This window comes from Actinospica sp. (assembly GCF_035552695.1).
Lineage (GTDB): Bacteria > Actinomycetota > Actinomycetes > Streptomycetales > Catenulisporaceae > Actinospica.
In genome coordinates, this window is sequence record NZ_DASZKT010000230.1 from 55,650 (window position 1) to 108,858 (window position 53,209).

General features: G+C 72.0%; 44 protein-coding genes and 1 pseudogene (1 of these 45 running past the window's edge). 29 read left to right on the forward strand and 16 right to left on the reverse strand.

All coding sequences use genetic code 11. The features are described from left to right. The 9 genes from cobT to VG296_RS26535 all read left to right on the forward strand — a co-directional run. On the forward strand, window positions 1-1,614 hold the 3' end of the coding sequence (cobT, locus tag VG296_RS26495) for a nicotinate-nucleotide--dimethylbenzimidazole phosphoribosyltransferase (RefSeq protein ID WP_325570332.1). Its footprint begins 2,532 nt before the window's first position; only the last 1,614 of its 4,146 coding nucleotides appear in the window; the start codon falls outside the window, past its left edge; the stop codon is at window positions 1,612-1,614. Between the two features lie 49 nt (window positions 1,615-1,663). Beyond that, entirely contained in the window at window positions 1,664-2,902 is a 1,239-nt protein-coding gene (cobA, locus tag VG296_RS26500) for a uroporphyrinogen-III C-methyltransferase (protein ID WP_325570334.1), read from the forward strand. A gap of 285 nt (window positions 2,903-3,187) precedes the next feature. Then, window positions 3,188-6,034: a sensor histidine kinase gene (locus tag VG296_RS26505; RefSeq protein ID WP_325570336.1), complete on the forward strand. Its 2,847-nt coding sequence runs from the start codon at window positions 3,188-3,190 to the stop codon at window positions 6,032-6,034. Next, window positions 6,034-6,501 carry a roadblock/LC7 domain-containing protein gene (locus tag VG296_RS26510; RefSeq protein WP_325570338.1) on the forward strand — a complete coding sequence of 156 codons (468 nt, stop codon included), beginning with the start codon at window positions 6,034-6,036 and terminating at the stop codon, window positions 6,499-6,501. Before VG296_RS26505 ends, VG296_RS26510 begins: the two co-directional genes overlap by 1 nt. Next, entirely contained in the window at window positions 6,498-6,920 is a 423-nt protein-coding gene (locus VG296_RS26515) for a DUF742 domain-containing protein (protein WP_325570340.1), read from the forward strand. Before VG296_RS26510 ends, VG296_RS26515 begins: the two co-directional genes overlap by 4 nt. A gap of 89 nt (window positions 6,921-7,009) precedes the next feature. Then, complete coding sequence (locus VG296_RS26520) at window positions 7,010-7,609, forward strand: GTP-binding protein (protein ID WP_349259696.1); 600 nt, start codon at window positions 7,010-7,012, stop codon at window positions 7,607-7,609. A gap of 262 nt (window positions 7,610-7,871) precedes the next feature. After that, window positions 7,872-8,609, forward strand: coding sequence for an SDR family oxidoreductase (locus VG296_RS26525; RefSeq protein ID WP_325570342.1), 738 nt, complete (start codon window positions 7,872-7,874; stop codon window positions 8,607-8,609). A gap of 31 nt (window positions 8,610-8,640) precedes the next feature. Further along, window positions 8,641-9,021, forward strand: a complete 381-nt coding sequence (locus VG296_RS26530; RefSeq protein WP_325570344.1) for a DUF427 domain-containing protein — start codon at window positions 8,641-8,643, stop codon at window positions 9,019-9,021. An 81-nt stretch (window positions 9,022-9,102) separates the two neighbouring features. Continuing rightward, window positions 9,103-10,677, forward strand: coding sequence for a S53 family peptidase (locus tag VG296_RS26535; RefSeq protein ID WP_325570346.1), 1,575 nt, complete (start codon window positions 9,103-9,105; stop codon window positions 10,675-10,677). Window positions 10,678-10,788: 111 nt separating this feature from the next. Here the strand turns inward: VG296_RS26535 and VG296_RS26540 are convergent, their stop codons facing one another. The 6 genes from VG296_RS26540 to VG296_RS26565 form a co-directional block, all read right to left on the reverse strand. Continuing rightward, window positions 10,789-11,376, reverse strand: a complete 588-nt coding sequence (locus VG296_RS26540; RefSeq protein ID WP_349259697.1) for a GTP-binding protein — start codon at window positions 11,374-11,376, stop codon at window positions 10,789-10,791. After that, complete coding sequence (locus tag VG296_RS26545) at window positions 11,357-11,728, reverse strand: DUF742 domain-containing protein (protein WP_325570348.1); 372 nt, start codon at window positions 11,726-11,728, stop codon at window positions 11,357-11,359. Before VG296_RS26545 ends, VG296_RS26540 begins: the two co-directional genes overlap by 20 nt. Before the next feature lie 5 nt (window positions 11,729-11,733). Next, the gene (locus VG296_RS26550; protein WP_325570350.1) at window positions 11,734-12,144 is read right to left on the reverse strand and encodes a roadblock/LC7 domain-containing protein; all 411 of its coding nucleotides are present in this window, start codon (window positions 12,142-12,144) and stop codon (window positions 11,734-11,736) included. Continuing rightward, window positions 12,141-14,675 (reverse strand): nitrate- and nitrite sensing domain-containing protein, encoded by a 2,535-nt coding sequence (locus VG296_RS26555; protein WP_325570352.1) that lies wholly within the window; start codon window positions 14,673-14,675, stop codon window positions 12,141-12,143. The genes VG296_RS26550 and VG296_RS26555 overlap by 4 nt, the downstream gene beginning before the upstream one ends. After that, on the reverse strand, window positions 14,675-15,505 hold the full coding sequence (locus tag VG296_RS26560) for an MHYT domain-containing protein (protein WP_349259702.1): 831 nt from the start codon (window positions 15,503-15,505) through the stop codon (window positions 14,675-14,677). Before VG296_RS26560 ends, VG296_RS26555 begins: the two co-directional genes overlap by 1 nt. Before the next feature lie 274 nt (window positions 15,506-15,779). Further along, window positions 15,780-16,958, reverse strand: a complete 1,179-nt coding sequence (locus tag VG296_RS26565) for a hypothetical protein (RefSeq protein WP_325570356.1) — start codon at window positions 16,956-16,958, stop codon at window positions 15,780-15,782. A gap of 324 nt (window positions 16,959-17,282) precedes the next feature. Here VG296_RS26565 and VG296_RS26570 point away from each other — a divergent pair, with 324 nt between their 5' ends. Continuing rightward, window positions 17,283-18,998 (forward strand): glycoside hydrolase family 13 protein, encoded by a 1,716-nt coding sequence (locus VG296_RS26570; RefSeq protein ID WP_414641140.1) that lies wholly within the window; start codon window positions 17,283-17,285, stop codon window positions 18,996-18,998. 33 nt (window positions 18,999-19,031) lie between these two features. On the opposite strand, the gene VG296_RS26575 is transcribed toward VG296_RS26570, so the two are convergent. Next, window positions 19,032-19,610 (reverse strand): TetR/AcrR family transcriptional regulator, encoded by a 579-nt coding sequence (locus VG296_RS26575; RefSeq protein WP_325570360.1) that lies wholly within the window; start codon window positions 19,608-19,610, stop codon window positions 19,032-19,034. Between the two features lie 69 nt (window positions 19,611-19,679). On the opposite strand from VG296_RS26575, the gene VG296_RS26580 reads away from it, so the two are divergent. Together VG296_RS26580 and VG296_RS26585 are read left to right on the forward strand one after the other, a co-directional pair. Further along, window positions 19,680-20,183 carry an FBP domain-containing protein gene (locus tag VG296_RS26580; protein ID WP_325570361.1) on the forward strand — a complete coding sequence of 168 codons (504 nt, stop codon included), beginning with the start codon at window positions 19,680-19,682 and terminating at the stop codon, window positions 20,181-20,183. Window positions 20,184-20,242: 59 nt separating this feature from the next. Then, window positions 20,243-20,677, forward strand: coding sequence for a hypothetical protein (locus tag VG296_RS26585; RefSeq protein WP_325570363.1), 435 nt, complete (start codon window positions 20,243-20,245; stop codon window positions 20,675-20,677). A 106-nt stretch (window positions 20,678-20,783) separates the two neighbouring features. On the opposite strand, the gene VG296_RS26590 is transcribed toward VG296_RS26585, so the two are convergent. Beyond that, a complete protein-coding gene (locus VG296_RS26590; protein ID WP_325570365.1) occupies window positions 20,784-21,179 on the reverse strand; it encodes a WhiB family transcriptional regulator in 396 nt (131 codons plus the stop codon). Between the two features lie 309 nt (window positions 21,180-21,488). On the opposite strand from VG296_RS26590, the gene VG296_RS26595 reads away from it, so the two are divergent. Then, window positions 21,489-22,919: a hypothetical protein gene (locus VG296_RS26595; protein WP_325570367.1), complete on the forward strand. Its 1,431-nt coding sequence runs from the start codon at window positions 21,489-21,491 to the stop codon at window positions 22,917-22,919. Between the two features lie 83 nt (window positions 22,920-23,002). On the opposite strand, the gene VG296_RS26600 is transcribed toward VG296_RS26595, so the two are convergent. Then, window positions 23,003-23,353, reverse strand: a complete 351-nt coding sequence (locus VG296_RS26600) for a universal stress protein (protein WP_325570369.1) — start codon at window positions 23,351-23,353, stop codon at window positions 23,003-23,005. Between the two features lie 343 nt (window positions 23,354-23,696). On the opposite strand from VG296_RS26600, the gene VG296_RS26605 reads away from it, so the two are divergent. From VG296_RS26605 to VG296_RS26620, 4 genes are all read left to right on the forward strand, one after another. Continuing rightward, window positions 23,697-26,384, forward strand: a complete 2,688-nt coding sequence (locus VG296_RS26605; RefSeq protein ID WP_349259698.1) for a sensor histidine kinase KdpD — start codon at window positions 23,697-23,699, stop codon at window positions 26,382-26,384. Continuing rightward, window positions 26,381-27,082 (forward strand): response regulator transcription factor, encoded by a 702-nt coding sequence (locus VG296_RS26610; protein ID WP_325570373.1) that lies wholly within the window; start codon window positions 26,381-26,383, stop codon window positions 27,080-27,082. The genes VG296_RS26605 and VG296_RS26610 overlap by 4 nt, the downstream gene beginning before the upstream one ends. Before the next feature lie 131 nt (window positions 27,083-27,213). After that, window positions 27,214-28,299 (forward strand): hypothetical protein, encoded by a 1,086-nt coding sequence (locus VG296_RS26615; protein ID WP_325570375.1) that lies wholly within the window; start codon window positions 27,214-27,216, stop codon window positions 28,297-28,299. A 171-nt stretch (window positions 28,300-28,470) separates the two neighbouring features. Next, window positions 28,471-28,695 (forward strand): hypothetical protein, encoded by a 225-nt coding sequence (locus VG296_RS26620; RefSeq protein WP_325570377.1) that lies wholly within the window; start codon window positions 28,471-28,473, stop codon window positions 28,693-28,695. 247 nt (window positions 28,696-28,942) lie between these two features. Here the strand turns inward: VG296_RS26620 and VG296_RS26625 are convergent, their stop codons facing one another. After that, complete coding sequence (locus VG296_RS26625) at window positions 28,943-29,716, reverse strand: maleylpyruvate isomerase family mycothiol-dependent enzyme (RefSeq protein ID WP_325570379.1); 774 nt, start codon at window positions 29,714-29,716, stop codon at window positions 28,943-28,945. Between the two features lie 13 nt (window positions 29,717-29,729). Further along, window positions 29,730-29,885: a hypothetical protein gene (locus VG296_RS26630; RefSeq protein ID WP_325570419.1), complete on the reverse strand. Its 156-nt coding sequence runs from the start codon at window positions 29,883-29,885 to the stop codon at window positions 29,730-29,732. A gap of 138 nt (window positions 29,886-30,023) precedes the next feature. Between VG296_RS26630 and VG296_RS26635 the strand changes: the two genes are divergently transcribed. Beyond that, window positions 30,024-30,704: an HAD family hydrolase gene (locus tag VG296_RS26635; protein ID WP_325570381.1), complete on the forward strand. Its 681-nt coding sequence runs from the start codon at window positions 30,024-30,026 to the stop codon at window positions 30,702-30,704. A gap of 86 nt (window positions 30,705-30,790) precedes the next feature. Here VG296_RS26635 and VG296_RS26640 read toward each other — a convergent pair whose 3' ends face one another. Continuing rightward, the gene (locus VG296_RS26640) at window positions 30,791-33,133 is read right to left on the reverse strand and encodes a glycosyl hydrolase family 18 protein (protein ID WP_325570383.1); all 2,343 of its coding nucleotides are present in this window, start codon (window positions 33,131-33,133) and stop codon (window positions 30,791-30,793) included. A 735-nt stretch (window positions 33,134-33,868) separates the two neighbouring features. Between VG296_RS26640 and VG296_RS26645 the strand changes: the two genes are divergently transcribed. The 9 genes from VG296_RS26645 (at window position 33,869) to VG296_RS26685 (ending at window position 46,233) form a co-directional block, all read left to right on the forward strand. Beyond that, window positions 33,869-35,503, forward strand: coding sequence for an NRAMP family divalent metal transporter (locus VG296_RS26645; protein ID WP_325570385.1), 1,635 nt, complete (start codon window positions 33,869-33,871; stop codon window positions 35,501-35,503). 297 nt (window positions 35,504-35,800) lie between these two features. Next, window positions 35,801-36,511 carry an HAD family hydrolase gene (locus VG296_RS26650; protein WP_325570387.1) on the forward strand — a complete coding sequence of 237 codons (711 nt, stop codon included), beginning with the start codon at window positions 35,801-35,803 and terminating at the stop codon, window positions 36,509-36,511. A 142-nt stretch (window positions 36,512-36,653) separates the two neighbouring features. Next, window positions 36,654-37,916: a hypothetical protein gene (locus VG296_RS26655; protein ID WP_325570389.1), complete on the forward strand. Its 1,263-nt coding sequence runs from the start codon at window positions 36,654-36,656 to the stop codon at window positions 37,914-37,916. 44 nt (window positions 37,917-37,960) lie between these two features. Then, window positions 37,961-38,890, forward strand: coding sequence for a glutamate ABC transporter substrate-binding protein (locus VG296_RS26660; protein ID WP_325570391.1), 930 nt, complete (start codon window positions 37,961-37,963; stop codon window positions 38,888-38,890). Between the two features lie 36 nt (window positions 38,891-38,926). Beyond that, complete coding sequence (locus tag VG296_RS26665) at window positions 38,927-40,174, forward strand: hypothetical protein (RefSeq protein WP_325570393.1); 1,248 nt, start codon at window positions 38,927-38,929, stop codon at window positions 40,172-40,174. Between the two features lie 46 nt (window positions 40,175-40,220). Next, window positions 40,221-42,602, forward strand: coding sequence for a serine/threonine-protein kinase (locus tag VG296_RS26670; RefSeq protein ID WP_325570395.1), 2,382 nt, complete (start codon window positions 40,221-40,223; stop codon window positions 42,600-42,602). Window positions 42,603-42,679: 77 nt separating this feature from the next. Next, the gene (locus VG296_RS26675; RefSeq protein ID WP_325570397.1) at window positions 42,680-43,822 is read left to right on the forward strand and encodes a protein phosphatase 2C domain-containing protein; all 1,143 of its coding nucleotides are present in this window, start codon (window positions 42,680-42,682) and stop codon (window positions 43,820-43,822) included. Between the two features lie 73 nt (window positions 43,823-43,895). Next, window positions 43,896-45,206 (forward strand): VWA domain-containing protein, encoded by a 1,311-nt coding sequence (locus VG296_RS26680; protein ID WP_325570399.1) that lies wholly within the window; start codon window positions 43,896-43,898, stop codon window positions 45,204-45,206. Window positions 45,207-45,285: 79 nt separating this feature from the next. Beyond that, window positions 45,286-46,233 carry an FHA domain-containing protein gene (locus VG296_RS26685; RefSeq protein ID WP_325570401.1) on the forward strand — a complete coding sequence of 316 codons (948 nt, stop codon included), beginning with the start codon at window positions 45,286-45,288 and terminating at the stop codon, window positions 46,231-46,233. Window positions 46,234-46,280: 47 nt separating this feature from the next. Here the strand turns inward: VG296_RS26685 and VG296_RS26690 are convergent, their stop codons facing one another. After that, complete coding sequence (locus VG296_RS26690) at window positions 46,281-47,768, reverse strand: PLP-dependent aminotransferase family protein (protein WP_325570403.1); 1,488 nt, start codon at window positions 47,766-47,768, stop codon at window positions 46,281-46,283. A gap of 134 nt (window positions 47,769-47,902) precedes the next feature. Here VG296_RS26690 and VG296_RS26695 point away from each other — a divergent pair, with 134 nt between their 5' ends. Next, on the forward strand, window positions 47,903-48,577 hold the full coding sequence (locus VG296_RS26695) for a hypothetical protein (protein ID WP_325570405.1): 675 nt from the start codon (window positions 47,903-47,905) through the stop codon (window positions 48,575-48,577). Between the two features lie 289 nt (window positions 48,578-48,866). Continuing rightward, complete coding sequence (locus VG296_RS26700) at window positions 48,867-50,153, forward strand: hypothetical protein (RefSeq protein ID WP_325570407.1); 1,287 nt, start codon at window positions 48,867-48,869, stop codon at window positions 50,151-50,153. Window positions 50,154-50,156: 3 nt separating this feature from the next. On the opposite strand, the gene VG296_RS26705 is transcribed toward VG296_RS26700, so the two are convergent. From VG296_RS26705 to VG296_RS26715, 3 genes and pseudogenes are all read right to left on the reverse strand, one after another. Then, window positions 50,157-51,668: an aminopeptidase P family protein gene (locus VG296_RS26705; protein ID WP_325570409.1), complete on the reverse strand. Its 1,512-nt coding sequence runs from the start codon at window positions 51,666-51,668 to the stop codon at window positions 50,157-50,159. A 104-nt stretch (window positions 51,669-51,772) separates the two neighbouring features. Beyond that, window positions 51,773-52,312 carry an EF-hand domain-containing protein gene (locus tag VG296_RS26710; protein ID WP_325570411.1) on the reverse strand — a complete coding sequence of 180 codons (540 nt, stop codon included), beginning with the start codon at window positions 52,310-52,312 and terminating at the stop codon, window positions 51,773-51,775. A 99-nt stretch (window positions 52,313-52,411) separates the two neighbouring features. Then, window positions 52,412-53,209, reverse strand: a pseudogene (locus VG296_RS26715) (chitinase); the annotation flags it as partial.

Sequence of the window (53,209 nt, forward strand, 5' to 3'; positions counted from 1 at the left end):
TTCTCGCAGCCCTGGGACTTCCTGGTGCTGCGGGACGAGGAGCGCCGCCGCGCCGTGCACGATCTCGCGGTCCGCCAGCGCAAGGCGTACGCCGCGTCGCTGCCCAAGGCGCGCGCGAAGGCCTTCGCCGCGCTGAAGATCGAGGCGATCCTCGACACCCCGGTCAACATCGTCGTCACCTGCGATCCGACCCGCGGCGGACGGCACACGCTCGGCCGGTACACGCAGCCGATGATGGCGCCGTTCTCCACCTGCCTGGCCGTCGAGAACCTGTGGCTCGCCGCGCGCGCCGAGGGCCTCGGCGTCGGCTGGGTCTCCTTCTTCGACGAGCGCGAGCTGTCCGAGACGCTCGGCCTGCCCGAGCACCTGCAGATCGTCGCGTACCTCTGCGTCGGATACGTCAAGCGCTTCCCGAGCGAGCCCGAACTGGCCGGGGCCGGCTGGGCGCGTCGCAGGCCCCTGTCGTGGGCCGTGCACGAGGAGGACTACGGCCGTCGCGCGATGCCCGGCGGCGATCCCGTCTCGATGCTCGACGCGACCGTGGACGCGGTGCGCGGACTTGACGAGGACGCCGCGGCCGCCGCGCGGGAGCGCCAGGCCCGGATGACCAAGCCGCCGGGCTCGCTCGGCATGCTCGAGCACGTGGCCGAGCAGCTCGCCGGGCTGGCCGGGGAATGCCCGCCGCCGCTGCCCGAGCCGGCCGCGCTCGCGGTCTTCGCCGCGGACCACGGCGTGCACGCCCAGGGCGTCACCCCCTGGCCGCAGGAGGTCACCGCGCAGATGGTGGCCAACTTCCTGGCCGGCGGCGCGGTGGTCAACGCCTTCGCCAAGCAGGTCGGCGCCGAGGTCTGCGTCGTGGACGTGGGCGTGAACGCCAACCTGGGCAACGCCTCCGGCCTGGTGCCGCGCAAGATCCGGTTCGGCACCGCCGACATGACGCAGGGTCCGGCGCTGACCCGGGACGAGGTGATGGCCGCGATCGAGGCGGGCATCGAGACTTCGCGCGACCTGGTGGCCGCGGGCAACCGCTGCCTGCTCACCGGCGACATGGGCATCGCCAACACGACCGCGTCCGCCGCGCTGATCGCCGCGTTCACCGGGGCCTCCCCGGCGCAGGTGACCGGCTACGGCACCGGCATCGACGAGCAGACCTACGCGCACAAGGTGGAGATCGTCCGCCGCGCCCTGGAGCTGCACCGGCCCGACCCGCAGGACCCGATCGGGGTGCTCGCGGCCTTCGGCGGCCTGGAGCACGCGGCGCTCGCCGGCTTCATCCTGGGCGGCGCGGCGCTGCGCACCCCGGTCGTGCTGGACGGCGTGATCGCCGGGGCCGCGGCCCTGGTGGCGCAGGCCATCGCGCCCGAGGTGACGGTCGCCTGCGTGGCCGGGCACCGCTCCGCCGAGCCGGGCCACGCGCTCGCCCTCGAGGCCCTCGGCATTAACCCGTTGATCGATCTGGAACTGCGGCTCGGCGAGGGCTCCGGCGCCGTGCTGGCGCTGCCGCTGGTCGCCTCCGCGGTCCGCGCGCTGCGCGAGGTCGCCACCTTCGACTCGGCCGGCGTCGCCGACGCCAGCGCCGAGGCGGTCGTGCCGCGCACCCGTGATCAGCAGTGATTATGCTCGACGTGTCATCTGAAGACTGGCACGAAAGAGGAACCCCGTGGTGAGCACCGCCGAGACCCCGTCGGATCCGAGCGGGGCGCCCGAGGTCTACCCCCTCGGCCTGCGCCTGGCCGGACGCCGGGTCGTGGTGGTCGGCGGGGGGCGGGTCGCCGCCCGCCGGGTGGCCGGGCTGCTGCACGCCGGTGCCCGGGTGACCGTCGTCTCGCCCGAGGTCACCGCCGCCGTCGAGGGCTACATCACCGCCGGGCACGTCGAGTGGGCCGAACGCGGCTACCGGCAGGGCGATCTCGCCGACGCCTGGTACGCCGTGGCCGCCACCGACGACACCGCGGTCAACGCGGCCGTGGCCGCCGAGGCCGAGCGGGCCCGCGTCTTCTGCTCGCGCGCCGACGACGCCGTGGCCTCGACGGCGTGGACCCCGGCCGTCGGGACACACGCCGGCGTCACCGTGTCCGTGCTCGGCGCCGACACCGCCGATCCGCGCCGCTCCGCCGCAGTGCGCGACGCCGTCGTCGAGGGACTGCGCGAGGGAACCCTGGCCGCGCCGCGCTTCCGCGGCCGGGCGCCGGGCGTCGCACTGGTCGGCGGCGGACCGGGCGACCCCGACCTGATCACCGTCCGCGGCCGGCGGCTGCTCGCCGAGGCCGACGTCGTCGTCGCCGACCGGCTCGCCCCGCTCGGCCTGCTCGACGAGCTGCCCGCCGACGTCGAGATCGTGGACGCGTCGAAGATCCCTTACGGCCGCTCGATGGCGCAGGAGGAGATCAACCGGATCCTGGTCGACCGGGCCAAGGCCGGGAAGTTCGTGGTGCGCCTCAAGGGCGGCGACCCCTTCGTCTTCGGCCGCGGCTACGAGGAGATCATCGCCTGCGCCGAGGCGGACGTTCCGGTCACCGTCGTGCCCGGGCTGACCAGCGCGGTGTCGGTGCCCGGACTCGCCGGGGTGCCGGTCACCCACCGCGGCGTGGCGCACGAGTTCACCGTGGTCTCCGGGCACGTCGCGCCTGGCCACCCGAAATCGCTCGTGGACTGGGACGCGCTCGCCCGGCTGCGCGGCACGCTCGTGCTGCTGATGGCGGTCGAGCGGCTCGGCGCGATCGGCGCGGCGCTGCTCGAGGGCGGCAAGGACCCGCGAACCCCCGTCGTGGTGGTGCAGGACGGCTCCCGGCCGGGCGAGAGGGTCGTGCGCACCCGGCTCGAGACGATGGCCGCGGACGTCGAGCGGGCCGGCGTGACACCGCCCGCGATCGTCGTGATCGGTCCGGTCGCCGGGCTCTGACCGGCCGTCAGCGGGCCCCCCACCCGGCGGCCGCGCGGATTTTCCGACGCCGCCGTCGGTGTTTCAAGCCCCCGTACCCGTTGCGGGCAGCCGCTTTAAGAGAAATTTGCCGAGCCGAATACGCGGCGTGGTCAACCGGTTCCGTCACGCGCAGTCCCAGCTCACTGACACCTGGGTGAGCGTTCACCCATCCGTGCCCTGCGACACCCCGTCCGTACGGGGGAGACAAGCGCCCCCGCGATTCGCTACTGTTCCAGTCGTTCGAGATCCCATTGTCTGATCATCGTGCCGCATTCGTTCGAGGTGGAGGCGTCAGTGGCCGTGCGCACGGGGAGCGGAGCGAGCCGGACCGCGCGGGCGGGTGTCGGCCGGCTCGACTCCATGCCGCTGCGCCGCAAGCTCGACATCCTCGTCGCGGCCCCGCTGCTGATCATCCTGGCGCTCATCGCCCCGGTCGCCTACGGCTACTTCGACACCGCCCGGCAGTGGAACTCCGCGGCCGACCAGATGACCCAGGCCGAGCAGGTCTACGTGCTGGTCAACGCCTTGGAGACCGAACAGTCCGTCGCGGTCGGCCTGCAGGGCGTTTCCGCGGTGCCCAACCGCCTGTCCGGCGACACGGTGCAGACGCTCAGGACCTACGCCGCGAGCACCGACCACGCGCTCGCCGCCGTGCGCCGCAACCTCGATCCCGCCACGTCCTCCGCGCTCGGCCAGGCGCTCGCCGAGGTCGTCTGGGAGACGCAGGGCGTCAGCGGGGCGCGGGCCACCGCGTACCAGCCCGCCGCGGACAAGAGCGCCGCCGTGGAGACCGGCTACGGCACGGCGATCCAGGAGCTCTACAACGCGCTGGACATGGATGTGCTCGCCGAGAACGGCGGCCCGGCGGCGGCCGACGTGGGCGAACTCGGCTCCCTCTACGACGCCGACATGCGCGAGCACAACCGCGAGATCGACCTGCTGGCCATGAGCAACCAGGCCGACCTCGACCAGGCCGACGGCGGCGCGGTGCTCGACTGGCCCGACCTGAGCGCCGCCGAGCGCGACTACGGCGTCAGCCTGAACGAGGCCGCGCGCTTCGAGGGCGTCGCCGCCAGTTCCGACCAGAACCGCTTCACCACCTCGATCGCCTCGCTCGCGCAGTCCTACCTCAACTCCGAGCAGCAGAACATCGAGGAGCAGCTGTCCAGCGCCGACCCGGCCGCCGCCGTGGACCAGGTGCTGATGGCCGATCAGCTGGGCATGCCCGACCTCGTCGGGCTGCAGAGCTCGACCGGCCTGCTGCAGGCCTCGGTGCAGTCCACGCAGGACCGCGACGCGATGGAACAGCAGGTCGCCGCGGACGTCATCGGCTCCGCGCGGCACCAGGCGAAGAGCGAGCAGTGGTTCGCGCTCGGCCTGGTCACGGTCGCCTGGGTGGTGCTGATCCTGCTGGTGGTCCTCGAGTACCGGATCCGCCGCTCGGTGGTCAACCCGATGCTGCAGCTCACCGCGGCGGCCACCAAGATCGCCGAGGTCACCCGCGCCGACCTGGAGCGGGTCGCGGACGAGGACGACACCGGGGACCCGCAGGCCGTGCCGGTCTTCGAGAGGGTGCCGGTGGTCACCTCCGACGAGATCGGCAAGCTCGCCGAGGCCTTCAACTGGGTGCAGGACAGCGCGGTGCGCGTGCTGGAGCGGCAGATGGCCGTGCGCCGCAACACCGCGGAGATGTTCGGCAACGTCGGACGCCGCATCCACAACCTGACCGGCCGTCAGCTCGCGCTGATCGACGCGGCCGAGCGGGAGGAGACCGACCCCTCCGTCCTCGAGCGGCTCTACCGGATCGACCACATCGCGGTGCGCCTGCAGCGCGGCGCGGACAGCCTGATGCTGCTGTCCGGGGAGACCGAGCCGGTGCTCAGCGACGCCCCGCTGCGGCTGACGGACGTGGTGCGCAGCGCGGTCGGCCGCGTCGAGGGCTACCAGCGGGCGGTGCTGTCCGCCGAGGGCGACGTCACCGTCGCGCCCGCCGCGGTCGGCGACCTGACCCTGATCGTGGCCGAACTCGTCGAGAACGCGGTGTCCTTCTCGCCGCAGACCTCGTCCGTCGACATATCCGTGCGCCCGACGCCTCAGGGCGCGTACATCGAGATCGTGGACCACGGCGTCGGCATGACGCCCGCGCGGCTGGCCGAGGAGAACGCGCGCCTCGTGCGGCGCGAGCGGCTGGACCTGGCGCCCACGAAGGTGCTCGGGCTGTTCGTGGTCGGCCGGCTGGCCCGCCGCTCCGGCATCTCGGTGCGGCTGTCCGCCACGCCGGGCGGCGGTGTGACGGTGCGTCTGGACATCGGCACGAACCTGCTGTTCGACGCCCCGGAACCGCCGGCCCGCCGCCGCGAACCCGCGCAGGCCGCGCGTTCCGTGCCGCCCGGCAGGCCCGCGGCGCTGCCCGAGCAGCGCGCGACCACGTCCGACCCGCGGCCCGCCCCGGTGCCGCCGAACCTGCCGCCGATGCCGCTGCGCCGCGCCGCGGCGAACGCGCCCGCGAAGGACGACTTCAAGGTCGTGTCCGCCCCGGGCGCCGATCCGCTGCCGATCCGCCGGCGCTCCGCGAAGACGGCCGACGAGCCGCCGTCGCCGTCGGACGCGATCCCTGATCCGGCGCCACGCCGCGTCAACGGCCTGCACGCCAACGGAAACCCGGTCGCCCCGTCCCCGCCGCCCGCCATGCTGCCGCCGACCTCCGCGGACCTGGCGCGCCGGATCAGGGCCGCGGCCGCCGCCGTCGAACCGCCCGCCGTATCGCCGCCCGGCCCGGAACCGGCCGTCGCGCTGCCGCTGCTGCCGCGCCGCCGGCCGGCCCCCGAGGCGGAGTCCGCGCCGGAGCGGACGGCCCCGGGCCTGCACGACGCGGGCGACGATCCGAACCCGCCGGGCGCCCTGCCACGGCGTACCCGGAACCGTGCCGCCGTGCGCGAATCCGCCCCCTCGGTGTCCGCCGCACTGGCCGACGCCGAGCTACTCGACGCCGAGGCCGCGCGTGCGGCCGTGGAGGAATTCGAGGCCGGAGTCGCGGAGGCCCTGCGCGCCACGACGCAGAATCTCCCGATAATCCGTGCCAGTGACGAACCGGAAGGAATACGGCCGTGATGAGCCCCAGCCAGACGCCCGATGCCAGCACCCAGGACCTGCGCACCGCCGCGGCCGAGTTCACCTGGCTGGTCACGCGCTTCGCCACCGACACCGCCGGGGTCGCGGACGCGATCGCGGTCTCCTCGGACGGCCTGCTGATCGCGGTGTCGAGGCCGGAGGACCGCGGCTCCTCGGAGCGCCTCGCCGCGATCGTCTCCGGCCTCACGAGCCTGGCGGCGGGGGCCGCCGGGCACTACGGGCTCGGTCCGCTGCGCAAGGTGATCATCGACATGGAGGACGGACACCTGCTCGTCTCCTCGATCGGCAGCGGCTGCGTGCTCGGCGTGGTCACCGCGAAGGACGCCAAGCTGGGCAACGTGGCCTACGAGATGACGCTCTTCGGCAACCGGGTCGGCGCGGTGCTCAACCCGCAGCTGATCATGGAGCTGAAGAACTCAGTGACCGCCGCCGGAGTGTCGACATGAGCCGCGATACGGGGGAGAGTCCGCGACCCGGCACGGTCACGGAGCCGGCGGGTACCGGGACCCGGCCCGGCGTCGTGCGGCCGTTCCTGCTCACCGAGGGCCGGGTCGTGGCCGCCGGTGTGGAGCTGCCGATGGAGACGCAGGTGGTCGCGACCACGGAGGGGCTGCACCAGCTGGGGGCGCTGGCCTTCGAGCGGCGCGCTATCGTCGAGGCCTGCGGTACCCCGCAGTCCCTCGCCGAGCTCGCCGTGCGACTCGGCCTGCATCTGAACGTGGTCCGGGTGCTGGCGGGGGACCTGCGGGCCGGGCGGTTCCTGACGGTGCACGAGCCGCGGTCCGCCATCAACACCGACGTCGACGTCCTGCGAAGGGTCATCAATGGGCTACGAGCCATACCCACCGCCGCCGGTCGCGCCTGAGATGCGCGCCCACACCGCCGGCGACCGGCTCAATCCCGGCGCCCCCTCCGCCCCTTTCCGCAGCCGCCCCGAGCAAGCATAGGTTCGACATGGACTTCGAAGCAGGACCGCGCGGGCTGCCCGCAGAGGCGGCACCCGCGCCCATGCCGGTGAAGATGGTGATCGCCGGGGGATTCGGCGTAGGCAAGACCACCGCCGTCGCCGCAGTATCCGACGTACCACCGCTGACCACCGAGGCCGCCATCACGGAGGTGGCGGCGGGGGTCGACGACGTGTCGATGACCCCGAACAAGACCACCACCACCGTCGCCATGGACTTCGGCTCGGTGATGCTCGACCCGACGCTGAAGCTGTACCTGTTCGGCACCCCCGGCCAGGACAGATTCGGCTTCATGTGGGACGACGTCACCGAGGGCGCGCTGGGCGCCCTCGTCGTCGTGGACAGCAGAAGGCTCGAGGACTGCTTCCCCGCGGTCGACTACTTCGAGCGCCGCACGATGCCCTTCGCCGTGGCGGTCAACAGGTTCGCCGACACCGTCCCGCACCCCCTCGACGCGGTCCGCGAGGCCCTCGACGTGGAATCCGCGGTCCCCGTCATAGAATTCGACGCCCGCGACTCCGGCTCCGTCCGCGACAGCCTCATCATCGTCCTCGAACTCGCCCTGGCCAGAGCCATGGCGGCGGCGTAGACCGGAACTGTTCAAGCGGGGCCCGGAGCGGATCGCTCCGGGCCCCGCTGCTTTGCGTGAGCAAAATCGCCGCTCCGCGACTGTCAAAAGCGGACCGATTGGTCTAGAAGTGGCTCGCATCTCGGCAAAGACCATTCAGTCTGACTACGACGCATATTCGCACTTGATTCGAGTCTGAACGGTTGACTTCCCTAGACAGATCGGTCTAGGTTGGGGCTGTCGGGTAGACCAACCAGTCTGATCCATGAACGGGAGACAAGCCATGACGGAAGCTGTGAACACCCACTCGCCGGGCACCGCGTTGGTGACGGGGGCGACCTCGGGTATCGGCCGGGCCGTCGCCGTGCGGCTGGCGGAGGACGGCTTCCACGTCCTCGTGCACGGACGGGACGCCGAGCGGGGCGCCGAGGTCGTGCGGGAGATCGAGAAGAACGGCGGCAGCGCGGCGTTTCTCGGCGCCGATCTGGCGGACGTCCATGCGATCGATCAGGTCGCGGCGGCCGCGAGCGAGGCCGAGGTCGTGGTCAACAACGCCGGGTTCGCCTGGTTCGGCCCCACCCCGGAGTTGACGCCGGAGACCTTCGACGCCCTCTTCGCCGCCAACGTGCGCTCCGCTTACTTCCTGGTGGCCGCGCTCGCACCGAAGATGGCCGAACGAGGCCGCGGCAACATCATCAACGTCGGCAGCATGGCCGGGCAGATCGGCCTGCCGGCGGGCGCCGCATACGGCGCGACCAAGGCGGCGCTGGCCGCGCTCACCCGCGCGTGGGCCGCCGAGTTCAGCCCGCGCGGCGTGCGGGTCAACACCATCGCGCCCGGACCGGTGTACACCGGTGGTGCGGCAAGGGAGAGGACCACGGCGACCGGCAAGACCACGCTGCTCGCGCGCGCCGCGGAGGCCGAGGAGATCGCGGGTGTGATCTCGTTCCTCGCGTCGCCGGCTTCCGGGTACGTTACCGGGGCCGTCATTCCCGCCGACGGCGGGCGCACCGCCGTCTGACGTCGTCTCAACCATTCAGGAGCATACGATCATGACGAACCCCGAGCCCAAGATCCCCGGGCCCGACCACCGGATCACCATCGAGGACACCGGCCGGCGCGTGCTGGCGCGCGTCGGGGCCGTTGTTGTGGCCGATACGACCAGGGCCCTGACACTCCGCGAGGCCGACCACCCGCCGGTGCGCTACATCCCGCTCGAAGACGTCGACCCGGGCCTGTCGGCCCCGTCCGAGACGCACACATACTGCCCGTACAAGGGCGACGCGTCGTACTACAGCATCGCTCTGCCCGACGACGGTTCACTGACCGACGCGGTGTGGACCTACCGCGAGTCGTACGCGGCCGTCGCGTCCATCGCCAATCACGTCGCGTTCTACACCGACCGTGTGCAAGTCACCACTGAGCCCGCGTGAGCATGAATCGTCACCGAATCTCGACGCGCCGACTTCGGCGGTTTCGGTGTGTTCCCGGGTCGCGGCGAGTATCAAGGAACTATGACCACCTTCGAGGCCTCACGCCGATCGCCACTGCCGCACGCCGAGATCCTGGGACCCGTCGATCCCGCCGAGACCGCACTCGTCACCCTGTTCCTACGGCGGCGGGCGCCGCTGCCGGAGCCGGGGACCCTCGTGCTCACCCGTGAGGAGTTGCGGGACTGGCACGGGGCGGATCCGGCGGAGCTCGAGCGGGTGCGGGCGGAGGTGGAGCGCCTCGGGTTGCGCGTGCTGAGCGCGGATGCCGGGTCGCGGCGGATCCAGGTCGAGGGGACCGTCGGGCGGCTCTCGGAGATCTTCGGGGTCGAGCTGCAGCAGGCTCGTCACCCGGCGGCCTCCGAGCACGCGGACGCGGGCGTCTTCCGGTACCGCACCGGTGAACTGACACTGCCGGAGGCGATCCGCGACGTGACGGTCGCGGTGCTGGGCCTGGACACGCGGCCGCAGGCCAGGCCGCATTTCCGGCGGCACAAGAAGCAGGCGGCGTCGGTCTCGTACACGCCGCTGCAGGTGGGGGCCGCGTATCAGTTCCCTGCGGGGTACGACGGCGCCGGGCAGGGGATCGCGCTCATCGAGCTCGGCGGCGGGTACAGCGATGCCAACCTGACGCAGTACTTCCAGTCCGTCGGCGTGACGGCGCCTCAGGTCACGGCGGTGCCGGTGGACGGCGGCTCGAACTCTCCGACGGGCACGGCGGACGGTCCGGACGGCGAGGTGCAGCTGGACATCGAGGTGGCCGGGGCGCTCGCGCCGGGCGCCGCGATCACGGTGTACTTCGCGCCGAACACGGACCAGGGCTTCACGGACGCGGTGACCGACGCCGCGCACGCCACGCCGACGCCTACGGTGATCTCGATCAGCTGGGGCGGCACCGAGGATTCGTGGGCCGCGCAGTCGGTGCAGGCGCTCGACGCGGCGTGCGCGGACGCGGTCGCGCTCGGCGTGACGGTGACGGTCGCCGCCGGTGACAGCGGTTCGACCGACGGGGCCACGGACGGCAAGCAGCACTGCGACTTCCCGGCGTCCAGCCCGAACACCCTCGCGTGCGGCGGCACCACGCTCGCCCTCGACAGCAGCGGCGCCATCTCCTCGGAGACCGTCTGGAACGACCAGAACGGTTCGGCGACCGGCGGCGGGGTCAGCACCTTGTACCCGGTGCCGAGCTGGCAGGCCGGGGCGGGCGTGCCGGGCAACGTCGACACCGGAAAGACCGGCCGCGGCGTGCCGGACGTCGCGGGCAACGCGGATCCGGCGAGCGGGTACCAGGTTCTGGTCGACGGCACGTCCACGGTCGTCGGCGGCACCAGTGCCGTGGCGCCGTTGTGGGCCGCGCTGGTGGCCCGGCTCGCCCAGCAGGCCGGGAAGAAGCTGGGACTGCTGCAGACGGTGCTCTACGAGGGTGCGAAGCCCGGCGCCGTGCAGACCGGCTTCCGGGACGTCACCTCGGGCGGCAACGGCGCGTACACGGCCGGGCCCGGATGGGACGCGTGCACCGGACTGGGTACGCCGGACGGCGCGACGCTGCCGAGCCTGTTCGGTACCGGCGGGACTGCGAAGACGATCACCGAGTCCTGATACAGAACCCGGCGCAAGCGGATACCCGCCCGGCCTTGTCGATGCAGGGTCGGGCGGGCGCTTGTGCGGGGACTCCAGGGGCCCGGCGGCTCCTCAGCCGCTCACTGGACCTCAGCCGCTCACCGTCGCGGTGGCCCTGCCCGCGTGGTGGCGGCCGGCGTGTTCGACGAGCGTGATGAGCACCTCCTTGACCGACGCGCGTTCCCGGGCGTCACAGGTGATCACCGGGGTGCCCGGGTCCAGGTCGAGGGCGGTGGCCACGGCGTCGGGGTCGAAGTGGCGGGCGTCCTCGAACTCGTTGAGCGCCACCAGGAACGGCACGCCGCGCCGCTCGAAGTAGTCCACCGCGGGGAAGCAGTCGGCCAGCCGCCGGGTGTCCGCGAGCACGATCGCGCCGAGGGCGCCCTGTGCTAGCTCGTCCCACAGGAACCAGAAGCGGTCCTGACCCGGGGTGCCGAACAGGTACAGCGCCAGGTCCTCGCGCAGCGAGATGCGGCCGAAGTCCATCGCCACGGTCGTGGTCGACTTCCCCGCTACTCCGTCGGTGTGGTCGATGCCGAGACCGGCGGTCGTCATCGCCTCCTCGGTGCGCAGCGGCCTTATCTCGCTCACCGCGCCGACCAGGGTCGTCTTGCCGACGCCGAAACCGCCGGCCACCAGGATCTTCAGCGCCACGAAGCTAGAGCGCGCGGAGTCCATTGATCACCTCCTGCAGCAGTCGTTCGTCCGGGATGTCCACCGGGCGCACGGGCCGGGTCACCCGGATGTGCCCGTAATCGAGCAGATCGGTCAGGATCACCCGGGTCACCCCGAGCGGCAGGTCCAGGTCGGCCGCGAGGTCCGCGACCGAGCGCGGCCGGATCCGGCACAGCGTGAGCACCGCCGCCTGCTCCGGGCTGAGCATCGGGTCGCGCGACGGGTCGTTCTCCGCGGTCACCAGCGAGAGCAGGTCGAGCAGCACCGGCGAGGGACGGGCCCGGCCGCGGGTGAGCGCGTAGAGCCGCACGAGCGGCCCCGCCTGCTCGTCGTACCAGGACGGACGGTCGTTCATCCGCATCACGGCGCCTGCGGTTGTCCGTCGCGCGCGGGCACGAACAGGTGCTCGCCCACCTGCTTGACCAGCCGCGCCATCTCGTAGGCGACCAGGCCGATATCGCACTCGGCCTCGGCGAACACCGCGAGGCAGGCCCCTGATCCGGCGGCGACCACGAACAGGAAGCCGTCGTCGAACTCGACCATGCTCTGCCGGACCGCGCCCGCCCCGAACTGCCGGGTCGCGCCCTTCGCCAGGCTGTTGAAGCCGCTGGAGACGGCCGCCAGGTGCTCGCGGTCCTCCCGGCTCAGGTTGCGCGAGGCGGCCATCGCCAGGCCGTCCGTGGACAGGATGACGGCGTGCCTGATCGCGGGCGTGCGCGTGGTCAGTTCGTCGAGCAGCCAGTTGACCTCGCCGGCCGTGGTTCCGCTCACCGGGCGTCTTCCCCTCTCGGATCGTGCTCGTCCGCCGCCGCGTCCGCCGCGGGGGTCTGGGTCTCGGCGGGGCCGTCGGCCCGGCCCTGGGTGAAGCCGCGCTGGAACGCGGACATCGTGGCCCGATACTGCTCTGGCGAACGCGGCGGCCGCAGGGTCTGCGGCGCCTCGCCGGTGTCCGACGCGGGGTCGGCGGACGGCCGGGGCGGGGGCTCGGCGCGCAGCTGCGGCGCCAGGTTCGCCTGCCGGACCCGGCGCGGCAGGCCGTCCGGGCCGAGCGCCGACAGGTCGAGGCCGCCGACGTCGAAGGCATGCGATGCGTCGGCGCCGAGCCCGTCGAAGGCCTGCGGCCGCACGGTCTCCGAGACGCGGGTGTGCCCGTTGGTGTGCGGGACGCTCACCGCCTCCGCGAGCGGCTGCGGCGGGACGAGCCCGGCGTGCGCCGTCGGGGCGGGGAGCCCGGGTGCCGGAAGCAGCGTGCGCGGACCGCCGATCCGCTGCGCGCCGCCGAGCTCGTTCAGCGCCACCGGCGCGTCGCCGGACTCGCCGGGACTCTGCATCACGCCGCTCGGGATCAGCACCACGGCCGTGATCCCGCCGTACGCCGAGGCGCACAGGCTCACCCGGATCTCGTGCCGCCGCGCGAGCCGGGAGACCACGAACAGGCCGAGCCGGTCGCTGTCGAACAGGTCGTCGCCGCTGGACTCGCCGATCCGCCGGTTCGCCTCGCGCAGCGCCTCCGGGCTCATGCCGAGGCCGCGGTCCTCGATTTCGATCGCGAAGCCGGAGCCGACCGGCTCGCCGCCGACCACGACGCGGGTGTGCGGCGGCGAGAACGAGGTGGCGTTCTCGATCAGCTCGGCCAGCAGGTGCGTCAGGTCGGCCACGACCGGGCCGAGCACCCGGGCCCGCGGCATCCGGCGCACCTCGACCCGCGGGTAGTCCTCGGCCTCGGCGGCGGCGGCGCGCACCACGTCGGTCAGGTCCACCGGGTGCCGCCAGGCGCGGCCGGGCGTCGCGCCGGACAGGATGATCAGGCCCTCGGCGTGCCGCCGCATGCGGGTGGCCAGGTGGTCGAGCCGGAACAGGTCCTCGAGGTGGTCCGGCTCCTCGATGCGCCGTTCCATCGCGTCCAGCAGCGCGAGCTGGCGGTGCACCAGCACCTGGCTGCGCCGGGCCAGGTTGAGGAAGACCCCGGACACGCCCGACACCAGCTCGGCGCGCTCCACGGCGGCCTGCATGGCGGCGCGGGAGGCGACGGCCAGCGCGTCGGCCACCTGGCCGAGCTCGCCCGCCTCCGGGTCCAGCGGCGGCGCCTGCTGCTGCGGCACGACGGTCTGCCCGGCCCGCAGCTTCGCCATCGTCTCCGGCAGCCGCCGCCCGGCGAGGTCGAGCGCGTAGTCACGCAGCCCGACCAGGTCGGTCACCAGCCTCCGGCCGATGCCCACCGAGATCAGCAGGCTGATGACGAGGGCGAACAGGCCGAGCAGGACGCCGAAGCCGGAACCGGTCGTCAGCAGCCTGCCGTACGGATTGCTGGCGGCGGGAATGGACGCGGTCCGCTCCGCCGAGTCGATGTCGGAGAGCACGGTCGGCGCCAGCGAGTCCCAGGCCCGCGCCGGGGCCGCGTTGTCCGCGTTCGAGCCGGGACCCGCCACCACCACGGCGTTCTGCAGGGCCGTCAGCGACTGGCCGGTCACGCTCGCCGTCGGGTCGGCCACGCCCATCGAGGCCTGACGCAGGTACGAGCGCTCGGCGTAGACGGCGCCGACGAACGCCGGGTACGCGGCGGCGCTCAGCGAGCCGGAGACGTGCATGCCGCCGAGCAGGGCGTCCTGCAGGGCCAGCTGCTCGTGCGCCTCGGACAGGTACACCGCGGCCTGGGCGGTCGACGACGCTCCCGGGATCCCGGCGACCGTGGCCTGCACGTCGAACGCGTCGGCGATGGCCGTGGCGTACGCGTTGTTCGCGTCGGCGACGGACAGCGAGCGGCCGAGGATCCCGGCGCGGATCGCGGTCAGCGAGTCCATAGCCTTCGTGGTCGCCGCGAACCGTGCGGCCAGTTGCGGACTCAGATCGGCGGCCGCGGCGGCGGACTGCTCGATTCCGAGCCGCAGCGTCGCCTCGGCGGCCCGCGACGACGTTATCCGGGCATTGAGGTTGGTCGGCGCGGCGCCGGTCACGGCGAGGTAGGAGTCGGCCTCCGAGCGCTCCTGCTGCAGGGCCACGACCGTGCCGTCGAGCGGCATGGAGACCGCGGAGTCCAGCGTCCGCAGCTGGGACTGGTTGTACGCGGCGCTGATCGTGTTCACGGCCGCGATGCCCCAGAGCGCGGTCAGCGACACCACGGGCAGCGCGAGCAGGCTGACGATCCGGGCGCGGACCGTGCGCGGCGTGAAGCCGAAGCCGCGCCGCGGTGCGAGGCGCGCGGCCGGCGGCGGGGGATCGACCGGGCGGCGGTGCGCGGCGCGTCGGGACCGGCGGGGATCGGCGGGGGTCTCGGTGATCGAGGCGGCGGTCTGCGTCGTCATCAGCGGGTCGGCTCCTCGGCCAGCGGGCGACGCGCGGCCGGAGCGGCGGCCGGGGCGGGGGCGGCGGCACTGGCGTCGGGGCTGGCGGGCGCGCCGAGCTGCGCGGACCGGCCGGTGTCCGACAGGCCGACATAGGCAGCCGTCAGGAAGAGGTAGGAGCCGAGCCCGACGGTCAGCGGGAAGATGAAGTCCATCGCCGTCGCGCCGGACGGCGGAGGCGCCCCGGGGTCCACCAGCACGCGGACCGCGGCCATGCCGGTGTAGTGCATCGCGCTCACCGCGATGCCCATCACCAGGCTGGCGCCGAGCGAGGCGAGCGGATTGTGGATCGTCAGCGAGGCCCAGAGCGCCGCGGTGGCGGCCACCGTCGCGATCACCACCGACGCGCCCACCTCCCAGTCGGCGTAGTGGATGACGCCGTCGATGTGCACCGCCGACATGCCGATGTAGTGCATCGCGGCCACGCCGAAACCGGTCGCGAGCCCGCCGCCGAGCAGCGCGCTCGGCTTGCCGTCGCCGTGCGCCACGACGAAGACCCCGACCCCGACGACGACGATCGCCACGATCAGGCTGAGCAGGGTGAGCGGCACGTTGTAGCGGACCTGGGTGCCGACCACGGCGAAGCCCAGCATCGCGACGAAGTGCATGGTCCAGATGCCGGTGCCGATCGCGATGGCCGCCGAGATCAGCCAGTTGCGACGGCTGTGCCGGTCCGGGGCGTGCACCGCGCGCAGCGTGGCGCGCAGCCCGAGGGCGCCGCCGACGCAGGCCATCAGGTACGACAGCACCGGGGTCAGCCAGCCGAAGCCCGTCTCGCTGATCATCCCCATCGAGCCCATGGCACCCCTTCGTGGTCTTTTCGTTATCCGTGGCAGACCCCGACGATGGCACGGGGCGCTACCTCCCCGCGGGTTTTTCCCTTAACTTTTCCTGATCTTGGGCGTAGAACGAATGATCACTGGTGCGGCCATGGGAGAGCCCTGTGTGCCCGGAGCATGACGTTCGGTGAGTTTTCCGGACGCGGCCGGGCAGTTTCGAACATTGATACGGAGGTGGCGCGGGAGGCGCGCCGTGGCGCAAGGAACCGACGGTGCGTCGGAAAAACTACCTGAGGCCCTGCGCGAGCGGCAGCGTGCGCCCGATGGCCACGTGGTGCCGGCGGTCGCAGAACTCGAGCACCGCGCCGCCGCTCTCGGCCGCCGCGTGCGCGCCGACCCGTGCCAGCTCCAGCTCGTTCGCGTCCCGCGCCGAGACGGTGACGAACCCGGCCGCGGCGATCTCGCCCTCGGGACCGGCCGGGCCGACCACGATCGAGGCCGCGCCGGTCACGCCCGAGGGCAGGAAGGCCGCCGGGGCCGCCAGATCGATCGCGCCGCCGAGGGTGCGCGGCCACTGCTTGACCCAGCCGGTCGCGTGCCACCAGGTGGCGGTGCGCGGGCCGGACCCGCCGGTCACCGCGCAGCCGCGCGGGGCGCGGGCGTCGACCTCCTCCGGCTGCCACGGCGTGTCCGTGTGCCGGGGGCCGGGCAGCGGGCCGCGGCCGGGCAGCAGCAGCGAGCCGAGCAGGCCGGTGACCGCCGCGCGGTCCAGCGGCACCAGCGGGCCGAGCCGCCCGCCGGTCGCGTCGTCCCTGCTCAGCTGGGTGAAGACGTTCTGCGCGGCCTTGATCGCCACCTGGGCGAGACCGCGTTCGCCCTGGCACAGCTTCGCGGCGCGGCCGATCAGCGCCGGGTGGTAGGCCAGGGCCAGCACCGCGTACGCGCGGGTGCGTCCGGCGGGGCCGGGCACCTGGTAGAGCAGTTGGATCCGCCGCACGGTCCCGGCCGCCGGGGGAGTGTTCAGGCATTCGCCGAGCCGGGCCGCGAGGTCGCGCGTGTCCGCGCCGCGCAGCACGCTGGTCGCGATCTCGGCCACGGCCAGCAGTTCGGGCGGACCGCCGTGCCCGGCGTGCAGGACCAGCGAGGGCTCGAGCGCGCCGGACAGCTGCGGCAGCCAGTGCATCCCGCCGAGATCGAAGGGTTCCCGGTCACGCGCCGCCAGCGCCGGAAGCTTGAGCAGCCGCCGCCGCGTGCCGCGCACCCGCAGCCAGCCGAGCGGGCCCGCCGCGGGATCGACGTTCCGCGGCGCCGGCTTGCGCCCGGCGGGCTCCGGCGGCCCGGGCTGACGCTGCGGACCCTGCGCGGCCGCGGGCACGGGAACCGGGCCCCGCGGCTTGCGCTGCGGGGCGGGCTGCGGCGACGGCCGGGCCGCCTGCCCCCGGGTCTGCTGTTGGTGCGTGGCCACATTCGCAGTGTGGCACAGCTCTGCCTCCCACCGGCTCTCCGGCACCGGACCCGACCGCATGTCCACCTCCACGAGCCCGGCGAGCGCTCGAACGCGCCGGGTCCGCCTCCAGTGATCCCCGCAAGCGACCTGCGGGAACCCTCCCCGACCTGACAGACTGCCGCCCTGGCGCAACCGTGGCGGGCTCTGGTGAGTCAGCATCCGTGTCCGGGTAACCCACCCGACACAGGACCACGCTGCTTGTTACGCCGTTTTACATATTCCTCACAAATGCGGCATCGTGGACCGGTAGCTACTCCTGCCCGCGCTGAGAGGAACGAAGGAATGACGGTGACCGGCCACGCACAGGGCGCGACCAGGACCCAGTCGCCGGGCAAGCCGGCAACTGTGCCCGCCCCGGCGACCGCCTTCCACGGGGAGACGACGCCGTGGTGGCGGGACGCGGTGATCTACCAGGTGTACATCCGGTCCTTCGCGGACGGGAACGGCGACGGCGTCGGCGACCTGCTCGGCATCCGCACCCGGCTGCCCTACCTGCGGGCGCTCGGCGTGGACGCGGTGTGGATCACCCCGTTCTACGCCTCGCCGATGGCCGACGGCGGCTACGACGTGGCCGAGCACCGCGAGGTGGACCCGCTGTTCGGCACCCTCGGCGACGCGGAGGCGCTGATCTCCGAGGCGCACCGGCACGGCATCCGGATCATCGTGGACATCGTGCCGAACCACACCTCGGCCGCGCACCGCTGGTTCCGCGAGGCCGTCGAGGCGGCTCCGGCGGACGCGGCCCGCGAGCGCTACATCTTCCGCGAGGGCCGCGGCGAGCACGGCGAGCTGCCGCCGAACGACTGGGAATCCGTCTTCGGCGGCCCGGCCTGGACCCGGATCGCCGAGCGGCACGGTGAGCCTGGCGAGTGGTACCTGCACCTGTTCGACCCGGCGCAGCCCGATCTCAACTGGTGGCACCCGGAGGTGCGCGCCGAGCACGAGCAGATCCTGCGCTTCTGGCTGGACCGCGGCGTGGACGGCTTCCGGATCGACGTGGCGCACGGGATGATCAAGGCCGAGGGCCTGCCCGACGCCGGGTTCACCAACCAGATCCAGATGCTCGGCAGCACGGTTCTGCCGTACTTCGACCAGGATGAGGTGCACGAGATCCACCGCCGCTGGCGGGAGATCCTGGACGAGTACCCGGGCGAGCGCATCGCCGTGGCGGAGGCCTGGGCGCCCTCGCTCGAGCGCCTCGCCGCGTACGTAAGGCCGGACGAGCTGCACCAGGCCTTCAACTTCCACTTCCTCGGCACCCCGTGGCAGCGCGACGAGCTGCGCACGGTCATCGACGACTCGCTGCGCACGTCCTCGCTCGTCGGAGCTCCGACGACCTGGGTGCTGTCGAACCACGACATCCGCCGGCACGTGACTAGGTACGGCGGCGGCGAGTCCGGGCTGCGGCGCGCGCGGGCCGCGGCGCTGATGATGCTGGCGCTGCCCGGCTCGGCGTATCTCTACCAGGGCGAGGAGCTCGGCCTCGAGGAGGTCCTCGACCTGCCCGCGGAACTGCTGCGGGACCCGCAGCGGCTGCGCAGCGCGGACGGCTCCTCGGGCCGCGACGGCTGCCGGGTGCCGCTGCCCTGGGGCGGCAGCGAGTCCCCGTACAACTTCACGCCGATGAACATCGCGAACGGCTGGCTCCCGGCGCCGCAGCAGTGGCGCGAGAAGACGGTCGAGGCCCAGTGGGACGACGCCGCCTCCACTCTCGGCCTCTATCGCAGAGCCCTGAAGCTGCGGCGCGAGCTGCCCGCCCTCGGCGACGGACGGCTCGACTGGCCGGAGGACACCGAGGTGCTCCTCGGCGACGCGGAGGACCTGCTGGTCTTCCACCGCGCCCCCGGGTTCGTCTGCACGGTGAACGTCGGCGCGAAGCCGGTCACCATCCGCCGCCCCGGCGCACTGGAGATCGCGAGCGTGGACCTGGACGCTCCCGCGTCCTCCGACACAGTGGTGCTGCCCCCGGACTCGACCGCCTGGTGGAGCGCCCGCTGAGATCGCTTCGACATACCGCGCCCCCTGACCCGTCTACTGCGGGGTCAGGGGGCGCGGCCAGTTGAGCAGGGCCGCGTGCAGGGCATCGAGCGCCCGGGCCCACGAGGCGTCCACGTCGCCGGAGTGCGCGAACGCGCCGGACGTCTCCAGGCTCGCGAAGCCGTGGAACGCGCTGCCGAGCAGGCGCACGGCGTGCACCTGCTCGGTCTCGGGGAGCTTGTACTCGCGCAGGATCGCCCGCATGAGCGCGGTATGCCGCAACGCCGGCGCGGCAGCCGGCGACGACGCGTCGATCCGCAGCCGCGCCGCCGTGTACCGACCAGGGTGCTCCTTGGCGTAGTCCCGGTACGCCGTCGCGAACGCGACGAGCGCGTCCTTCCCGGCACGCCCGGCCAACGCGTCCGACGCCCGGTCCGCGAGCTCGGTCAAAGCCAGTGCCGCCAGGCGTACCCGCAGCTCATCGGCGTTCTTGATATGCGAATAGAGGCTCGCGACCGTCACGTCGAAGCGGCGCGCCAACGCCGACACGGTGACCTGCTCGAACCCGACCTCGTCCGCCAACTCCGCCGCGGCCCGGACCAGACCCTCGACGCTCACTCCCGCGCGTGCCACCGGCGGCCTCCTCGAACCTAAAGCCTTTAGGAATTTGCATAATACCGCTAGGAATGCTTGGCTGGCGCCATGAGACCGATCACCGAGAGTGAGATCCGCGCGAGTTTCGTCAACTGCTCCAAGGGGGAGGCGCAACGCCTCAACCTGCCGCGCGACTTCGCCGGGCTGCCATGGGACGACCTGGACTTCCTCGGCTGGCGCGATCCGGGCGCCCCCGAGCGCGGCTACCTCGTCGCCGAGCGGAGCGGGCGGCTTGTCGGCATAGCCCTGCGCACGGCCTCCGGCGGTTCGCGCGGATTCACCGCCCGCAGCATCTGCACGATCTGCAAGACCACCCGCACCGGAGGCGGCGTGGCCCTGCTGGCCGCGCGCCGAGCGGGCGAGGCCGGGCGCAACGGCAACACCGTGGGCCAGTACATCTGCTCGGACCTGGCCTGCTCGCTCTACGCGCGCGGCAAGAAGATCTCCGCCGGCACCCTCCTCGACGAAACGCTGGACCCCGCCGCCCGCATCGCCCGGGTCGAGAAGGGCCTCGACACCTTCCTGAACAGGATCACCGCAGGCGCCAACTAGCGTGCGCCGCGCTACGACCGCGTGCGCCGCCGTGTGCGCGAACTAGCGTGCGCCGTGCCGTGACGGTGCACGCCGCCGGGTGCGCGAAGAGCGTGCCCGCCGCCTCGGGCGCGCCACGCCACGCCACGACCGTGCTCGTCGCCGCGGGCGCGAACCAGCCTGCGCCGCGCCGTGACGGTGCCCGCCGCCGGGTGTGCGAAGAGCGTGCCCGCCGCCTCGGGCGCACCACGTCACGCCACGCCACGACCGTGCTCGTCACCTCGGGCGCGAACCAGCCTGCGCCGCGCCACGACCGCGCGCGCTGCCACAACTACGCGCGCCGCCAGACCGCGCCGAGACCGCGCACCGCCGCGACCGCGCACCGCCGCGACGGTGCGCACCGCCACGACCGCGCACTGCCACGAGCGCACCGCCACGACCACGCCGCGCCGCGCTTCGGCGTCTCAGGGCACAGCGAAGCATTCGGCCCGGATTCGCTCAGGGCCCGGCGATGAACGGCTCGGCACCCGCCGTTCATCGCCCCTTCCCGCCGCGTTTTCCAATATCCGGCCGGGTTATTGAATTTTGAAGATCCTTAGCTTGCGGAACCCTTCTCAGTTCTCAGCGCATCGCGGTGACGGCGCGCGGGCGCGGGATGCGGCGGCCGAAGGACGAGCCCGTGGCCAGCTCCCGGTCCGCTTCGCTCAGGCCGCCCCAGACGCCGAAAAGCTCCGGGGTGCCGAGGGCGTGCGCCCGGCATTCGCGCAGCACCGGGCAGGCCGCGCAGATCTGCTTGGCCTCCTCCTCGCGCGCCTCGCGGTCCCGCGTGCGCTCCTTCTCCGGACCGAAGAACAGCCGCGCGTCCGCCCCCTGGCACCGCGCCTGCTCCTGCCAGCCCAGACGCAGATCCGCGATCGCCGGGATCCGTGCCGCGTTGCGCGCCGAACGGCGCTCCGGGAGCAGCGAGACCCCGCCGCTCCCGCCCGTCGACGCTCCGGCCGTGTCCATCCGAGTCATGTCGTCTTCCCCTCCACTCGACTCGTCTTTCAAGGCGTCAAACGGACGACGCCGAACGGGTGTTCCCGTCACCTCGGCGAATCTCGATCCGGTCTCGGCCTACTGAATACGACGACTGCGGCGCTCGAACCGTTCCCGATTCGCGCCCCCGAATCGCGCCTTTCCGCCCCCGGGCCTCGCACGGCCCTTCCCACCAGGGGGCGCGCGCCCGTCCGTGCACGGCGCACTCCGCGGGCGTGCACTCCCTCGCCTGGGTGGATTCGTGCAATTGCAGCTTGCATATGCGAGCGGGCCGCTACCTTCAGTCATATGACAGCATCGCAGCCGGAGGATCGGCGGCTCACCGCGGACGGGCAGTCCGACGTGGTGACGCTGCGCGAACTGCGTCGCCGCCGCTACTGGACCCAGGCCGACCTCGCGCTCGCCTTCGAGGAGCGTTCCCGCCAGGTCGGTCGGGCCCTGTCGCTCTCGGTGCGGCAGGTTCGCCGCTGGGAGGGCGCCGACCCGCCGCTGCCGCTGCCCGCGTACCAAGAGGTCCTTGAATCCCTCTTCGGCCTGCCGATCGAGCGCATGGGCTTCCCGGCCCCGTGGCCGGGCGCCCCGCGGCACGAGCTGGGCGAGGAGGCGGGACCGACTCCAGGGGGAGCGAGCGCCGCCCGGTCGTACCACGACGACCGAGAGAGAGCAGAACCAGTGAAAAGGCGTCAATTCGTCGCCGGGGCCGTGGCCCTCGGCTCAGGCGCGAGCGTGTGGCCCGAGTCGGCCAGGCCGGCCGCGGCGGCGGGGACGGGGACGGAACGGGTGGAGACCGGCGCGCTGGGCAATGCCGCCCGGCGGGCCGCCCTCGATCCGCAGGCCGTGTCGGGGTACGCGGCGATCACCGCCCAGCAGCGCTCGCTGTACTGGACGGTGCCCGCCGAGACGATGATCGAGCCCGTGCGCGCCCACGCCGAGCTCGGTACCGAACTCCTACGATCGGCCGGCTCGATGCTGCGCGCCCGGCTGGCCGGGCCGGTGGCCGAGACCGCGCTGCTGGCGGCGCGGCTGTCCTTCTTCGACGTGAAACGGCCGGACTGGGCCGCGTCCTTCTTCGACACCGCCCGCCAGGCGGCACGGGAGGCCGGCGACTCGGCGCTGCTCAGCGCGGTGCTCGCGACGGCGGCCTTCCCGCCGGCCTTCGCGGGCGTCGCCGGGCAGGCCAGGGCGCTGATCCGGCAGGCGCTCGAGGTCGGGTTGCGCGGGGCGAGCGCAGAGCAGCGCTCCTGGCTCTACGCGGTGCAGTCCGAGGTCGAGGCCAGGCTCGGCGACGGCCGGGCCGCCACCGAGGCGATCGCCCGCGCCGAGGCGGAGCTCGGCCGCGGCGGACCGGCCAGGCCGCAGTGGCTGGACTACTACGACGCCTCCCGGCTGACCGGATTCTCCGGCTTCTGCCGGCTGGCCGCGGGCCAGCCCGGCCGGGCGGCCGAGGCGCTGGAGCACAACCTGCGCGGGCTGACCCCCGGCGCGGGCAAGCAGCGCTCGATCACCCTGGCCGACCTGGCCGGGGCGCGGGCCAGGCAGGGCGAGTACGAGGAGTCCGCGCGGCTGCTCGAGGCGGCCGTGGACCAGCTCGGCCGGCACTGGTACGCGACCGGCCTCGACCGGGTCGACGCCGTGCACCGCCGGCTCGAGCAGGGCGGCGCCCCCGGCCGCATCCTCGCCCCGCTCACCGAAGCCCGGCAGTCCCTGGTGGCCGCCTGACGGCGGTCCGACGGTCCACCGCCCCCGTGCGCCGACCGGCGCACGGGGGCGGTTTCCATTCGTATTGCTTCACGAACGATGCGTCACGAATGGTGGGCGTGCGTCAGCTCGTGCACCAGCCGGTCGGCGCTCGCCCGCAGCCTGAGCTGCGTCGGGATCTGGGCCTGCAGGGTCGGCGGCGGCACGGCGATCACCGGGCAGACCGCGTGCGCCAGGCAGTAGCGCGCGGTCGCCGCGTGCAGCGAGTGGCGCGACTTCCCGCGCCGCCCGGCCCCGACCACCAGCAGGTCGTTGTGATGCTCCGCGGCCTCCACCAGCGCCGGCCCGGTCGCGCCGCGCACCAGCAACGGCTCGACGGGCAGGTCCTCGGGCGGCCCGCCGAGCCCTTCCTCGAAGGCGCGGATCAGCTGCTTTTCCGCCGGATCGCGCACCATCCGCGCCTACCCGGGCGTCGCCGAGCGGCGCGAGGGCACGTCTCCGCCCGGCAGCTGCCAGGCATGAACGGGAATCAGCATGGCCTCGAGCCGACGGGCCTGGCCCAGCGCGTAACGCAGCGCCTCCAGGCTGCCGGCGATCCGTCCACCCCGACGACCACGCGTCCAACGATTGTTGCGAACACACCTACAGCACAACACCTTGGCAAGCGTCCGACCCGTCTGCTCACGCCGACTCAACGGGCGCGACGGCGGATTACCCGGTTCGGCAACGCGGGTAACGGACGGGTCTCGGCCCGTCAGCCAAGCGTGGAGATTCCTCTAACGCGCGTTAGAGCGGCGTATGCGAACGGGGGCTACCTGCTGCCGAGGGTGGAAAGATCGACCTGTGAGTCAACGCGGGAAGCTACGGGTCTATCTCGGCGCTGCCCCGGGCGTCGGGAAGACCTTCAAGATGCTCGAGGAGGCGCAACGCCGCGTCGAACGCGGGGCGGACGTGGTGATCGCGTTCGTCGAGACGCACGGCCGGGAGCAGACCGCGCGGATGGCCGAGGGTCTGGAGACCGTCCCGCGCACCCACCGCGAATACCGCGGTATCGACTTCGAGGAGATGGACCTCGACGCCGTCCTCGCGCGGCGTCCGCAGGTGGCGCTGGTGGATGAGCTGGCGCACACGGACGTGCCGGGCGGTCGGCATGAGAAGCGTTGGCAGGACATTCAGGATCTGCTTGATGCGGGTATCGAGGTCATCACGACCGTCAACGTTCAGCACCTTGAGTCGCTCAACGACGTGGTGCAGCGGATCACGGGTGTACCGCAGCGCGAGACCGTGCCGGACGAGGTGGTGCGTGCCGCGGATCAGATCGAGCTGATCGATATGTCGCCGGAGTCGCTGCGTCGGCGGCTCGCGCACGGCAACGTGTATGCCGCCGAGAAGGTCGACGCCGCGCTGAGCAACTACTTCCGTGTCGGCAATCTCATCGCGCTGCGCGAGCTCGCGCTGCTGTGGTTGGCCGACCGGGTGGACGAGGGCTTGCAGCGTTACCGCGAGGAGCACGGCATCGGCCGGGTCTGGGAGGCGCGCGAGCGGGTCGTGATCGCGCTCCCCGGCGACGCGTCCGGCGAGGCGCTGATCCGCCGCGCGGCCCGGATCGCGGCGCGTTCGTCGGGCGGCGAGCTGCTCGCCGTGCACATTGCACGCTCGGACGGCCTGAGCGCGGACACCAGCCCCACGGCGCTGGCCGCCCAGCGACACCTCGTCGAGACGCTCGGCGGCACGTACCACTCCATCATCGGCGACGACGTCTCACGCGCGCTGATCGAGTTCGCGCAGGCCAAGAACGCCACGCAGCTCGTGCTCGGCACCTCGCGGCGCAGCCGGTTCAACCGCTTCCTGACGGGGCGTGGGATCGGCGAGACGACGACGATGCTGTCCGGCGACATCGACGTCCACATGGTCACGCACAACGAGCACACCACGCCCAGGCGGCGCGGCTGGCTGCCCCCGAACCCGCTGCGCCAGGCGGCCTGGGGCTCCGGCGGGGGCTGGCGCGGCATCGTCGCGGGCATCCTCGCGCCGCCGATCCTGGCCGCGATCCTGACCGCGACCAGCCACTCGCTGCGGCTGAACGTGGCCAGCGACATCCTGCTCTTCCTCACGCTCACAGTCGCGGTCGCCCGGCTCGGCGGCATGGTTTCCGCGTTGGTGGCGGCGTTGTGGAGTTCGCTGTTGCTGAACTACTTCTTCATTCCGCCGGTGCACTCGATCACGATCGCGGAGGCGAACAATGCCATCGCGCTGGTCGTGTTCGTCATCGTGGGCCTGACGGTGGCGTCGGTGGTGGATCTGGCGATCAAACAGACTCGCAGCGCGGCGCACGCGTCGGCCGAGGCGGAGACGCTGAATGCTTTCGCGGTGGCCGTACTCAGGGGCGACGAGGCGATCTCGGCGCTGCTCGAACGGTTCCGCGAGACCTTCTCGATGGAGTCGGTAGGTTTACTGCAGCGCATCGACACCGGCGGCCCGCGGCTGCCCGACGAGATCGACGACCCGCGCCGCTGGACGCTCGTCGCCTCGACCGGAGCCGACCCGGCACTGTGCCCCGGCGCCGCCGACACCGTCATCGACGCGGGACCCGGCGCGGTCCTGGCGTTGCGCGGCCGTACCCTCCCCGCCGCCGACCAGCGGGTCCTGGCCGCCTTCGCCGCGCAGGCCACCGCCGCCATGGAACGCAGAAGGCTGGCTCGCGAGGCCGCCTCCGCCCAGGCCCTCGCGGCCGCGGACAAGATGCGTACCGCGCTGCTCGCGGCCGTTTCGCACGACCTGCGTACCCCGCTGGCCGCGGCCAAGGCATCGATCAGCACGCTGCGGGACCCGGAGCTCGAACTGCCCGACGAGGACCGCGGTGAACTGCTCGAAGCCGCTGAGGAATCACTCGATCGGCTCACCCGTTTAGTGGAGAACCTGCTCGACATGTCCCGCCTCCAAGCGGGTGCGCTCAAGCCGAGGCTCGAACCGGCCGCGATCGAGGACATCATCCCGCGCGCGATCGACGACGTACCCGCGGCGGCCGGACGGGTGCGCCTGGAACCGCCGGAGCCGAACCTCCCGGACGCGCTGGTGGACGCGCCGCTGGTGGAGCGCGTCGTGGCCAACCTGATCGGCAACGCGGTCAAGCACACCGACTCGCCGGTCAGCGTGACGGTCTCCGCGTTGGGCAGGCAGGTCGAGGTCAGGGTGATCGACCGAGGCCCGGGAATCCCGGAGGAGGACTGGGACCTGGTCTTCCGTCCGTTCCAACGGCTCGGCGACCGCGATAACACCAGCGGCGTCGGACTCGGACTCGCCCTGTCCCGCGGGCTGACCGAGGCGATGGGCGGCACGCTGATCCCGGAGGACACCCCGGGCGGCGGCGTCACGATGGTGCTGTCCATGCCCGCCGCGTCGGGCACCGGCAGCCGCACCGGCACTGGCACCGATGCGAGTTCCGACCCGGGAACGGGAACCGCAGTAGAGGAGATCGCCCGATGATGCGGGTTCTGGTGGTGGACGACGAGCCGCAGCTGCTCCGCGCCCTGCGGATCAACCTCTCGGCGCGCCGCTACGAGGTCGTCGTAGCGGCCGACGGCGCCGCGGCCCTCGAAGCCGCCGCCCGGCACCTGCCCGACCTCGTCATCCTCGACCTCGGCCTGCCCGACATGGACGGCGCCGAGGTGATCGCCGGTCTGCGCGGCTGGACGAAGGTCCCGATCCTCGTCCTGTCCGGCAGGGCCGACGCCTCCGACAAGGTCGACGCCCTCGACGCCGGCGCCGACGACTACGTCACCAAGCCCTTCTCCATGGAGGAGCTCATGGCCCGCCTCAGGGCCCTGCAACGCCGCGCCGAATCGGAGGCGGGCGCCGACGAGCCCGTCGTGCTCATCGGCCACTTCAGCGTCGACCTCAGCTCGAAGACCGTGACCAAGCGCCCCGACGCCCCCGCCGACGCCCCCGACGCGGTGCACCTCACCAAGACCGAGTGGGCCGTGCTCGAGGTGCTGGTCCGAAACCCGGGCCGCCTCGTCTCCGGCAAGCAGCTGCTCAAGCAGGTCTGGGGCCCGGCGTACGAATCGGAGACCAACTACCTGAGGTTCTACCTCGCGAAGCTCCGGCAGAAGCTCGAGCCCGAGCCGTCCCACCCGAGGCAGCTGCTGACCGAGCCGGGCATGGGGTACCGGTTCCAGCCGTAGGCAGCACGGTCTCATTAGCGCATTTCTCCAACCGATCCCGACCCGTCCCAGTCTTCTGTAATGGGTCCGGTTCGCCGGGCGTGTGACCGGGTCAGGGGGCCCGGCACTCGGGGCAACAGTTGGAGGGGCACATGAAACGAGCACTGTCCATCACCGGCTTGGCGACGGCCGCGGTACTCGGAGCGAGCACGCTCGCGGCCGCCGCGACGCCGGCGCAGGGCACCACGTCGGTGGCCGGCGTCCAGGTCTCGGCATCCGGCTGGGCGACGGCGGTCAACGACCGCGGCGACGTGATCGGCGGCTACAACGTGAACAACCTGGCCCATGCGTTCATCTGGCACGCGGGCACCATCACCGACCTGGGTGAGCTGCCCGGCGCCGACTACGCCGACGCCACAGCCGTCGACAACCACGGCGACGTGGTCGGTTACAGCAGCACCGACACCTTCCCCAACACGCCGCAGGCGTTCGTCTGGCACAACGGCACGATGACCGACCTCGGCCCGTCCGGCGAGAGCAGCATCGCCAGCTATATCAACGACCACGGTCGGATCGTCGGCACGGTGACCTCGTCCGCCGGAAACGCCAGCGCCGTCATGTGGCAGAACGGCAAGATGACCACGTTGCCGGGCCTCGGCGGGACCTACACCGACCCGACCGGGCTCAACCAGAAGGGAGAGGTCATCGGCTACGCCGGCACCGCCTCCGGAGGCTCGGAAGCGGTCGCGTGGATCAACGGCAAGGTCGTGGATCTGGGCCCGGGCGTTCCGCTCGCGGTCAACGACAGCGGCCAGGTCCTCGTCAACGCCGAGACCCCGTCGGGATCTGCCATCTACGCGTATGTGTGGGACCACGGCAAGACCACCGACCTCCCGGTCGGCACGGACGCGAACGGCTTCAATGACGAGGGGCAGGTCGTGGGCTACTACGCGGCCGGCGGCACCGGGAGCAACGAAGGCTTCCTCTGGCAGGACGGGACCTTGACCACCCTCGGGGCGGACCAGCCCGTGGCGATCAACGACCGGGGCCAGATGCTCGCCTACGTCTATGACAACGGCGTGTTCGCATCGCTGGTCCTGGACCACGGCAAGACGATCAACCTCCTGCCGACCAGCGGAGAGTCCGCCAGCGCCGGATACATCAGCGACAGCGGCCTGATCGCGGGCGAGACCGAGGCCGCGGCCAACGTGACCGCGTGGCAGCTGCCGAACCACTAGCCCGACCGGTAAGCCCGGCGCCCGGACCACTTCGGCGGTACGACCCACTGGGATCCCAGTGGGTCGTACTCGGCGCGGGAGGCGGAGCCACGAGTGACGCCTGGCGGGGCGTCTGGCGGTGCGCCGGAAGTACGTCAGGGTGCTGCCGTAGTCTGCCGTACGTTGTGAGACGTGAGCCGACGCATACCTTCCGCGACCTTGGAGACCATCACCGTCACGGACATCCGGACGGTGCTACCTCTCGTGCTCGCGCGACTCAAAGACGGCGGCCGAGACGCGGTGCCAGTGCTGATCGGTCGGCACCGCGAGCCGATGGCCGTGCTCATCTCGCTCGAGCAGTTCTACGAGTACAGCGCCCTGGTCTGCACGGCCCTGGCCGAAGACGCCGACAGTTGAGCTTTGACTTTGAGCTTTGGGAGTGCAGTCCCGTCGCTTCGTCCCGCTGAATCTGGTCGCGGATCCGCGTATCCCGCGTCGATGACGAGATCACCGACGCGGACCGGGAGTGGGTGGCCGAGTACCATCCCGGTCTCGCGCTGCTGCATTTCGTCGAGCCTTCGTTCGGTTTGCTCGTCGAGGATTGTGACGTGCTCGACCGCTGGCTGCGGTCGGCCGCCTGACGTGCGTTTCGCGTTTTCGCCTTCTACGCGTTCGGGTCCCAGTTCGCGAGCTGTTCCATCGGCTCGGCGTCGCCGGTGATCTCCAGGCCGTCGAGCGGGACGCGGTCGTAGCAGTAGAGGACCAGTTCGCTCGCTGCGCCTCGCATCGTCATGTCGCCCGGCTCGGCGTCCGCGGCGAGGTCGTCGCAGCGGACGCCGTCGGCGTTGAGGGTCAGGCGCCAGGCGCGGCCCTCGGTCGCGTGCAGGTCGATGGTCGCCGGCTTGAACGGCCAGGGGACGCTCGTCGCCGAGACCGTCGTCAGGAACTCGTCGACGCCCTCGACCGCCACGTCGGTCGGCAGTGGCTGCGCCGCGCCCTGGGCGAGCTGGGCGTCGTAGGTGTGGACGGCGATCTCCTGGATCTGGTGCCGGGCCACGGCTCCGCTGGTCTCCGGGGCCTGCGAGCGGCCCCACCAGGTCCAGCAGCCGCGGTCCGGGCCGGCCTCGCGCATCGCGTCGAGCATGAGCCCGAACGACGCGGCCAGCCAGGCGTCCAGGGCTTCGCGGTCGCGGGGCACGGTCGGGGCGCCCTTCGGGTCCGTCCTCGCCGGGGGCTCCGCGCCCGGGCCCGCCGCGACGATGACGGCCTGGCGGCGGCGGCCGTCGCCCAGGTGCTGCGCCAGGTCGCGCAGCGTCCAGTCCGGGCAGGTCGGGACCTGGACGTCGAGGTCGGGGGCGGACGCGATCGCGGCGCGGAACGCGACCGAGCGGTCTTCGATCAGCCGCAGGACCTCGGGGAACTCCAAGATGGTTTGCACGTCGGTTTGTGTATCACGCCGCTCCGGCCGCCGGGTAGCGAATTTGTCGGACGAGGCCCGAATGCCCGGTCGGCGAGGGGTACCGGGCCTTCAACGCCGTGATCACCGGCTCGATCAGCGCCCAGGCCGCGTCGGACAGATCGCTCGGACAGGGCTTACGGTCGCTCACCGGACCAGCCGACCACGCGCCGACCGCCCCACACCGCCCAATCGCGCTCACACCACACGAACGGGCAACGGCAATTCAGACATCAGAGCGCGAACCGCACTTTGACTTCGGCCTTGCGCCAGCCCCTAGGATCGGCGCGTGACTACTGGTGCTACTGGGACGCCGCGGGCGCTGGTGTTCGACTTCGACGGGCTGATCCTGGATACGGAGACGCCCGAGTTCCGGGCGTGGCAGGAGTTGTTCGCCGCGTACGGGGGGACGCTGACGACGGGGGACTGGGCGCACGTGATCGGGTCCACGGACTCGGGATGGGATCCGGCGGTCGAGCTGGGGCGGCAGACCGGACGCGCGTATGACCGTGCGGAGCTGCGGGCGCAGTGGAAGCCGCGGCAGGTTGAGCTGATGGGCCGGGAAGCGGTACGCCCCGGCGTGCTGTCGCTGCTCGGGGAGGCGAAGTTGCGCGGCATCGGGCTCGCGGTTGCGTCGAGTTCGACGCGGCGGTGGGTGCAGGGCAACCTGGAGCGGCTGGGGATCTTCGACTCCTTCGACGCGGTGGCGACCGGTGACGAGGTGCGGCGCACGAAGCCGGACCCGGCGGTGTACCTTCTCGCGCTGGAGCGGCTTCACGCGCCCGCGGCGGCCGCGATCGCGCTGGAGGACTCGCCGAACGGGGTGCGGGCGGCGCAGGCCGCCGGGATGCGCTGCGTGGCGGTGCCGAACGACGTGAGCAGGCACCTCGACCTCTCGGCGGCGGACGCGCTCCTGCCGAGCCTGGGCGACTTGGATCTGGACGCGCTGCCGTTCGCCTTCGCCCCGTAAGAACCGATTGATCGGTAGGAGCCGATGAAACCGTCCCCTGCCACGCCGGATGCGAGGGCGTGGCAGGGGACGGGCCGTGGGCCTGCCTACTGCAGGCTGCTCCCCAGGGTGTTGATGAGGGTGCCGGAGGAGTCGTCACCCTCCAGCGAGTAGGCGAACATGCCGCCGAGCCCGTTGGCCGTGATGTACGAGGCCTTCGTGGTGATCGACTGCGCGGTGTCGCCGGTGTAGAAGCTGTCGGTGGACGGGTTGTAGATCCAGGCCGAATCCGTCGTGCTGTCCCAGTGTTCGTACGTGCTGTTCGCCAGGCCGGCCGACGCCAGTTCCTTGTAGAACGCCGTGCCCGCCGTCGCGCTGTAGCTGAACTGGGCGCTCGGTCCGGTGGCGGACTGGTAGAGCCCGGAGTTGCTCCCTGCCGGGACTCCGGTCCAGCCGCGCCAGTAGAACGGCACGCCGAGCACGAGTTTGCTCGCCGGGAAGCCGCCTGGTATCGAGTACGCCGACAATCCCGACGTGTACGCGGTGACCGCCGTCTGCACGCTGTAGTCCAGGTTGCCGGGCGCGACCGGGGTGGACGGGTCGTTCGAGGCCTGGGTCATCGGGTCCTGGAAGTTGGTCGGGCCGGTGGTCTCCCAGGAACCGTGCATGTCGTAGGCCATCAGGCTGCCGTAGTCGAGGTACTGCCCGATCTTGTCGGTCTGGATCAAGTTGATCTTGTCCTGTCCGGCCGGCAGCGTCGCGGTCAGCTCGTAGTGCTTGCCGACGCTCGCGCCGTAGGCGTCGAGCTCGCTGCGGAACTCGGCCAGCAGCGCGGTGAAGTTCGCGGTGTCCGCCGCGGAGTAGATGTTGCCGGTGTGGCCGCCCGCGCTGGCCGGGTACTCCCAGTCGATGTCGATGCCGTCGAACAGGCCCGCGGCCGAGGCCGTGCCGCCGGACGGGTCGCCGGAGATGCCGGCCGGCAGGTTGCCCTTGATGAACATGTCGAGGCAGGACGAGACGAAGGCCTGCCGGGAGGCGGCCGTCGCCGCGGCGGCGGAGAAGTACTTGGAGTACGTCCAGCCGCCGATCGAGACCATCAGCTTGATGTTCGGATACTTCGCCTTCAGCTCGCGCAGCTGGTTGAAGTTGCCCTTGATCGGCTGCGAGTAGACGTCGCTGCTGCCGTCCACGCTGGTGCTGGACGAATACTCCTTCTGGTAGTCGGCGAACGCGTCACCGGCTCCGTCGCCCGCGCTCGCGTCGCTCTCGTTGGTGTCCGCGGCCTTGATGGTCTCGAAGCACTGGTACGGCGCGGCGTCCGAGATGTTCTCGAAGGCGTAGTCGATGTTGGTCAGCTTGCCCGCGGCGCCCGAGGCGGCGAGGCTGCTCGGGTAGTAGGAGTTCCCGTAGACGCCCCACTGGTCGAAGTACGCGGACTTGACCTTCGGGGTGGTCGACGGCGCGGCCGGCGTCGTGGCGCTGACGGCCGACGAGGTCGCCGACTGGTGGCCGGCCACGTCGTAGCCGGAGACCGTGAAGGAGTATGCGGTGCTCGGCTCCAGGGAGCTGACGGTCACGCTCGTGCCCATCGAGGTCGCGACGACGGCGCCGCCCTCGTACACGTAGTACGCGGGGACGTCGCCGGTCTGCGAGTTGTCGGTCGAACCGGTCCACGAGAGCGTGATCGTGGAGCTGGTGCTCCCGGTGACCTTGAGCCCGCTCGGTGTGGTCACGATGCCGTCACCGGTCGGCGGGGTGCCGCTGCCAGGGGCGGTGGAGGTGCCCGTCGCGGTGGGGGAGGCGGAGGTGGCCGTGGCCGTCGGGGTCGTGGCGGTCGCGGTCGGGGACGAGGACGCCGTCGGCGAGGCCGAGGCCGAGGCGGTCGCGGTCGCCGTCGGGGACGCGGAGGTCGTGGTGGCCGACGCCGTGGCGGTCGCGGTCGAGCCGGATCCCGCCGGGCCGGTCAGCGACAGGTCGTCGGCGTAGTACGTCCCCTGCGCGTACCAGCCGTGCGTGTACACCTGGATCGAGGTCTGCGACGCGGTCGTGGTGAAGGTCGTCGTCAGCTGCTGCCAGCTCGCGGCGGACGGCGTCCAACTGTCGGTGCCGCCGGTCACGCCGAGATACACGTAGGCGCCCTGGACGTAGCCGGAGAGCGTGTACGCGGTGCTCGGCTGCACGGCGACGGTCTGCGTGCACTGCGCGTCGTCGGAACCGGTCGCCGCGCCGGACAGGGCGTAGCTGCCGGAGTGTACGGGACTGGTGACGGCCGCGCCGGTGCCCGCGTCACAGGTCCACCCCGACAGGCTCCCGCTCTCGAAGCCGGAATTGGTCAGCAGGTTCGTCGTGGCGGCCTGGGCGCTCGAGCCCAGCACCGCCACTCCCGCCGCCATCAGGCAGGTGGTGGCGGCGACGGCCGCCGCGGCTCTTCTACGTTCCCTGATACGCACTCTCTCACCGTCTCTACATTGAGGCCTTGCGGTAGTTGCACAGTGGACTAGACCTCTGTGGGTCGTGAGTAAATGATTGGTGTAGACCAGTGAGACGTCAAGGGTTCCCTGAGTTAAGGATTCTTAGGGTTCGCGTCTGTGCAGATGTGCAGATGAACTTGACGCACCCGTCGCGGGGGTGGGAGAATTGCGCCAGCTCAAGGGCATGTAGCCCCGGCCCTGAAGGGCCTTTAGCGAACTGAGGGGCGCGAACGGCGCCACGGCCGAGGGGAGGCGAACGATGGAACCAAGTAGTCCCGGTCATGATACGGGCCGACCGAAACCCCGGCCCGCACACGTTCGCAAGCCCCTGACAGCCCCTCGTTCCTGACTCTCGCGTCGCAGCCGTTCGGCTGAAGACAGTTCCGCGGGACTCGGGATCCATCCGGGCACCACCCGTTTGCGGCGTGCGCGCGACCGCGTCCGAGACCCGTCGTCACGGCACCCGGATCAGCTTTCGAGCACAGCCTCGGCACCCTCCCGCACGGCGTCCCAATGACGGGACCGCCGCGCTCGGCGTGCCCGCATCGCTGCCGCTCCCGCTCCCGTGTGCCCGCGTACGGCGTTCCGGCCGCCTAGCCGTCATGCCGCCTGTTCGCACCCGTACGTTCGATCATGCCAAGAGGAGAGCGCTGCCTCTCTGACTGCAAAACCCCCTGGCTTGGTCGTGCGCGCGGCGTGAGGAGAGGAGACCTCATGACCGACCTCATCACCGCCCCCGTCACGGTGCCGCGCTCCGCGGTCCTCGACGACGCGCACGTCGGCGACATCAAGGGCGCCTTCGGCACCATCAAGCTCGGCGAGACCGCGCCCCGCACCGGCCTGAGCCCCAAGCTCAAGACGCTGCTCGCCGTCGTCGGCCCTGGGCTGATCGTCATGTGCGGCGACAACGACGCCGGCGCGTTCTCCACCTACGGCCAGGCCGGACAGAACTACGGCACCTCGCTGCTCTGGGTGCTGCTGCTGCTCGTGCCCGTGCTCTACGTCAACCAGGAGATGGTCGTCCGGCTCGGCGCCGTCACCGGAGTGGGGCACGGCAAGCTCATCATCGAGCGCTTCGGCAGGTTCTGGGGCGCCTTCAGCGTCATCGACCTGTTCCTGCTCAATGCCCTGACACTGGTCACCGAGTTCATCGGGATCACGCTCGCGGTGGGCTACCTCGGCCTGCCCAAGGTGCCCTCGATCCTGGCCGCGGCGGCCGTCGTCATCGGCGCCGCGTCCACCGGCTCGTTCCGGCGCTTCGAGCGGGTGGCGCTGCTGCTGTGCTTCGGCAGCCTGATCCTGATCCCGATCGCGCTGGTGCTGCACCCGAGCGCGGGCACGATGGCCTCCGGCTTCCTGATCCCGTCCATGCCCGGCGGCGCCTCGCAGCTTTCCACGGTCATGCTGCTCGTCATCGGGCTCGTCGGCACGACCGTCGCGCCCTGGCAGCTGTTCTTCCAGCAGAGCTACGTCATCGACAAGCGCATCACCACCCGCTTCCTGAAGTACGAGAAGGCGGACCTGTGGATCGGCATCGGCATCGTGGTCCTCGGCGCCGCCGCGATCATCGGCTTCGCCAGCGCCGCCACCGCGGGCACCGCGGCCCACGGGAACTTCACCGACGCTTCGGGCCTGGCCACCGCGATCGCGGCGAAGGGCGGGCACGTGCTCGGCATCCTGTTCGCGATCGCGCTGCTCGACGCCTCGATCATCGGCGCCTTCGCCGTCTCGCTGTCCACCGCGTACGCGATCGGCGACGTGTGCGGCGTCAACCACTCGCTGCACCGCGGGGTCAAGCAGGCCAAGGGCTTCTACGGCGTGTACGTGGGCGTGATCGCGCTCGCCGCGGGCATCGTGCTGATCCCGAACGCGCCGCTGGGGCTGATCACCAACGGCGTGCAGGCGATGGCCGGTGTGCTGCTGCCCTCGGCCTCGGTCTTCCTGCTGCTGCTGTGCAACGACAAGGAAGTGCTCGGGCCCTGGGTCAACGGCAGTCGCACGAACCTGTTCACCTCGACCGTGCTCGGCGTGCTGGTGATGCTCTCGGTGATCCTGACCAGTTCGGTGCTCTTCCCGCACATCGACGCCCGACAGATCGTCGGCATCATGGTCGCCTTCGTGGTGCTCGGCCTGGCCGTAGGTGGCTACGCGCTGGCCCGCCGCGGCCCGGCGCGCGTGCTCGACCGCACCGGCGCCGAGGACTGGCGGATGCCGCCGTTGGCCGAGCTCGGCAAGGCGGAGCTGTCCAAGGGCACGCGGCTCGGCATGGGCGCGCTGCGCGGATACCTCGTCGTGTCGGCGCTTCTGGTCGTCGTCAAGGTGATTGAACTCACGCTCGCCTCACACTGAACAACCGTCACCTGTCTTTCAGCAGGTGAGGTGACACCCCGTCAGGTCCCGGCCCGCCCGCGCGCGCCGGGACCTTGCTTGTCGACAGGTAAAAGGGGGCGTACACCAGCGCAAAGGCCTGGCGCCACGTGCGCCCCCCTTTATAAGGTCGCAGCAGGCGGCGGGCACCCACGCCGCCTGGCGAACGATGTTTCACTCGTTCGGGTAAGCGCCGCACGGCGGGCCGCTCCGATGGTTACGCTGCTAGCGGCTCTGCGGCACGTGCGTCTGCACGTGCACGGTTGGAAGGAGACCACCGTGACCCTCACCCACGACCCCGGTAGACCCGTCGCGCCCCCGAGATCCCGCACCGTCGAGGCCGTGGTCTTCGACGTCGGGGAGACCCTCGTCGACGAGACCGTCGAGTACCACGGCTGGGCCGACTGGCTCGGCGTGCCCCGGCACACCTTCTCCGCCGTCTTCGGCGGGGTGGTCCGCACCGGACGCGACCACCTGGAGGCCTTCGAGTACTTCAGACCCGGCTTCGACCTGGAGCGCGAGCGACTCGCCCGCGCCGAGGCCGGACGCCCCGAGGGCTACAGCGAGCGGGACTTCTACCCGGACGCCCGGCCCGCCCTCTCCGCGTTGCACGAGGCCGGGTACCTGGTGCTGATCGCGGCGAACCAGACCAGGCAGTCGCACCGCAAGCTCGAGTCGATGAACCTGCCGGTCGACCTGGTCACCACCTCGGACACCTGGGGCATCAGCAAGCCCGATCCGCGGTTCTTCGAGAAGGTCATCGAGGTCTGCCGGGAACTGCGCCCGGGCCTGGAGGCCGGGCAGATCTGCTACGTCGGCGACCGGCTCGACAACGACATGCGTCCGGCGTGGGAGGCGGGCCTGCGGACCGCGCACATCCGGCGCGGTCCCTGGGGCTACCTGCACGGCGAGCATCCGGATCTGGTCGCCAAGGCCGATTTCCGGCTCGAGTCGCTCGGCGAGCTGCCCGCGCTGCTGTCCGAGCAGTAGCGGACGGCGGTAGCGAGCGCGGCAGCGAACCCGCTGCGAGCGCGCCATCCAGGCCACGGCTTGATTAGAGTGTCCACCGAGTGAATTGATTTCATACAGGTGGGGGCTGGCTGTGGCTGTGGCGATGGCGCGACGGATACGGATGACGGGCGCGTCCCCGGGGCGGAGCTCCCGCCTCGAAACTCCCTCCCGGCTCTGGCTGCTGCTGGTGGCGGCCGTGGCGGCGGTCCTCACGGTCGGATTGGTCGCCGGCTTCAGCCTCGCCGGGCGGGAGTCCTCCGCCTCGCGCACCGCGCACGAGACCGAACTGCTCTACACCGAGGTGCAGAACCTCTCCTACAGCCTCGCCGACGCCAACGCGACGGCGGCCACGGCCCTGCTGATCGGCCCGGAGACCCCGGGCCAGTTCACCTCGCGGTACAACGACGACATCACCCAGGCGGAGGACCTGCTCGCCGCGGCCTCGCAGCGGGTGACCGGCGACGCGTACGCCTCCGAGCAGCTGAGATCCGTCGCCGAGCAACTGCCCGCGTACGCCGGCATGATCGGCCAGGCGCTCGCCGAGAACCGGCTCGGCTACCCGGTCGCGGGCGCGTACCTGCGGCAGGCCTCTGAGCTGCTGACCGGCTCGATGCTCGTCGAGACCAGGCACGTGGTGACCGAGCAGCAGGGCGCGACCAGCGGCGGGCTCGGTTCGTCCACCGCCTTCCCGTGGTGGGAGTTCGTCCTCGGCGTGCTCGCGATCGCCGCGCTGTGGGCGGTCTCCCGGCGCATCGCGGGCATCTCGCGGCGACGGCTCAACCTCGGCCTGCTCGGTGCGGCCCTGTCGGTGGTCGTCCTGCTCGTCTGGAGCCTCTACGCCGCCGGCGCCGTCGGGCTCGAGGGGAACAGCGCGCGCACCGACTACATGGGCCTGGCCGCGGCGCAGACGCAGACCTCAGAGCTCTCCCTCGCCGAGACGTACGTCGCGCTGCAGCAGATCGACCGCGGCGAGGATCAGGGGGCTGACGCCAGTGCCGCCGCGTCGGCCCTCGCCGCCGCCAGTCCCGAGAACCGCGGCGATGCCCGGCAGGTGGACGTCGCGAACGCGTACGGCACGCTCAACACGTGCGCGCAGAACGTGATCAAGCTCGCGAACGCCGGGAATTATCAGCAGGCGATTACCCAGACCGTGGGCAGCGGCGCGAACGTCGGCGGGGGCGGCTGCGAGCCGGCCGTCGGCGCGCTGCGCGCGGATCTGCTGAAGGTCGCCGCCATTGATCAGGCGCAGTTCGACCAGGACATGTCCAACGTCGCGTCGGAGTACGCGGGCGGCGCGGCGTTCCCGCTGGCCCTGGGGATCGGAATCCTGGGTGCGGCGGCCGCGGCCTACGGCGTCAACCGGCGGCTGGCGGAGTTCCGGTGATCTCCGAGGGGAAGACAATGAGACGGATATCGAGGGCTCTCGGTGTGACGGTGCTGGCACTGGCCACGGTCAGCGCGTGCGCCGATCCCGGCACGGGCTTCACCTCCGCGCAGCCCAGCGCGCCCGCCGGGGCCTTCGGCGCCACGGCTCCGCCCGCGCCGCCGGCCGCGAGCAGCGGGAGCTGCAATGTGTACGCCTCGTCGCCGGCGCCGTCCGCGAGCGACGCCACCGGCAAGGACGTCGCCGCGATCAAGAGCCGGGGCGTCTTGAAGGTGGGCGTCGCGGCCGACCAGTACCTGACCGGGTATCTCGGCTCGGACGGCGTCGAGCAGGGCTTCGACATCGACCTGGCGCACGCGATCGCCCAGGCGCTGTTCGGCAACCCGAACGCCGTGCAGTTCGTCGCGCTCAGCACCGACAGGCGCATCCCGGACCTCACGGCGCCGACCACCGTGGACATGGTCATCGACACCATGACCATCACCTGCGACCGGCTCAGCAAGGTCGGCTTCTCCGCGGTCTACTACAACGCGAGCCAGAAGGTGCTGGTGGAGAAGGGTTCCGGGTACCAGAGCCTGGCGGACCTCGGCGGCAAGAACGTATGCGCGCAGTCCGGCTCCACCTCGATCTCGCTGATCCAGCACGCCGCCTCGAAGCCGGTCGCGATCCAGGTCACCGACATCAGCGACTGCCTGGTGCTGCTGGAGGAGAACAAGGTCTCCGCGATCTCCACCGACGACACCATCCTCGCGGGTCTCGCGCAGCAGGATCCCAACCTCGAGGTGCTCCCCGCCGCGCTGGAGACCGAGCCCTACGGCATCGCCGTGCCGCACGGGGAGACCGATCTGGAGGGCTATGTCAACGGCGTGCTAGCGCACTACGAGGCGGACGGGGGTTGGGCCGCGTCGTACTCGCACTGGTTCGCCGGAAGCCTGGGAGCCGCCAACCCGCCCGGTGCGCGATACTCGAACTAGACAGCGTCGACCGCCCCAGCACGAGCCCGAGGACGCATGCCGCAGTACGCAGAATTCAGCCCGCTCGTCCCGCTCACCCGGGACAACGTGGACGGGGAGCTCGCCCGGCTCGATGCCGACGCCGGGCGGGTCTCGGACGCGCTCGTCGAGCTGACCGAGTACAACTCCTACAAGCTGCTGGAGAGCGCGCCGCTGTCCGGCACGACCGCGCAGCGCTGGCAGCGGGTGAGCACGAAGATCGCGGCGCTCTGGGACGACTACACCGCGTACCAGGACGTGCTGAACCGGGCCAGGGAGATCCGCGGGCGCCGGGTCAAGCCGCGGCCCGAGGACCTGGCCGCGATCACGAAGCTGGTGCGCGGGCCGTCGATCACCCTCTCCACGAAGTCCGTCGCCCTGTCCGAGCGCACCCTGCTCGGCCCCTCGGCGATCTCGGAGACCGCGACGCTGACCGAGACGCTGCACCGGATGGACACCGAGTACCAGCTCGCCGCCGACTTCATCGCGCAGGCCGAGGAGGCCTGGAACCGGCTGTTCGCGGCGGCCGACCCGGTGCAGGAGCGGCTCAAGCGGCTCGGCGAGACGGCCCGCGGCATCGGCGACCGCTCGGTGAACACGGCCGTCGCCGGGCTCATCGACGGCTACTCGGCGCTGCGCCGCGAGATCTTCGCCGACCCGCTCGGGCTGAGCGCCGCCGGATCCCCGTTCCCGGGCCGGCTCGCCGAGATCGACCGGCAGATCGGCGTCGTCGCCGAGGCCGCCGCGCACCAGGCCGACCTGCGCGCCGACTACGACCGCGGCACCGAGCACCTGCGTCAGCTGGTGGAGCGGGTCGACCAGGTCGAGGCGGGCCAGCGCACCGTCGCGCAGACCGTCCGCGACAAAATCCTGATAGAGAATCTCCCGGCGTTCACCACCCAGGCGCCCGCGCTGCGGGCCCGGCTCGCCGCCCTCGACGCCCTGCGCGTGCAGGGCCAGTGGGCGCGGCTGGCCACCGAGGCCGGCATCCTGGCCGACGCGCTCGACGCCGCCCTGGCAGCGGCCGCGAAGGTCGAGAAACTCATGTCCGGCCTGCTGGAACGGCGCGAGGAACTCCGCGGCAGGCTGCAGGCCTACCGGGTCCGCGCGGCCCGCAAGGGGGCGGCGGAGAGCCAGCCCCTTGAGGCGTACTATCAGACCGCCCGTGAGCTGCTGTGGACCAAACCCTGCGACCTCGCGGCGGCCACGCGTGCGCTCGGCGTGTACCAGAAGGCAGTGCTCGCTCTTGATCAACCGCAGTCCTGATCACGAGCCACGCACTAAATCGGGGAGGAATGGAATGATGGCTGGTATGCGGTGCACCCGGCCCGGTTGTGGCGGAACGATCCTCGACGGCTACTGCGACACCTGCGGCCTCGCGGCCAAGGCACCTGCCCCGACGGCGACGGCGACAGTGAAAGCCCCGCCCGCGGCGGACCTGTGCACCAGGCCGGGCTGCGGCGGAACGATCGCGGACGGCTACTGCGACACCTGCGGTCTGGCCGCGAAGGGCGGCGGCATCGGCGTGCCCGCGCAGGCCACCGGCCGGGAAACCTCGGGCCGCACCTCGTCCTCGCTGTCCGCGCGCGGCTCCGGGCGCACCTCGACCGGCCGCACCCGCGGCTCCGCGCTGTCCGCCCGCGCGACCAGCCACGGCAGCGGATCGACCCGCGGTTCGCGCAGCACCGGCCGCGGCGGCCTCGGCCTGGGCATCGTGGAGATCCCCAGCATCGAGTACCGCGACCCGAGCGAGGCCGTGCTCGAGAACCCCGAGGTGCCCGAGCACAAGCGCTACTGCTCGAACTGCGGCAAGCCGGTCGGCCGCGGCAAGAACGGCCACCCGGGGCGCACCAAGGGCTTCTGCGCCTTCGACCGCACGTCCTACGACTTCGAGCCGAAGCTCGTCGAGGGCGACCTGGTGGCCGGGCAGTACGAGGTGCTCGGCTGCATCGCGCACGGCGGCCTCGGCTGGATCTACCTGGCCAGAGACCTCAACGTCTCCGGCCGTTGGGTGGCGCTCAAGGGCCTGCTGGACACCGGGGACGAGGCCGCGCTGGCCGCCGCCGTGGCCGAGCGGCAGTTCCTCGCCGAGGTCGAGCACCCGAACATCGTCAAGATCTACAACTTCGTGCAGCACGACGGCGGCGACTACATCGTCATGGAGTACGTCGGCGGCAAGTCGCTCAAGCAGATCGCGCTGGACTACAAGGACACCAACGTCGGGCAGTCGCTGCCGCTGGCCCAGGTGCTCGCCTTCGCCATCGAGATCCTGCCGGCCTTCGGCTACCTGCACTCGATCGGCCTGCTCTACAACGACTTCAAGCCGGACAACATCATCCAGTCCGAGGAGCAGCTCAAGCTGATCGACCTCGGCGCGGTGATGGCCTTCGACGACCAGGAGTCGGACATCTACAGCACCGAGGGCTACAAGGCGCCGGAGCTGGAGACGGACGGGCCGAGCGTCGAATCAGACCTCTACACCGTCGGCCGGATGCTGGCCGTGCTGGCCTTCGACTTCAAGGGCTACCAGCGCGACTTCGCCTACAAGCTGCCGAACCGCGAGTCCGTCCCGGTGCTGCATCGCTTCGAGTCCTTCGACCGGGCGCTGCGCCGGGCCACGAACCCGAAGCGGGAGCGGCGCTTCTCCTCGGCCGCCGAGATGGCCATCCAGCTCACCGGCGTGCTGCGCGAGGTCGTGGCCCTGGAGCGCGGCGACCAGCAGCCCGCGGTCTCCACGCTGTTCACCACCGAGCGGTACTCGGGCGGCACCGAGGGCGTGACCCATGCAGACGCGCCGACCAGCGCGCAGCTGGCCGCCGCGCTGCCGCTGCCGCTGCCGGATCCGAGCGACCCCAACTTCGGGTATCTCAACACCCTGGGCGGCCGGGCGGACCAGATCATCAGGGTCCTGGGAGAGCTGCGCAGCCCGACGCCCGAGGTGCACTACCGCGTCGTGCGCGCCGCGATCGAGATCGGCAACTTCGACGAGGCGCAGCGGCGGCTCGGCAAGATCGCCGCGGTCGACGCGTTCGACTGGCGGGTCGGCTGGTACCAGGGCATGATCGCGCTCTGCCGAGGGGACGGGCTCGAGGCGCGGGCCGAGTTCGAGGAGTGCTACGCGGAGCTGCCCGGCGAGCTCGCGCCCAAGCTGGGCATCGCGATCGCCGCCGAGCAGGCCGGGCAGCTGTCCGACGCGCTGCGCTACTACCAGCTGGTGTGGAGCGTGGACCGGTCCTATGTGACCGCGGCCTTCGCCCTGGCCCGGCTGCGGATCGGCGCCAAGGACCACGCGGGCGCGGTGGAGGTGCTCGGCCAGATCCCGGAGATCGCCATCCAGCGCACCTCGGCCGAGGTCGCGGCCGTGCGCGCGCGGCTGGACTCCCCTGGATTCGCCGACTGGGCCGACCCGGCCGAGCTGGCCCGGCTGGGCGAGCGGGTCGAGGCGCTCGGCCTGGACGGCGAGATGCACGAGTCGCTGGTGTGCGAGGTGCTCGACGGGGCGCTGACCTGGCGGCTGCACGACGCGGCGACCGTCGCCGACCGCACGCTGTTCGGCGCCGCGCTCACCGAGGACGGGCTGCGCGGCGCGCTGGAGCACTCGTACCGGACCCGGGCGCGGATGGCGCAGAGCCGCTCCGGCCGGATCGCGATGGTCGACTCCGCCAACCAGGTCCGGCCGCGGACGTGGGTGTGACCATGGACCGCGCCAACCGTGTCGTAGGACCCCGGACGTGGGTGTAGTCATGACAGCTCATGAATAAGGACGTGGACGTGACAGAGTCCGAACAGCCGGAGCCGGCCGCGGCGGGCCTCGACGAGACCCTCGCCGAGACGGTCGAGTCGCCGACCGCCGAGCCGGGGCCGGCCTGGCCGAGCTGCCCGTCCTGCGGGGCCGAGGTCGCGCCCGAGGACGGCTACTGCGAGGAGTGCGGTGCCGACCTGCTGGTACGCCGCTCCGAACCGGTGGCGCCGACGGGCGGCCCCTGCCGCACCGCGGACTGCGCCGGCGAGTCGTTCACCGACGGGTACTGCGACGTGTGCGGCACCCCGGAGCCGGACCCGCGCGACCACTACGAGCGCGACCTCGGCGCGGTGGCCGGCGTCACCGACCGCGGCCTGCGGCACTCGCGCAACGAGGACGACATGGCCTTCGCGGTCATCGGCGCCACCGGCGAGGCGCCGACCGTCGTCGCGGTGGTCTGCGACGGCGTGTCCACCTCCTACAAGCCGGAGACGGCCTCGGCCACCGCCGTGCACACCGCGCGCGAGCACCTGGTGCTGGCGCTGCGCCGCGGCGAGGATCCGCAGTCGGCCACCCTCGGCGCCTTCGAGCAGGCGCACAAGGCCGTGGTCGCGCTGCCCTCCGACCCCACGGACGCGGCCAACGGCCGGGCCAGCACCATGGTCTCGGTGGTCGCCTCGGAGCACGGGATCACCGTCGGCTGGGTCGGCGACGCCCGGGTCTACTGGCTGGATCAGAATCCTGAGGATTCCCTCGTGCTGACCCTGGACGACTCCTGGGCGGGCCGGATGATCGCGGACGGCACGCTCACCGAGGAGGAGGCGTTCAAGTCCCCGCTCGCGCACACCATCCTGCGCTGGCTCGGCCCCGGCGCCCCCGAGGAGCCTGCCAACCTGCGCGTCTTCCTGCCCGAGGGCCCGGGCCTGGTGCTCGCCTGCAGCGACGGTCTGTGGAATTACCTCCCGGCCGCGGCGGACCTGGCCAGGGTCGCCGCCGGCGGCTTCGGCGGGCTGCTGCCCGCCGCGTCCGCGCTGACCGCCGTCGCCCTGGAGGGCGGCGGCCACGACAACATCACCGCCGTGCTCGCGCCCTGGCCCACGCGGCATCCGGAGCCGGCCGGCGGGGAGCCGACCGGCGAGATCAGCAGCCTGAGTGAGGGGATCCAGTCGTGAGCGAGCTTGCGAGCGAACCAATGAACACAGTGCCTGCGCGAACGCGCGTCCCGAGCGCCGGCGAGGTGACCGCGTGAGCGCGCAGCCGCAGTTCAGCGTCAACGTCTACCAGAACGAGTATCTGTCGGAGGGTGCGGCGGAGGTCAACGCGATCGTCTCGGTGCAGTCCGCGGCGGCCTACGGCGGCGCGCCGAACACCCGCGCCGCGCAGGTGATCATGGTCGACTGCTCGGGCTCGATGGACTACCCGCCGACCAAGATGTCCGCCGCCCGGCGGGCCACCGAGGCGGCGATCGACGCGATCCGGGACGGCGTGCCATTCGCCGTCGTCGCCGGCACGCACGTGGCCCGGATGGTCTTCCCCGGCACCGAGTACCTGGTGCCCGCGGACGCCTCCTCGCGCGCCGCGGCCAAGGCCGCCGTGTCCCGGCTGACCGCGGGCGGCGGCACCGCGATGGGCCAGTGGCTGGCGCTGGCCGACCGGCTTTTCACCGGCCACGACCAGGCGATCCGGCACGCGATCCTGCTCACCGACGGCAAGGACGAGCACGAGGAGCCCTCGGATCTCGCCGCCGCCCTGTCCCGCTGCGAGGGCCGGTTCACCTGCGACTGCCGCGGCATCGGCACCGACTGGGTGGTCGCCGAGCTGCGCCGCGTGTCGACGGCGCTGCTCGGCACCGTGGACATCGTGGCCGACCCGACCCGGCTCGCCACGGACTTCCAGCAGATCATCGAGCACGCGATGGGCAAGGCGGTCGGCGACGTCCGGCTGCGGCTGTGGGCCCCGCAGGGCGCGCAGATCAAGTTCGTCAAGCAGGTCGCGCCGCAGATCGTGGATCTCAGCGCTCGACGTGCCCCGGGGCCGAACCCGCTGACCGGCGACTATCCGACCGGCGCGTGGGGCGCGGAGTCCCGCGACTACCAGGTCTGCGTCCAGGTGCGGCCGGGATCGGTGGGCGACGAGATGCTGGCCGGACGGGTCAGCCTGGTCTCGGTGGACGGTGCGGGCCAGGCCACCACGCTCGGCCAGGGCCTGGTGAAGGCGACCTGGTCGGACGACATCGCGCAGACCGGCCGGATCGACCGGACCGTCGCCGACTACACCGGGCAGACCGAGCTCGCCGACGCGATCCGCGAGGGTCTCGAGGCGCGCAAGAACGGCGACCTGGACACCGCGACGGCCCGCCTCGGCCGGGCGGTCAAGCTGGCGGCCGAGTCCGGCAACGACGAGACCGCGCTGCTGCTGTCCAAGGTCGTGGACGTGGAGGACCCGGCCACCGGCACCGTGCGGCTGAAGTCGCGGGTCTCCGACGCCGACGAGATGACCCTGGACACCCGCTCGACCCGCACCGCGCGGGTCGGCAAGAACCGCAATAACGGCTGAGGGGCCGTAACACATGAGTCGGCAAGAACCGCAACTGTCAATATCCGGCTAAGAGCTGACAACGAGGGAGTGAGCGGCGATGGCGAGATGTCCGGCCGGCCACGAGTCCGAGGCCAGCGACTACTGCGACACCTGCGGACTGGTGATCGCCGCCGAGTCCGCCGGGGCCGGGGCGTCGGTCGCGTCCGTCCCGGCGGCGGCGGCGGTCACGGCCACCGCGCCGCGGCCCGCGGCGGCGCCGAGCGGGTCCGGCGGCGGATGCCCGGTCTGCCAGGCCGAGCGCAACGGCCGCTTCTGCGAGGAGTGCGGCTACGACTTCGACCTCGCCGAGGCCATGCCGGAGGTCACGGTGGCCCCGGGCGTGCCCCCGGCCGGGCAGCAGCCCGCGCCGGAACCGGACGAGCCCGACTCCGGCGCCGGCAGCCAGGGCCAGGATCGGGGCCTCGACCTCGACGCGGAGATCGCGCGCGCCGAGGCGGAGGCCGCTGCCGGCGCGCCCGAGGCCGTCCCGTCGCCCGAGGCGCCTTCGACCACTGAGATCGAGGAGGCGGAGGCCGAAGCCGAGACGGAGTCCGAGCCCGGGACCGCCGTCAGCCTGGCCTCGGTGCTGTCGCCGACCGCCGCGCTGACCGCCGAGCTCACCCTCCTGGTCAACGCTGATCGCGACTACTACAAGGCGCAGATCGAGCGCGGCGACATCATCGAGTCCGAATTCCCGTTCCCGAAGTATCCGCACGAGCGCCGGTTCACCTTCGACCAGAGCCCGATCCGCGTCGGCCGCGCCTCGTCCAGCCGCGGGCTGGCCCCGGAGATCGACCTGACCGGCCCGCCGCTCGACCCGGCCGTCTCGCACCTGCACGCGCAGCTGCTCCGGCACGAGGAGGGCTGGGTCGTGGTCGACCTCGGCTCGGCCAACGGCACCCGGCTCAACGAGGCCGAGGAGCCGCTCGAGGCGGAGACCGAGATCCCGGTCAACCGCGGCGACCGGATCCACCTCGGCGTCTGGACGACGATCACCATCCAGTAGCCGAGGCCGCACGCTGCGGGCTGCGCGGTGGGGCTGTGCGGCCGGAGTCAGGCCACCAGGTCCCGCCGCGCCTCCGAGGCGCGCACCGGCCCGAGCGCGGTACGCGCCGCCGCCAGTCGGCGCATCCCCTCGCGCAGCATCTCAGGGGTCTGCGAGTAAGGCAGCCGGAGGAACCGCTCGTACGTCCCCGGGTCCGCCCCGAAGCGCGGCCCGCTCTGCAGCACCAGACCGTGCGTGCCCGCGCGGTAGACCAGCGAGGTGGACTCCTCGCCCTCCGCCAGCTGCACCCACAGGCTCAGCCCGCCGGGCGGCGTGTGCCAGGTCCAGTCCGGCGTCCACTCGCGCAGCGCGGCCTCCAGAACGGCGCGCCCGGCGCGGGCCTCCACGCGGCGCGCCTCGTCCACCCCCATGCCCTCGCGCAGCACCGCGACGGCGATCAGCTGGTCGATCACCGGCGACGCCAGGTCCAGTGACGCCCGCGCCGCCGCGAGCTCGTGCACGACGCGGCTCGGCGCGCGCAGCCAGCCGACGCGGATCCCGCCCCAGAACGACTTGCCGAGCGAACCGCACACCAGCAGCCGCTCCGCGTCGGCGGGGGAGACGCCGGCGGCGAACGGCGGCGGCACCGGCACGTCCAGCGCGATGTCGGTGATCGTCTCGTCGGCCAGCAGCCAGGCCCCGGCCCGTCGGGCCGCGCGGGCCAGCTGGCCCGCGTGCTCCGGCGGCATCAGCATGCCGGTCGGGTTGTGGAAATGCGGGATCGAATACACCACGCGCGGGGCGAGCCGGGAGGCCGCCTGCGCCATCGGGATCCGCCCGCTCGCGCCGTCGAGCCAGCCGGTCGCCTCGTCCAGCGGCACCGGGTAGAGCCGGGCGCGCGCGGCGGTGAACGAGTCGATCACGTTCGCGTACGTGGGCCCCTCGACCAGCACCCGGTCGCCCTGGCGCACCAGCAGCCTGGCCACCAGGCTGATCGCGCCCTGCGCCCCCGCCGTCACCAGGATCTGGCCGGGTTCGGTGGGCAGGCCGCGCGCCGTGTACCGCTCCGCGACCGCCTCGCGCAGTTCGGGCAGTCCGTAGGGCCGGAAGGCGTTGCCGGACTCGAGATGCAGCCGGTCCGCGGCCCAGGCCGTCGCCGCGCGCAGTTCGGCGGTCGGAGCCGCCGGCCCCGCGCAGCTCAGGTCGATCAGGTCCGGGTTCTCGGAGTCCCGGAACCCGCCGGTCGGCCGCGCGAGCAGCCGCTCGGGCAGCGCGGTGAACGTGCCGGAGCCCCGGCGCGCCGCCGCGTACCCCTGCTCGACCAGCAGCGTGTACGCCGCGGTGATCGTCGTCCGGCTGACCTGCAGCGCCTCGCTGAGCGGCCGTTCCGCGGGCAGCCGCGCGCCGACCGCGATCCGCCCGTCCAGGATCAGCGACCTGATCCGCTCGGCCAGCGCCAGCCTGGCCGGCTGCCGGCTCGAGTCGCCGACCACCCGCCACGGTCCGAGCAGCCGGGCCAGTTGCCCCGGCCCCAGTACGGAGGCGGCCCCGTCCATCAGTCCACTTCCCTTGGATTGGCTATCCCTGCGCAGTCCACTTCTCCGTCAGCATGGCAGAACGGGGCCGCACGGACAAGACCCGCACGACGCGATGACGTGAACGACGAGACGAAGAGGACGGCAGCCCACCGATGGCCACGCTGAACGCCACCCGCCCCTCCCGCGGCGTCGACACGAAGGTCGAGATCTGGCCGCGCACGCGTCCCGTGTCCCGGCTCGCACAGCTCACGATCGGCCTCGGGCTCTACGGCGTCAGCGAGGCGATGATGATCGCTCCCGGCGTCGGCGTGGACCCGTGGGATGTCTTCCACACCGGCCTCGCGCGCATTTCCGGCATCGCCGTCGGCACGGTGCTGATCATCGTCGGCGCGCTGGTGCTGCTGCTGTGGATCCCGCTGCGGCAGCGGCCCGGCATCGGCACGGTCGCGAACGTGATCGTCATCGGGGGACTGGTCGACCTCATCCTCCCCGCGGTCCCCGCCCCGCACGGGCTCTGGCTGCGCTGGGCGCTGTTCCTGTCGGGCGTCGTCCTGAACGCCGTCGCCACCGGCCTGTACATCGGCGCGGGCCTCGGCCCGGGCCCGCGCGACGGCCTGACCACGGCGCTCGCCGCACGCGGCCACTCGATCCGCTTGGTGCGCACCGGAATCGAGCTGTCCGTGCTGGCGGTCGGCTGGCTGCTCGGCGGCAACGTCGGCCTGGGCACGATCGTCTACGCGGTCGCGATAGGCCCACTCGTCCACGTGACAATTCCCGCGCTCCGTTTTTCAAGCACGTCGCAGAGGTCGGAGCTAGAGTCGAACTAGTTACGACCGTAACTAGTTTCGATCGCACCTAGGTGCTACGGTTCCTATGCAGGTGGGGGCGCTCCAGGGCCGGGTTTCAAAAGGGGCACCGAAAGGCGCCGGATCGGCGTCGGCGCTCACTCTTCTGAATTAAAGTCACGGGTGAAGGCCGAAATTCGGCCATAACTTTTCCGCCGTGACTACGCGACCTCTCCCACGAACCCCGAATCTGGCCCTCCGTCGCGCGCGTCAGGCGATGCGACTGAGCCAAGCTCAGTTCGCGGAAGCGATTCGCGCCGCCGGAAATGCCATGGGGGCGCCTAACCACTGCACCAAGCGGCTCGTGCAGAAGTGGGAGACCGGTGAACACGCCGCCTGCAGGCCCGACTATCTCAGGGTCCTGCAGGCGGTCACCGGGCTCTCGGCGCGCGAACTCGGGTTCAAGATCCAGCCGGACGAGTCGGGCCTGTCCGCCGCGTCCGACGGCGCCGCCGTAGCGCGCACGGACGACCGCCACGGTTCCCCGGTGTCCGCCGCGTTCGCGATGTCCGGCCTCACGGAGTACTCGCCGAACGGCTCGATCGAGGGCTCCATGGACCGCCTGCGGTACGCCCTCGACCACCCCTCCACGGTCGACTCGCGCACCGCCGAACTGGTGGAGAGCGCGACCGCCCGACTCTTCGACCTGCAGCACCACAGCCCGTCCCGGCTGCTCGCGCCGACCGTGGAACGGCACCTGGGGACCGTGACCGCGCTGCTCACCGCCGCCCGGCACGAAGGCGTACGCCGCCGCCTGATGGTGTCCGCCGGACGCGGCGCGGCACTCGCCGGCTGGCTGGCCTTCGACCGCGGCGACACCGCGTCCGCGCACCGCTACTGGGACACCTCGATCAGCGCGGCCGAGGGCACGGTCGACGCGCCGCTGCTCGCCGCGAGCCTGACCTGCCTGGCGTACTCCGCCGCACGGCGCCGCGACCCCGGCACCGCATGGCAGCTCGCGCACACGGCCGGCCGGCACACCCCCGACGACCCGCGCGCCACCGCGTGGGCCACCTCACGGGCCGCGCTGCACGCCGCGGAACTCGGCGAGTTCGACGCCGCCCGGGCCGCGATGGAGCGCGCGCTCGAACTGGCCGGCGACCTGCCGAACCCGCGCCCCGGCGACGGCGGCCAGCCGTGGACCCGCTTCTTCGACCGGGCCCGGCTGTACTCAGCCTCCGCGCACACCGCCGCGCTGATCCAGGACCCGCGCGCCGCCGACTACGCCGCCAGGGCCGTGGAGTCCCTGGGCCCCGCCCGCGTCAAAGCCCGCGCCGTCGTGCTCGCCGAGACCGCCCTCGTCGCCGCGATGCTCGGCGAACTCGAACTCTGCCTCGACTACGGCGCCTCCGCGGCCACCCTGACCCGCGACATGGACGTCAGCGTCGCCTCCGACATGCTCTACAGCCTCGTGCCGCTCGTCCTGCCCTACTCCGACACCCGGGCCATCCGTGAACTGCTCCCGCAGCTCACCCGCCTGCTGCACCCCAAAGACCGCGAGGACATGGACGAGCCGGAGGACCAGGATGGCCAGGAGGACCCGCAGGGCGAGGAGTGACGGTCAGCCGCGCAGCGCGGCCATCCACTGCTCGATCTCCGCGACCGTGCGGGGCAGGGCGGCGGACAGGTTCTCCCGGCCGCCGGCCGTGACCAGGATGTCGTCCTCGATGCGCACGCCGATGCCGCGATACTCCTCGGGCACCGTCAGGTCGTCGAGCTGGAAGTAAAGGCCCGGCTCGACGGTCAGCACCATGCCGGGCACGAGCTCGCAGTCCACGTAGTCCTCGGTGCGGGCGTCGGCGCAGTCGTGAACGTCGAGGCCGAGCATGTGGCCGGTGCCGTGCAGCGTGAAGCGGCGCTGCAGGCCGCGTTCGAGGACGCGTTCGGCCGGGCCCTCGAGCAGGCCCCACTCCACCAGCCGCTCGGCCAGCACGCGCTGCGCCGCCGCGTGGAAGTCGCGGTAGTGCGCGCCGGGCCGGACCGCCGCGATGCCCGCCTCCTGGGCGTCGAACACGGCCTGGTAGATCTTCCGCTGCAGTTCGTCGAACTCGCCGCCGATCGGCAGGGTACGGGTGACGTCGGCCGTGTACAGGGTGTCCGTCTCCACGCCCGCGTCCAGCAGCAGCAGTTCGCCCGGGCGTACCGCGCCGTCGTTGCGCACCCAGTGCAGCGTGGTCGCATGCGGTCCGGCGGCGCAGATCGAGCCGTAGCCGACGTCGTTGCCCTCGACGCGGGCGCGCCGCCAGAAGGTGCCCTCGATCCACCGCTCCGAGGTCGCAATGGCCTGACTCAGCTCGCGCACCACGTCGGTGAACCCCTGGGCCGTCGCGGCGCACGCGCTGCGCAGCTGCTCGATCTCCCACTCGTCCTTCACCAGGCGCAGGCCGTGCAGGAAGATCCGCAGCTGCTCGTCGAGCTCCGCGCCGGCCTGCTCGTCCCGACCGGACAGCAGGTCCACGACGCCGTCGAGCTCCGCGTCGTGGCCGCGCAGGATCCGGGTGACGACGCCGGGGCTCGCGGTGATCGCCTCGGCGAGCTGCTCGGCGACCTGGCGCGAGTCCCGCGTGTCCAGGCCGAGGATCGCGGCGGCTTCCGTCAGGGAATTGCGACGTCCGGCCCACAGTTCGCCGTAGCCGCTGAGCCAGAACTCGCCGTCCTCGCGATTCGAGCGCGGCAGCAGGTAGACCGCCGCGTCGTGCCCGCCGTCGGCCTTCGGCTCGAGAATCAGCACACTGTTATCGGTCTGGTCGCCGGTCAGGTAGACGTAGTCGCAGGAGGCGCGGAAGGGGTAGTCGGTGTCGTTCGAGCGGACCTTGAGGTTGCCGGAGGGGATCACCAGACGCTCTCCCGCGAAAGCCGCGGACAGCGCCTTGCGCCGCTTGGCCGCGTACGGCGACTGCGCCGACGGCTCGAGCCCGTCGCGCTCGGTGTCCGCCCAGCCGGAGCGCATGCTCGCGGCCAGCTCGTCGCTGATCGGCCCGTACAGGCCGTTCTTGCGGCCCCTGACCGGCCTGGTCTCCCCGGCCGTCTCGTCCGCCGCCGTGTCCGCCGTCTGCGCGGCCTGCTCGGTCACTACCCACGCCCTTCCTCAGCTATTACGAGGCACAGCGTAGCCGCTTCGGCGCATGGTCACTAGGGCGCGGGAGCGGAGGGGCCGACCGCGGGCTCGGGTCGGGCTCAGAGCGGCCCGAACAGCCAGTTGCCGACGTCGGCCGGATCGGTCGAGGCGTAGAAGGCCTGCGCCGCGGCGCCGATCTCCGGCCTGCTGAGCACCCCGTCGTCGTCCGAGTCGAGCAGGTCGAAGGCCTCGACGGTGTCCTGCGCGCCGACCCCGTACGCGTGCATCCACTTGGTGAACTCGGTGAGGTCGATGACGCCGTTCTGGTCCGCGTCCACCATGTCGAAGATGAGGTCCACCGGGTCGTGCGCGGGCGGCTGCTTCTCCTCGCGCATCAGCCGCTCGCAGCCGTCCATGAACCGGTCCAGCGAGACCCGGCCCTCGCCGTCCGCGTCCATCAGGGCGCGCAGCTGCTCCCAGAGCTTGAGGTACGCCTCGTGCACCCGCTCGTACTCCGGGGTGCCGGGCAGGTGTCCGAACGCCGCGCACAGCCGCAGGGTGACCAGGTCGTAGTCCCGCTGCGAGAGGTAGCCGTTGCCGTCGGTGTCGAGCAGCGCGAACCGCAACTGGAGCTTGCGGCGCTGGAGTGCGGTGAGCATGGCTCCATTGCAACGCGCCGGGCCTCGGGGCGCATCCCGGGGCCCGGCGCGTGTGCACCGGTCAGCCGCTTCTACCGGCGGCTGTACCGGTTGGTCGGGTCAGCCGTTGTAGCTGTCGAATATCTTGGTGAAGTCGAGCGCGTTCTGGGAGATCTCCGAACACGACGGCAGTCCGGAGACCGACCCGGTGCACGGCTGGTCCCGGTCGACCGACCAGAACCCGAGCCGGCCCAGATGCGCCGAATCAGCCCAACCGACCAGAGCCTGCGCGTCGGAGGCGGAGAACACCTCCGACGACGTGTCGTTGACCCCGATCATCGGGGTGATCCCGATGTTCGCGTACGTGTCACCCGGCCAGTCCGCCTGCGCCTGGACCAACGTGCTCTGGCCCGCGGAGATCGCCTCCTGACCCATGTCACCGGTAAACGACGACCCGTAGTCCATCGCCATCACATTGATCAGATCGATCCGCGCCCCGTCCTGCTTCGCCAGACTCAAAAACGCCACACCGTCCGCGGCCAGCCCGCTCGGCAACACCGGCAACGTCACCGACACCACCAGCCCCGGGTTCGCCGCCTCCAGCCCCGCGATCGCCTGGAACCGCAGGTTGTTGTCACTCGTGTAGTCCAACGGCGCACCCTCGATATCGAAGTCGATATGCGAAACACCCAGATGGGTGATCACCGACTGATACGCCGCCTGCAAACTCGACTCCGTCGTACACGCCATCGCAAGCTCCGTACCACCCGCCCCACCGAACGACACGATCGGAGTGGCGCCGTCCGCCTTCGCCGTCGCGATCTCCTGATCCATCGCCGGATCACCGGTCACCGCCAGCGTGTCCCCCCAGATCGGCGAACACCCCGCACTGATCACAAACGCCGCCGTATACGACTT

What these genes read in the sequence shown, in the direction of transcription:
- VG296_RS26645 (WP_325570385.1), top strand. Translation starts at nt 33,869, where the DNA reads ATGACCGACCTCATCACCGCCCCCGTCACGGTGCCGCGCTCCGCGGTC.
- VG296_RS26615 (WP_325570375.1), top strand. Translation starts at nt 27,214, where the DNA reads ATGAAACGAGCACTGTCCATCACCGGCTTGGCGACGGCCGCGGTACTC.
- VG296_RS26540 (WP_349259697.1), bottom strand. Translation starts at nt 11,376, where the DNA reads ATGGACTCCGCGCGCTCTAGCTTCGTGGCGCTGAAGATCCTGGTGGCC.
- VG296_RS26710 (WP_325570411.1), bottom strand. Translation starts at nt 52,312, where the DNA reads ATGCTCACCGCACTCCAGCGCCGCAAGCTCCAGTTGCGGTTCGCGCTG.
- VG296_RS26520 (WP_349259696.1), top strand. Translation starts at nt 7,010, where the DNA reads ATGGACTTCGAAGCAGGACCGCGCGGGCTGCCCGCAGAGGCGGCACCC.
- VG296_RS26545 (WP_325570348.1), bottom strand. Translation starts at nt 11,728, where the DNA reads ATGAACGACCGTCCGTCCTGGTACGACGAGCAGGCGGGGCCGCTCGTG.
- VG296_RS26560 (WP_349259702.1), bottom strand. Translation starts at nt 15,505, where the DNA reads ATGGGGATGATCAGCGAGACGGGCTTCGGCTGGCTGACCCCGGTGCTG.
- VG296_RS26670 (WP_325570395.1), top strand. Translation starts at nt 40,221, where the DNA reads ATGCGGTGCACCCGGCCCGGTTGTGGCGGAACGATCCTCGACGGCTAC.
- VG296_RS26535 (WP_325570346.1), top strand. Translation starts at nt 9,103, where the DNA reads ATGACCACCTTCGAGGCCTCACGCCGATCGCCACTGCCGCACGCCGAG.
- VG296_RS26590 (WP_325570365.1), bottom strand. Translation starts at nt 21,179, where the DNA reads ATGACTCGGATGGACACGGCCGGAGCGTCGACGGGCGGGAGCGGCGGG.
- VG296_RS26605 (WP_349259698.1), top strand. Translation starts at nt 23,697, where the DNA reads ATGCGAACGGGGGCTACCTGCTGCCGAGGGTGGAAAGATCGACCTGTG.
- VG296_RS26570 (WP_414641140.1), top strand. Translation starts at nt 17,283, where the DNA reads ATGACGGTGACCGGCCACGCACAGGGCGCGACCAGGACCCAGTCGCCG.
- VG296_RS26600 (WP_325570369.1), bottom strand. Translation starts at nt 23,353, where the DNA reads ATGGTGCGCGATCCGGCGGAAAAGCAGCTGATCCGCGCCTTCGAGGAA.
- VG296_RS26580 (WP_325570361.1), top strand. Translation starts at nt 19,680, where the DNA reads ATGAGACCGATCACCGAGAGTGAGATCCGCGCGAGTTTCGTCAACTGC.
- VG296_RS26685 (WP_325570401.1), top strand. Translation starts at nt 45,286, where the DNA reads ATGGCGAGATGTCCGGCCGGCCACGAGTCCGAGGCCAGCGACTACTGC.
- VG296_RS26665 (WP_325570393.1), top strand. Translation starts at nt 38,927, where the DNA reads ATGCCGCAGTACGCAGAATTCAGCCCGCTCGTCCCGCTCACCCGGGAC.
- VG296_RS26555 (WP_325570352.1), bottom strand. Translation starts at nt 14,675, where the DNA reads ATGACGACGCAGACCGCCGCCTCGATCACCGAGACCCCCGCCGATCCC.
- VG296_RS26690 (WP_325570403.1), bottom strand. Translation starts at nt 47,768, where the DNA reads ATGGACGGGGCCGCCTCCGTACTGGGGCCGGGGCAACTGGCCCGGCTG.
- VG296_RS26525 (WP_325570342.1), top strand. Translation starts at nt 7,872, where the DNA reads ATGACGGAAGCTGTGAACACCCACTCGCCGGGCACCGCGTTGGTGACG.
- VG296_RS26595 (WP_325570367.1), top strand. Translation starts at nt 21,489, where the DNA reads ATGACAGCATCGCAGCCGGAGGATCGGCGGCTCACCGCGGACGGGCAG.
- VG296_RS26655 (WP_325570389.1), top strand. Translation starts at nt 36,654, where the DNA reads ATGACGGGCGCGTCCCCGGGGCGGAGCTCCCGCCTCGAAACTCCCTCC.
- VG296_RS26530 (WP_325570344.1), top strand. Translation starts at nt 8,641, where the DNA reads ATGACGAACCCCGAGCCCAAGATCCCCGGGCCCGACCACCGGATCACC.
- VG296_RS26510 (WP_325570338.1), top strand. Translation starts at nt 6,034, where the DNA reads ATGAGCCCCAGCCAGACGCCCGATGCCAGCACCCAGGACCTGCGCACC.
- VG296_RS26695 (WP_325570405.1), top strand. Translation starts at nt 47,903, where the DNA reads ATGGCCACGCTGAACGCCACCCGCCCCTCCCGCGGCGTCGACACGAAG.
- VG296_RS26610 (WP_325570373.1), top strand. Translation starts at nt 26,381, where the DNA reads ATGATGCGGGTTCTGGTGGTGGACGACGAGCCGCAGCTGCTCCGCGCC.
- VG296_RS26515 (WP_325570340.1), top strand. Translation starts at nt 6,498, where the DNA reads ATGAGCCGCGATACGGGGGAGAGTCCGCGACCCGGCACGGTCACGGAG.
- VG296_RS26700 (WP_325570407.1), top strand. Translation starts at nt 48,867, where the DNA reads ATGGGGGCGCCTAACCACTGCACCAAGCGGCTCGTGCAGAAGTGGGAG.